Source organism: Runella sp. R0.1_18 (assembly GCF_057652155.1).
On sequence record NZ_JBYFCK010000022.1, the window covers coordinates 1 to 57671 of the forward strand.

Consider the following 57671-nt stretch of genomic DNA (forward strand, 5'->3'; position numbering starts at 1 on the left):
AGTGTCACGGTTTCACCTGGACAACCCGTCGTTTTACTCACAGTTACTTGTTGGGGAGGCACAGGAGGCACACCAATTGTCAAGGTAATCACGCCCGAGTAAGTTGATTCACAACTAGCATCACAAGCCGCTTGGTAGCGGTGGGGTTGGTTATTGGATGGTTGCGAAATGGGGGCAGTGGCCGACCAAGTACTCCATGCGCCGCTACCCACTTGCATCTGCCAAACGGGATTTCCCACCACACACAAACCCGAAACATTAAACTGTAAACTGTTAACTGGATTGGCATCTGTATCACACAAAACAGGATTATTGCCTTCATTGAGCGTTTGCTGGAGCGTTGATAACGTAATTGTGGGCTTGCCTTGCACCGTCACCGTGAACGAGCATGTACTACTTTGACCATTCGTCGCCGTCACTTTATACGTATTCGTCGTTATTCCTACGGGATAAACACTGCCCGTGGGTAAACCCGCTATCTGCGTTGTGACTGCACCCAAACAATTATCCGTACCTACTGGAGGAGTGAATGTAATCGCCTGTCCCTCACAAGCTGTGATATTGGCAGGACATACAATCGTGGGCGCTATGTTGTCAAGAATTGTATAGACAAAACTCCAACTCCCCGTGTTCCCTTCACAATCCGTATAGGTATAGGTATAAGTTCGCGTACCTTCGCACACTAACGGATTAGGACTGTTGGTAATGACGGGAGCACTTGGGGTCAACGTTTCTCCGCACTGACTCAACACCGTGGGTGATGTTGGAGCCACCGCCAAACTAGGGTCATACACTGTCGCCGAACCATTCGGTGTATTCACCGTAAAACCCTCCCGCTCAATTGTATATACAAAACTCCAACTCGCCGTTCGTATGCCACACACATACGTGTAGGTATAGGTTCGTGTTCCTTCGCAAGTCAACGGGTCTGGGCTATTGGTAATGGTGGGGCTAGAAGCAAGAATTGGAGTGCCGCTGCAATCATTCACCACGGGTGGGACGGGTGCAGTAGCTAAGGCAGGACATGAAACCACTGCTGAGCCATTGGATGGTACCACCAACGCAGGTACTGTCCCTGGTACGGTCGTCACTGAAGACTCAGGGCTAGTTTGGTTGGCGTTGCTGTTGCACACACAACGCGTTTTAATCGTTTGGGCGGGACCTGTTTGCACATACGTTGGCAAGGTCGTACTCCAATCCCCACCATTTAACTGATATTGAAGGATTGAACCCACAGGACAGCTCGTGCTGGGAGCTGCAATGCTACCGCCTCCAATCACACATCCTGTTTGGCAAACGCTGTTGGTCACTTGTACCGATGGCGCTGCTACCGTCAAATCGGGACAAGCTGGGCATGTACCTGGAACGGTCGTCACGGTGCTCGTCGGACTTGATTTACTCGCGTCGGCGGTACAGTTACAGCGCGTCAAAATCGTCTGTCCAGTGCCCGTTTGGGCGTAAGTCGGTAAGGTTTCGCTCCAATTACCACCGTTGTCAGTTGAATATTGTAAAGTCGAACCTGCGGGGCAACTGCTGCTTGGCGCACTGATAACGCCACCCGAAGCAGTGCCCCCAAAAGTTGTACAAACGCTGTTCGTCACTTGTACCGCTGGCGCTGCCGACGTCAAATCGGGACAAGCTGGGCATGTGCCTGGGACGGTCGTCACGGTGCTCGTCGGACTTGATTTGCTCGCGTCGGCGGTACAGTTACAGCGCGTCAAAATCGTCTGTCCAGTGCCCGTTTGGGCGTAAGTCGGTAAGGTTTCGCTCCAGTTACCACCGTTGTTAGTCGAATATTGTAAAGTCGAACCTGCGGGACAACTGCTGCTTGGCGCACTGATAACGCCACCCGATGGCGTGCCACCAAAAGTAGTACAAACGCTGTTGGTCACTTGTACCGATGGCGCTGCTACCGTCAAATCGGGACAAACTGGACACGTGCCTGGAACGGTCGTCATGGTGCTCGTCGGTCCAAAAGTAGCGGGATTCGCGTCGCATGTACAGCGCGTTAAAATCGTTTGCGCGGGACCTGCTTGGGCGTAAGTCGGTAAGGTTTCGCTCCAATTACCACCGTTGTCAGTTGAATATTGTAAGGTCGAACCTGCGGGACAACTGCTGCTTGGGGCGCTGATGACCCCGCCCGATGGCGTGCCGCCAAAAGTTGTACAAACACTGTTCGTCACTTGTACCGCTGGGGCTACTACCGTCAAATCGGGACAAGCTGGGCATGTACCTGGAACGGTCGTCACGGTGCTCGTCAGGCCAAAAGTAGCAGGGTTCGCATCACACGTACAGCGCGTTACTATCGTTTGTGCGGGACCTGTTTGGGCGTAAGTCGGTAAGGTTGTGCTCCAGTTACCGCCGTTATCAGTTGAATAATAAAGCGTTGAACCTGCGGGACAGCTGCTGCTTGGGGCGCTGATAACACCACCCGAAGCAGTACCCCCAAAAGTAGTACAAACGCTGTTCGTCACTTGCACCGCTGGAGCAGCCGACATCAAATCGGGACAAGCTGGGCATGTGCCTGGAACGGTCGTCACGGTGCTCGTCGGACTTGATTTGCTCGCGTCGGCTGTACAGTTACAGCGCGTCAAAATCGTCTGCCCAGAGCCTGTTTGGGCGTAAGTCGGTAAGGTTTCGCTCCAGTTACCTCCGTTGTCAGTTGAATATTGTAAGGTCGAACCTGCGGGACAACTGCTGCTTGGGGCGCTGATAACCCCGCCCGATGGCGTTCCCCCAAAAGTCGTACAAACACTGTTGGTCACTTGTACCGCTGGCGCTGCTACCGTCAAATCGGGACAAGCTGGGCATGTGCCTGGGACAGTCGTCACGGTGCTCGTCGGGCCAAAAGTAGCGGGATTCGCATCACACGTACAACGCGTTACTATCGTTTGCGCAGGACCTGTTTGGGCGTAAGTCGGTAAGGTTGTGCTCCAATTACCGCCGTTATCAGTTGAATAATAAAGCGTTGAACCTGCGGGACAGCTGCTGCTCGGGGCGCTGATGACCCCACCCGAAGCCGTTCCACCAAAAGTCGTACAAACACTGTTCGTCACTTGTACCGCTGGGGCTACTGCATCAAACGTGCCCTGATATTCGTATGCGCCGATATCTATCCTACCACTATTATAAAACCGTGGATTTCCTCCCAAATCTACATTCCCCACCGTAGCTGACGTAGTAGCAGGGTCTCCCGCATTGATGGCTGGCGAGCAGAGGCGCAGGCGCAGGTCTCCGGCGGTGCCTAAGCCCAACGAGGGTTGGCTGGCAAATAGGGGGTTGTTGTTGGGATTTGTACCATCCAAATTGCCCGTACCGCCGGGGTTCAGCCCCTGTATCAGGCAGTAGGTATAGACAGGATTGCTATTGTTATTGTTAAACACTTCGCTGCTGTTGCCCCAGAGGATACTGTTTTTCAGGACGGGATTAGAGTTGTTGTCGTTATACATCCCGCCGCCGCCGAAGTTAGTCTGATTGCCAGAAAAAGTGACATTGCTGAGACTGGGCGAGGATCCTCCGTTATACATCCCGCCGCCGAAGTTAGCCTGATTGCCAGAAAAAATGACATTGCTGAGGCTGGGCGAGGATCCTCCGTTATACATCCCGCCGCCGACTTCATTAGCGATATTGCCAGAAAAAGTGACATTGCTGAGGCTGGGCGAGGATCCTCCGTTATACATCCCGCCGCCGAAGTTAGCCTGATTGCCCAAAAAAGTGACATTGCTGAGGCTGGGCGAGGATCCTTCGTTATACATCCCGCCGCCGACTTCATTAGCGATATTGCCCAAAAAAGTGACATTGCTGAGGCTGGGCGAGGATCCTCCGTTATACATCCCGCCGCCGCTGAAGTTAGCCTGATTACCCGAAAAAGTGACATTGCTGAGGCTGGGCGAGGCTCCTTCGTTATACATCCCGCCGCCGACGGTGTTCGGGAAGCTCCCATTGGCATTTCCGCCCGTAACAGTAAATCCGTCTAAGAGGGAGTTGGTGGTAGTCAGTCCGTTGTTATTAAAAATGACGTGGTAGCTGTTTCCGCCATTTCCCGTAATGCTGCCGGTGCCGCTTACGGCCAAGGGGTCGGTAGTGCGGTCAATGTCGCCGCTGAGCGTCGTCACGTTTGTAACCCAGTTCCTGTCGGCAAAAATTGGATTACCTGTGTTGGGGAAGCCGCCGTAGATGGCGAGGCCGTTCTTCATCACAAAAGAAATATTGCGGTCTGTGCCGGTGGTGGGGTAGTAAGTGCCTTTGGCTACCCAAATCTGAGATACACACGAGGGAAAATTACGAGCCACGCTGAGTGCTGCTTGTAAATCCGTAAACGCATTTGCCCACGAACTGCCGTTATTACTCCCGGAAGCCGATGCATTGACGTACACGATGCCTCCCGAGATACCAGCACAAGCTGTACAGACATCATACGTTGATTGATATTCATACGCGCCCATGTCGGCATTGCTCACTCCAGTCGCATTAAAAGGCCGGGTATTTCCCACAAAATCAGTCGTCGGAGCATTGGAATTCGTTCCATTATCTATCGCCGGTGAGCACTGCTGTAAGCGAAAATCTCCCCCTCCGGCATTCACAAAACGGGGGTCGGTGTTTAGGTTACCCGTACCGCTAAAACCACCCTGCACGTTGGAATACGTCACCGTACCATTCGAGATTCCGCCTCCATTTCCCCAAACAATGCTGTTAGTGATGGTGACATTTGATTGATTATTGATGGTGTTGAGACCTGTGTTTCCATAAAACGTACAATTCATTATTTTAGTAGAGGCAGTACCCCCGCCATTGGCAATCCCCGCCCCCTCGGAGGTCGTTGTATTGTTGAGAAACAGACAATTGCTAATGGTAGGCTGCGCATCGGCATTAAACATTCCGCCACCAGCTACGGCAAAGTTGTTGCGAAACACGCAGTTCCGAACCAGAGGTGCAGCATTCGCATTCCACATCCCACCGCCAAGTGACAGCGGAAATCCACCGTTGGCATAGCCTTTTTCCACAATAAACCCGTCCAATATCGCCGTATTATTCAATGGAGAGCCCGAGGTAAAATTATTGTTAATCACTCGGTAGGTATTGTCCGTATCCACGCCCGTGTTCCCAATATTCCCACTCAGAATGGTGGGGTTAGTAGCCCAGTTGCGGTCGGTTAGGGTTGGGTTACCCGTGTTAGGGAAACCACCATAAACAGCTACACCGTTGACCATCACAAAAGAAATACTGCGGTCAGTGCCGGCAGTAGGTTTGTAGGTACCTGCCGCTACCCGGATTTGTGCTCCTGAACAGGCAGCGGAGAGGGCATCTTGTAATGAAGTAAAGGCGTCCGTCCACGAACTGCCGTTATTGGCTCCCGTGGCGTTGGCTTTCACGTAAATCGTCCCCGTTAGTTTAGGCGTAAGTGTATAAGTTCGGTCAGTAAAAACGTCGGGATTATATTTAAGTCGAATCCTTACCGTGTATGTACCAACCTCAGTGCCTGTACCAGTATTCACGTTAAAAGGTTCAGCCGTAATACTCGTAAATGTAGGATTTCCTGAAAAACTCCCCCCCGAGATAATAGCATATTCAATATCACCATTGGTATAGCCATTGAGGTCGCCCGTCAAATCAATACTCACACTTCCCTGATTGGAAGCACAGGTAGGTTGCGTCGGGGTCAGCGTAGCCGAAATGGCCGCCGTGCCAAGGCATTCGATGATGACTTGGCCGCCGCCACTATTATTACCCGCAGAATTATTTTGATTCAGTCCAATGTTATAGGAACCACCGCCGCCACCACCGTTCCAACCGTAACCTCCAACGCCACCACTGTACCCACCGCCGCCGCCGCCAGAGAAATCACCAGTGTATACTGAACAGTCTAAGTTACATATATGTCCGCCACCACCACCAGCTCCAAAACCGCCACCACCAAAACCGGCACTACTGTTACCATAACCACCTATTCCGTTAAATCCGCCACCGCCACCACCACCAGAATAGCCCCCACTACTGTTTTGACCATTACCAAGATAACCGCCGCCACCGCCGCCACCATTGTCTGCGCTACCGCCGCTGGTTCCTGAATTAGTAATCAAGCCATTGCCGCCGTTACCTCCAGACGTTCCTGGAGTCGCACCACCACCACCACCAGCGCCAGCTAAAACGAGCAATGTAGCGGATGCTTGGATTTGGACTCCCGATCCGCCACCACCGCCGCCTGTTTGTGAACTTGACTGACCCAGAGCCCCAGCCATCGCCTGAAGTATTTGACCAGAAGTTACAAAAAACTCACCACTCATCAAAGCGCCCTTCCCACCAGAGCTAATTGGGTCCATGGTTTTTCCTCCCCCAGCAGCTCCTTTTGCTGTAATCTTTATCTTATAGGCGCCCCCAGCAGGTACTTGCCACCAACCAGAAGAACCACTGGTATTGGGTGTAGTAGCCGAGATATTAAGTACTTCGCCCGTACAAGTCTGGGCGTGGGTATGCTCGATGAGCACAGCTGAAAAAAGTAAGAGTAGGGTAAATAATCTGAGTTTCATACAACGTTTTTAAATAGGTGAAATAGCGAACTGGGTTTGCCTTAACTGCTCAATTTTTCCCTCGAAGTACCACCATATCAACACACAGGCACTGAAGGCTATGAGCAACAACCATAACCACCATAATCTGCGAATGGCGTCTTTGAGTCCAGTAGAAAAAATCATACTGTAAGGTTAGGCAACACCGCCCATACCACCAAATTTGGGGCATCACAAAAAAATCACAAATTACAAGACACTGTGTAACAGATATTTACACAAAAAAAACCTCTACAAAAAACTACAAAAACGGTGTTTTCTATGTTTTTTGTAGAAAATACAAAACGAAGAATAAACTAAATTTGCTTGACCAAATCGTGCCAAGTAGCATCGTCAGGAAGGTCCACTTTTTTTCTCAATCGAAACCAAACGTTACGAACGGCATTGACCGAAACCCCCAATGAGGTTGCCATTTCACGGGTACTTAGTTGTAGTTTGGCCAAGGCCATAAAACGAATTTCAGCGGGCGAAATGCCTGGTATTTTCTCTTTCAAGCGTTGCAAATACCCCACGTGAACTTTATCAAACAATGCCTTAAAAGTCGCCCATTGTTCGTCCGTCACTAAGGTATTATTCAACAACTGCTGTACACTCTCCGAATGCTCTTGCTGACTCTCGGCCAACTGAAACAATTCAATTTGTTTGTTTTTGGCGATGATGATATTGGTAAACTCTTCCAATTTCAGCTGGGCAATGATTTGCTCCTGCTTCGCTTTTTCTTGTTCGAGCAACAGCTTCTTTTCCGCCTCTTGCTGTTGAATTGTCAGCTCTTTGTCCTTCAATTTCATCAATAATTGATACCGCAACACCAAGACAAAGGCAATCGCTGTCAATAGTCCAACGATTACAATAGCGATAAATCTATTTGCTTTTTGTTGTTTGATGTTTTCTTGCAGCGTTGTTTCTAAATGAAGGCGCCGCTCAGTCTCAAGCCGTAAATCAGCCTGTATTTGCACGTTTTTACCCCTTCGTTTTTCGATCACGGCTGCCCAATATTGCGCAGAATCTTTGTGTAATACCACCCGATGGATTTGGCCTAACGCCGTGTAATACTTCGTCAGCAACCTATGCAACTGCAACTTATCCTCTTCATTACCACTACTTTGCGTAGCTTGTCTAGCCAAGGGAATTAATTTCTCAGCCTTGGCTAGTTCATGTCTATCCACAAATAAATCCGCCAAATTGATGGCGAAGCCGCAGGTATTGTCTAGCAATTTATTTTTATACGTATCCTCAATCCCAATTTCATAACAGCGAATAGCACTGTCCAGTTGGTTCGTTGCCTTATACACATGTCCTTTTTTCCCTACTAATATTCCATACCAACCTTTTCTGGTTTTGTCATATTTAAATTCTGAACTGAGCATTCTTAGTCCCTTATCAAAATAAATCAACGCACTGTCGTACTTTTTCAATTTAAGGTAAGACGCCCCAATAACATCCAACGTCAGAAATTTCTCTGTTTTCTCTACCTTACTTTTTTCCACCTCTTTCCCAAACTCAATCGCATGAGGGAAGTCGTCAAATTGGTAATAAATTCTAGCTATTCCGCTAAAAAACAGCGCTCGTTGTCGGTCAGTCACCTCTTTAGCAAGGTAAGTATATTCGACCGCTTTATTTAAGTAATACAGCGCAAGGACATCTTTTTGATAATTCGACTTCAAATTAGCCGCATATAAAAAGGCTATATTGACCTTTATTTCCGCAAAATTGATTCTATCGGCTTCTTCTAAACTTCGTTGGTACCATTGATCAAATTCTTGGATTGGAACCTGGCTACTACGTTGTAGATAATCCATTTTGGCTAACTGAGCGATCAGCATCGCCTTCTCATCTTTGTGTTGCTCGGCGGCCAATTCTGCAATCTTACTCCTAAAGAGAAAAACTTCTTTGGTATTAATGTCATAATGAGCAAACAAAGTCGTTCGAATCGAATCAATCATCTCCCAACGTTTGGGATACGGATGCTGATACGCGGGGTCATATAACCGAACGTACCTTTCGGGATGGATAAATTTTTGAGCACTCACTCCACCCATTTGAATAAAACACCATAAAAAAAAACAATAACGAGTAAAAGTGCGTCTGCTTTTATGTAAATCCATACAAATCCAGGTATTTTGTTTTATTCAATGCGTATTTTACAAATAAGTTCTAAGATTTCAATTTGCTTAATTGGATAGAATTGGGGGTTAAAGTTCGGGAGAAAGAATATAAATTGCTATATTATTTATCCAAATAATTACTTTATGGTAAAAAAATAGGTAGCCCTACTTCACCCATTGGGCAATAGAGCTACCTATAAAACAATAGAAAATGAGGGTTTTTAATCTACTTTTACCACTTTTAATATACTTTTTTGACTATCCGTAGTTACTTTCAAGAAATACATACCATTTGGTAGCTCACCAACCCCAAACTCTTCTTGGTGCGTGTTAGTTTCAGGTATAAATTGACGGCGCAAAACACTTCGACCCGAAGCATCCGTCAACTCCGTTTGCACTACTTGACCTTTGCTGTTGGTGACTACTGTTCTTAACTATACCCACTCCCACCCCGTCTTTCGACTGAATTCTGAACCAGTATAGCAATCATTATCCGCACACTATCTACCCAATTTACTAATCTTGAAATCTTGCCTATGTTCAGAGGATATAACCCGTAATACATAACTACCCGCTACATAGCCTTCCATTGAAATACTCTCCACATGACCAGATTCCAAATCAAACAATGAACGCCGATACAACTCCTCACCTCCCAATCCAACCAACACCAACAAAACCTCCCCCTTAATCGACTGGTTGAAACGTAACGACAAAATACTACCCACTGGATTACCCAAGATACTCACCCAAGAGTCAATAGATGAATCAACAGATATCCCAAACAAATCATCTACCCCAACTCGGAGACCACACGGAAAATTCGTCACCAATACCCCATTCTGCATCGTCAAAACACAGCCCGAGGACGATATACCTTCTACCGTGTACGTCCCCGTTTCAAGCGTCGAACCAAAGCTCAACTTCTGACCTGTACCTGATAATACATTGCTACCATATAACCCTCCATTGCGCTTCAACTGGTAATTAACACCTACTTGGGAACTGGATAACCCCAAAGTAACACTTCCGCTTCCACACAAACTGCCCCCACCCGTCACTTGAAACTTGCTCGGCTTGCTAACATTGTAGTAAACCACCTCCCCACTCGACTCTGTAATACATCCACTCGTCTTATCCTTGGCGATCACACGATAAACACCCCCAAAACTCGGAATACCAAAACTTAAAACGCCTCCATTCCCATTCACTTGCTGGCTAGTCCCCAACGAATTGTAGTACAACTGGTACAAGGTGTTCAATTCTGAACCAGAGGTTAAAATAGCAGAAACGTTATTACAGCCCAGATAGCCTCCCCCTGTGATACCAAATGGCGCTGCGGAGGGCTTGGCAACAATCGATGGTGCTGCTACTTTAACACTCTCACAACCAAGTGAACTTACACAACTCACCCAGTAACTAGGCATCTCGCGCCTAATCGTTATGGTAGAGCTTGGAAGGGCAGAATTAGGTGAATCTGATGAGTACCACCGTACCGCATGAGCTCCACAATGAGCGGAGAGTGTCACGGTTTCACCTGGACAACCCGTCGTCTTACTCACAGTTACTTGTTGGGGAGGCACAGGAGGCACACCAATTGTCAAGGTAATCACTTCCGAGTAAGTTGATTCACAACTAGCACCACAAGCTGCTTGGTAGCGGTGGGGTTGATTATTGGATGGTTGCGAAACGGGGGCAGTGGCCGACCAAGGACTCCATGCGCCGCTACCCACTTGCACCCGCCACACGGGAGAACCTGAAACACACAAACCCGAAACCGTAAACTGCAAACTATTAACAGGATTGGCATCCGTGTCGCAGAAGGTTTGGGAATTGCCTTCGTTTAACGTTTGTTGAAGGGTATTGAGCGAAATAGTTGGAGGACCAACTACAGTCACGCTACTCGTTGTATCACTGCAACCCGTTGAGGTTTCAGTAAACGTAAACGTCACATTACCAGCAGCTACGCCTGTCACTACTCCTGCGTTAGTGACCGTTGCTTTTGTATCATCGCTGCTCGCCCATGTACCGCCGCTCGTTGGACTTAACGTGATTGTGCTACCTACGCAAACACTGGCAGCAGAAGCGCTTACGACGGGCAATGCTTTTATGGTCACTTGGATCGATACCGTTTTGGGGCAAGGGTTGCTGGCATCATTGACTGAGAAATACATCGTTTGAATACCTAACAATGCCAAATTTGTCAATGTAAAAGTATTAGTACCTTGGTTATACGTACCTGCTGGAGTCGTCAGCGAAGCATCGCTGTACCACATACTGCCAGCGGTAAAGTTATTGGTTCCACCGATTTGCAAAGCGGGACTGATAGAGGTACCACAGATAGCAATTGGGGCTACCACTATATCATTATTGGTAACGTTCGCTATCGGATTCCCCAATGGATACTCAATGACACCATCATTGGTCAATGCCGTATTGGTATGTGTTTGCGCCGTATTGACGGTAAACAATCCTGTATTGGTAAAATTACCTGCATTGTTGAGGTTATCAAACATGGTCAATTTTGCGCAAGCATTATTGTTGAAGGTAGAATTTGTCTCATTCCGAATCCCATCTACCGCCGTTTGTTTAATACTGATGTCTCCCCCCGCATTGTTGTTAAATACCGCATTAACTCCTTGTACATTGGCTATACCACTACCTGTCAAAGGGGCATTTTCTCCCATCTGAATCAAACCTGCATTGGTAAACGCGCGGGTAGAAACAATTCCACTTTGCACTTGGTCAATGTAGATTTTTGCACCTGTCGTATTGGTAAAAGGCGCTGTACTAAGAATACCTGTACTGAACTCCCCTTCAGAAACATTAAAGACATTACTAATCGTAATTTGTCCCGCATTTTGGAAAGTACCAGAAACATTCCAGATGCCATTACCCCAAGGTTTAGAAATAGAAATGATTCCCGTGCCACTGTTGGTAAAACTGCCTGCATTGTAAATACCGTCTTGTACGAAAACAAGTCCAATATTTCCAATGGTAATTTTCGCATCGTTATTGAAAGTTCCACCGTTGATAATACAAAAAATCATGTTACCACTAATACCTATTCGATTAATATAGATATCCCCGCCAACCTTGTTATTAAAAGTAGAACCATTTCTAATTCCATCTCCTTTTACATCTGACTGACTGCCGATTTCGATGAGGGCTTCATTATTGAATATGGTGCCACTATTGACTAATCGAATGCCATGACTGCCCGTTTGGTCAATTTGGATGCTACCACCCGTTTTGTTATTAAAGGTATTGCCCTCCAACCTAATTCCTTCCCCCGTAACGGCCGCATTGCTGCCAATTTTTATGAGGGCTTCGTTGTTTACTAACCCATTAGAATAAAAAGCTTGAGCCCCTCCCGTTTGGTCAATGTAGATAGCAGCATTGGGTTTATTATTAAACGTACCACCGTTGCGATGCACAATTCCGATGGCCCCAACAGCGCTGGTATTGCCTACGCGTATCGTACCGCTATTGTCCACTGTTCCATAGTTGTCTAGTCCATGACGAGGTGATATAGCGCCATTGATTGCCAAGCTTCCCGTGGCGTTAATCGTCAATACCGCTCCTCCTTGCACCAACACCGACTTGGCCACGGCGGCTGTCCCTGCTCCAACGACGGGGTCATTTGCTACATCAGGAATATTTACATCGTCAGTGGCCGTGGGAACGCTGCCATCTTGCCAGTTTCCTGCCGTTGCCCAGTCGGTAGAGACGCAGCCCGTCCAAGTATCAATGGTGGTTGCGGTGAAAGGCGAAGAAAGCACTATGGGGTTGCTTCCATAAGTCGTCTCACAAGTAGGGCTACTGCCCTGAATACGTACTTTGATGTTATAATTTCCCGCAGCTAAATTATTGAAAGTCGCATTGGTTTGCCAATCGGTACCGTTGTTGATGCTGTATTCTAACATACCGCTTCCTGTGGCGTTGACTACAATAGTCCCCGTGGGTACGGCGCAAGTAGGTTGGGTGACGGTGGGAGCACTGATGTTGGGGGGAGTACAACTCATGGTAAAGTTCAAACACCAGCCTCCAATGCTTCCTGTATTAGTAGCGGCCTCATCTACTGCGTACAAAAACCAAGTGCCATTTGGATTGCTATTAAAAAAAAGTGTTCCCAAAGTTGCGTTGCTCGCGGAGGTATAAGGTCCCGCCGGAGCAGGGGCAGGGAAAACATCGGCACTTACCTCAAAATCAGTCGGTCTGAAAGTTCCGCTGACCAATGTCGTGTTGTTCGGTAATTCACTTCCTGCACTTGAGTCGAGAATCAAATTAAGGTTTGTGACGGCATTCGTACCGCCAGCATCAGACATAAAAACATATTTTTGACCCGTCGGAGAGTACAGCAGTAAATCAATGTCATCAGGTGCGGTGTGCGTTAAGTTTTTCAGCGTAATCGTTACTCTCTCAATCGTACCCGTTAGGCCCGATACAGAAATGCAGGAGGGATAAGGCGTAGCCAACCCATTATCATTGATTGTAATGCCGCCTTCGTTACAAAAGGTAGTACCGGTGGTGACAGTACTACTGCTTGAGCAAGCCGCATCATCATTCGTGATTGTTCCAACACCTTGGGCATCCGTAACGTTTGCCCCCGTTACATTGGTAACATTGACAAAAAAAGATTCGTCTGACTCAAATTTTGAATCACCATTGACAGATACCGTAAAGGTGGATGTCGAAATACCTTCTTGAATCGTCTGACTTGTCAATGATTTTGCCGTATAATCATTATCAGCTGTAGTGGCTGTATTATCAGCCGTGGCAATATCAAAGATCACACCACCTGCATGTGCAGGTTGATCAAGGCTAATCGTAAAAGTATAAATAGTATTTCCGGCGTTGCCCTCCGATTGACTGACATCATTGATACTAAGATTTGGTGTTGCCAGCCCCAAACATTCAATCACCACTTCCCCACCGGCAGCATTTGCCCCGGCGGCGTTGCTTTGGTTGGTGCCCGCGTTGTAGGAGCCGCCACCCGCACCACCACTAATACCATTACTACCATTACTACCTCCACTATATCCACCACCACCACCACCACCACTACTAGGACCACCACCATCACCGGCACCACCACCACCACCGGCACCACCACCACCATTACCACCACCACTATCACCGGCACCACCACTACCATTAAAATCAGAAACACCCAAATTAATACCACCACCACCACCAATAGCAGAGGTACCGGTAGGCCCACTTGCACCACCGCCACCAACGCCAGAAATACCACCACCACCACCACCACCACCGGCTACAACCAGCAATGCGCCGTTTTGAAAGCGAACCGCTGAACCACCACCACCACCACCACCAGCAACAGGACCAATAGAATTACGACCGGGCGCACCGGCTATCAGCTCCAGCACCTGCCCCGCCGTCACGCTAAACTCCCCCGTAATCGTAGCACCGGCACCACCGCTATCCCTATAAGAACCATCCCCGCCTTTTGCGCCTTTGGCCGTAATACGGATGAGGTAGGGACCCGGGGCTGTCCAGGTGGCAGTGGTGCCGTTGCGGCTACTGGTGGTAGCCGAGATACTAAAGGTTGGGCATTGGCCGTAGCTAGTTTGGCTAATCAGGCTGTTACCTATCAGCACCATCAGAAAGTAACTGCTAAAAACCGATGGGAAGCCCGACATACGAGCCAAACCTAAAATAGATGCGTAAAAATGAGTCATGGTTGGGTAAACGTGAGAGGGTATGTAGGGTGATAAATATAGAGACGGCTGATTTTTTGGTTTTCAATGGTAAAAATGGTACAACTCGAACGACTGAGTAGAATGCTATCGGAGGCCATACCTTCGGCTATGGTCTCCACAATCACGTGGTGCGTACCAGCGGCGTAGAGTTGGGTAATGTGTTGGGAGAGTTGAGGAAAGGTTTGTTGCATTTTGCGGTAATTGTTAATGCATTGTTGTTTGGATTGTCGGATGATTTGGCTTCTGGTGGTCGCCCCTTTCAGGCTGACACTATCAGCAAACAGCTTTTCCAACTCTTTCCATTCGTGTCGGTTGATAAGCAGGTGAACTTCTTTGACCAACTCTATATTATCGGCTTGGGCAGTACTTTCGTCACTTGTACAACCCAGGCAAACCAATCCCGCCAACAGTGCACTGAAGAGCCTTCTTAACGTCATGGTTGAGGGGATAATTAGCGTAGTTGATTTGAGGACAGAATACGCAGAAAAAAATGCGTTTACCGATGGAGCAAAAGTAGGGCTGGGGGAAGAAAAACCGTTGGTGTATTGTTCCGAAAACTTAGTGTATTGTTCCAAAAACTTAGTCTATTGTTCCAAAAACTATATTGGAAGCAAGACTGAAGCTAGTAATGGGAAAATCTGAGATTATTGAACAGTCGCAGAGGCGGGCAGTCCGAATTGTCTGAGCACGGACTGGAAGCGAGGGTCTTTGCGAATGGCTCTGTACATGGGGGTCACTAAAATCTCGGAAGAGATACGCCCCATCGAAGCTGCCTTTTCCAGGCAGATCAAACTGCTGTCTTTTTGACCTAAGCCCGCATAAAGCATGGATTTGCTGACGAAATCCTGCGCTTGGTTGCCCATTTTATTCAACAACGTACGAGTAGGGATTGGATTTCCCAACCTGGCCGCGCAGAAAGCACTGCTCACACTCCCGTACTTAATGTTCGGATTGAGTTGTTCCATTTTCGTAAACTCCTTCAGGGCTTTATCGTACCGATTGTGGTGCAGCTCATACTCGCCTCTCGCCATGTAATACACAAAGGAGTCATCAAAAATCAATTTTCCGTCAGTAAGGGCTTTTTGAGCTAAATCGTCCCGATTGGCATAGGCACAATTCCAGATATGACCAGAGAGAATCACGGGATACAATGGATCCAACAAAACAGCCTTGGTGCTATACCGCAAGGCTTCGCTCAGTCGGCCCATGGAGCGCAGCAGCAGACTGTACCAGTAGATGGTTTGGGCATCGTTAGGACGATATTTGAGAGAGATTTCGTAGGCCGTTTTCGACTGTTGCCATTTGAAATTCCCTCGATATACATTACCTAATGTCGCATAAGCGGTGCTGTTGTGGGTATCCAGTTGAATCGCCTTGAGGGCGTGCTGTTCAGCAAGTTCTAAACACGTTTTCAAGTCCTGATAGCCCATGTTACCCATAAGCAGGTAAGCAATGGATTTGTAGGCTTGCGCTTCGGCAAAGGTGGTGTCTAAAGTCAGGGCTTTGTTGAAACGAATCAGGCTTTCGTTCAATTTTTCTTTGGTACGGGTAATGAGTAACGTTCGCCCAAGCAGAAATTCATTGTAGGCTTCTAAATTACGAGTGGGTACTCTTTCTAATTGCTGCGATTGTGAAGGCGTAATTTTTTGACTGAGTTGTGTCGCAATATCCTTTACCATACCGTTCATCAAGTTGAAAAGCTGTTGCAGGTTGCCTTCATACCGTTGACTCCACACCTCAATATCATCCTGCGTTCGTATCAACGACAACACCGTTTCCACTTGGTTGGACTGTTCCTTTACTGTTCCTTTCAACACGTACGCCACCTGCAGCTCGTCCCCGATTTGCCAGTTGGTTTTGTCAGTGTCACGGTATTGACTGGACGAACTTTGCGAAATCACTTTTAAGTTTTCAATCAGCGAAAGCGACGAATGGATTCCTTCCAGTACCCCATCGGCCAAGGCAGTTTCTTGGTTAAGGCTTTTGAAAGGCAAAATAGCAATGGAGTTATCAAAATGTGGTAGATAGTTTTCAGAGCTATTCCCCGACGATGCCTTTCCTTTGATCCAATAAGCACCACCTATTACTACCATTACCACAAATAGGCCAAACAAGGCCCACTTCCAACGCCCCGTTGTTTTGTCCGAATCAGGCACTGCTACAGGCTGCAATTCTTCTTCCACAACGGCTTTGATTTCTTCAAGAGATTCTACATTGTCTTTTCTTTTTCGGTACTCTGTAGGACTAAGGCCGTAAGCTTGAATGAAATATTTGCTAAAATTTTGGGGGCTGTCTATCCCTACTAAGCTCGCTATTTCGGTAATCCGAAGGTTGGAATCATCAAGCAATGCCTTCGATTTTTCGAGGCGAACATGCCTTATATATAATGTAGTAGAAAGCTGTGTATTGTCTTTCACAATACGGTGAAGGCGCGTTTTGCTTACCCCCAACTCTTTGTAAACCGTCTCTAACGAAAAATCGGAATTACTTATATTGTTCTCAATATACCGAGTTAGTTTTTCTAAAATCTCACTATCCAAACGGTTCATAAAAGGCATATAACAATCTTAGAGTCAGCAAAAACGCTAGTAAATATATATTTTTAACGTAAGCATTCACAAAAAGCAAAAACGTATATACTACGTTTAACCGCTTAACGAAGCCTTATTTTTACCATCTACCTTCCCCTTTTTTCTTCATTCTTTGGGGAAGGGCAAATCTTCTTGAATAATAATCGTGTAAAATTGACACTTTCTAAGAAGACTGAACATTTGTACCGCTTATTTGGTGAATTGTGCTATTCTATTTTTGAGTCACCCCCTTACTTTGCAGCAGTAATATCATATTATTTATCAAATAAATTATGTTTTCATTGGTTTATGAGAAACATTAACTTCTACATTTCCACCACTCAGAAAAAGCTGTGCCTGATCGTCTGCTGTGTATCGCTTTTGATTGGGTTTTCGAGCTTTTCGTTAAGCGCACAAACGGCAAAAGCCCAAACAGTGAAAGGAACGGTGAAGTCCACCACGGGTGAAACCATTCCAGGCGCAACGATCGTCCTCAAGGGAACTACCCGAGGGGTTAACACAAATGCGGAGGGAGAGTTTAGCATCACTTGCCCCCCCAATCAAACATTGGTTGTTAGTTATGTTGGTTACAAAACCAAAGAGGTCGTGGTTGGAGCTAAAACAACCATCAACATCGTCTTGGAAGAGTCGCTATCAGAACTGAACGAGGTCGTGGTGGTTGGATACGGCAAACAGCGCAAAGAAGGCGTTGTGGCATCCGTAACCCAAACCACCAACAAAGAGCTTGAACGCGCTGGGGGCGTATCGAGTATTGGTGCTGCATTGACAGGAAACGTGCCAGGACTTATTACCAATGCCAGCACGGGACTTCCAGGAGCTGAAGACCCTCAAATTCTTATTCGTGGTCGTAGTTCATGGAATAACTCTGAACCGCTTATTCTTGTCGATGGCGTCGAACGCCCCATGACGAGCGTGGACATCAGTTCTGTAGAAACCGTCACGGTTTTGAAAGATGCCTCTGCAACGGCGGTATTTGGGTCGAGAGGAGCAAACGGTGTAATCCTGATTACAACCAAACGGGGACAAACGGGCAAGGCTTCTATTAGGGCCACCGTCAACACCATCGTGAAAGCAGCCTCTAAATTGCCCAAAAAGTATGATTCGTACGATGCGCTTAGAATTAGAAACGAAGCCATCGAATATGAGCTTGCTACTCGTCCCGAGGGATGGAGAAACTATCTACCAGAAGCTATTCTGGACAAATACCGCAATCCAGCCAACGTCACAGAAGCAGAGCGGTATCCTAACGTGGATTGGGAAGAAGCCTTGTTTAAATCTCACGCCATTTCCAACAACGCCAACCTGAATATCAGCGGGGGAACGAATTTGGTCAAATACTTCACCAGTGCTGATTTTTTGCAAGAGGCCGATTTGTTTAAAGTATATGATAACCGTCGCGGCTACCAACAAGGATTTGGTTTCAACCGTCTAAACGTACGTAGTAATTTAGATTTTCAGTTGACCAAAAGTACGGTATTAAAAACCAACCTTGCGGGTTCGTATGGCGTAAGAAAAAGCCCTTGGGGCTTCACAGGTAGCGAATATGGCCCTTGGATTGATGCTTACAACGCTGCTCCTGACTTGTTTTTGCCAAAATATTCCGACGGTTCATGGGGCTTTTATTCTCCCAACCAAGCAAGAGCCGAAAACTCCGCATTGAGTCTTGCCATTGGTGGTGTTCAGTACCAAACTACCGCGCGTATCACCACCGATTTTACCCTCGAACAAGACCTAGATATGCTTGTAAAAGGCTTGAGAGCGGCTGGTACTGTGTCGTTGGACAATACCTTTGTTGAGTCGAACCGTGGTATCAACGATCTTTACAATAACACCCAGCGCAAATGGATAAACCCCGAAACGGGCGTTGAAACTTTCCAGCAGGCAGTGGACGGCATCACTGGTTTCGATTTTCAGGAAGGCATCAAATGGTCGCCAGCAGCAGGTAGCATTGGCGCCAGCCAGCGCCGCTTGTTTTATCAGTTCCAACTGAATTATAACAAAACCATTGCTGGCAGACATAACATTAACCTGATGGCGTTGACCAACCGAAACGTTTTTGCCAGTGGTAACGCCATTCCGTCTTACCGCGAAGACTGGGTATTTAGAACAACCTATAACTACCACAACCGCTATACCATCGAATACAACGGGGCTTACAACGGCTCCGAGCAATTTGCCAAAGACTACCGTTTTGCATTTTTCTCTTCTGGAGGTGCCAACTGGGTTATCTCAAACGAGCAATTTATGAAGCCCATTCGGTTTGTCAATTCTCTCAAACTTCGGTTGTCGTATGGCCAAACAGGGTTTGATAATTTGGGGGTACGCTGGCCTTACTTAGAACAATGGGCGTATGGCGGTCGCTCAAGACTGGGAGTCAATGGAGAAGGTGCCGAACAAAGCCCCTATACATGGTATTCGCAGTCCACCGTCGGTAACCCTACCGTACAGTGGGAAGAATCTGAGAAATACAACCTAGGGTTGGATTTTGAGCTTTTCAAAGGTTTTGTCAAAGGGAAAGCTGACTATTTCCAGGACAACAGAAGTAAAATCTTGTTGACAGGCAGAGCCGACGTACCAAGCTACTTTGGGGCGGCCCCTCCAGTTGCCAACCTTGGCGCGGTCAAAGCCAATGGCTACGAAGTAGAACTTCACTTCAACAAAAACCTAGGCAAAACACGTTTGTGGGCCGATCTCAACATGACCCACACCGAAAATAAAATCCTTGAACGTGCGACGCCAGAGCTACTCCCCGATTACCAAAAACCCGAGGGAATGCAAATCGACCAAGCCTACTCGTATGTCAGCAAGGGATTGTACAACACTTGGGACCAGCTGTACGGTAGTACAATGCACAATGTGAATGATAACCAAAAATTATTGGGCAACTACTACTTAGTCGATTACAATGGCGACGGAGTGATAGATTCACAAGACCGAATTCCGTACGGACACACAGGTTGGCCACAAAACACCTACAACGCGACGTTTGGTTTGGACTGGAAAGGTTTTTCGGCTTTTGTTCAGTTCTATGCAGTCAATAATACAACCCGCCAGGTGGTATTTACAAGTTTGGGCTCACAAAGCACCACTGTGTATCACGAAGGAGAATACTGGTCTCCACAAAACCCGACAGGAACCCCTATCCCACGCTGGCTCACTACTCCTTTTGGCGACTATCGCGGCAACCAGTATATGTTTGACGGCTCGTATTTGCGCCTAAAAAATGCGGAAATCGCCTACAACTTCACACCCGAACGTAGTCGCAAACTTGGCTTGAACAGCCTGAGAATCTATCTAAACGGCAACAACCTCATTGCGTGGAGTAAAATGCCCGACGATAGAGAGTCCAATTTTGCAGGAACAGGCTGGGCATCTCAAGGCGCTTATCCTACCGTGAAGAGATTCAATTTAGGTTTAAACATTACTTTCTAGTAAATCAATCATGAAAAAGAGAATAAAACTTTTCTGCGTAGCGGCAGTTTGTTCCCTGACTTTTGGGGTTACTTCATGCTCACATTTTTTGGATCGTGATCCACAATCGCTCGTATCTGAAAAAGATGCGTTTAAAAACTTTGTCAACTTCCAAGGCTTTACCGAGGAGCTTTATCATACCATTCCCGACTTTTCAAATGGCTACTGGACCAATTCTTGGAACTGGGGAGAAGACGAAATCCAATCGACCGCCCAAAACTTCCACTTTGGTGTCAAAATCGAAAACGGTGATTTCTGGGGCTGGCAACGCAATTTTGACGGCTGGCAAGCTGGTTGGATGGACAGAAACAACAACTCAACCAACGACGACCGCTTCACCAAGTCGCTTTGGGGATTGGGCTGGTATGGCATCCGAAAAGCCAACTTGGGACTCGCCAATTTGGATAAACTAACCGATGCTACCCAAGAAGAAAAAGACTTGATCAAAGGGCAGTTGCTGTTTTTCAGAGGCTGGTATCACTTCATGTTTATGCAGTACTTTGGTGGGCTTCCCTACATTGACCAAGTGCTCCCTGGTGATGAAAAACTCACCCTTCCTCGCCTCAAATACAGCGAATGTGCCGATAAAGCCGCCGCTGATTTTAGAGAAGCTGCCAACTTATTGCCTACTGACTGGGACAATACAACCGCTGGAAAAAGAACCCTAGGCAAAAACCAACTGCGTATCAACAAAATCATGGCGCTTGGGTATTTAGGGAAAAATTACCTCTGGGCTGGTAGTCCGTTGATGAATTCTGTATCGGGTGGGGGTACTTCGTACAATGCCGATTATTGCAAAAAAGCAGCGGAAGCATTTGGTGAACTACTTAAACTGTGTGAAAGTGGCGAAGCACCGCACAAATTGGTGCCTTTTAATCAGTTTTATACCAATTTCTATACCACAGGACAAAACTGGCAAATCCCAGGTGCTACTGAGGCCATCTTCCGTGGGCCTTATTATGGCGCTAATAGCTCCAACTGGGGCACAAGCAAGCAATATAGCCCACTGATTATCAGCGAAGGAGACGTCAAATTCTTGCCAACCTCCAACTACGTCAACTACTACGGAATGGCCAATGGCTTGCCTATCAAAGACATTACAAAAGCCGACCCTGAGTCAGGTTATAACCCAGAATATCCTTGGAGAGGCCGCGACCCACGTTTTTACAACGACATTGTTTTTGACGGCGTCCGCATGGTTGCAGGGAGCATCCCTAACGCCAATGAGGCCAACAACCGTTATGCCAACTTACACACTGGAGGCTCCTACCGCGACATCGCCACGGGAAGCCGTACGGGCTACTTGTTGTTCAAATTTGTGCCACGTACTGCCAACAAGTACGACCAAGGCTACGGCTACGACAAAAGCCTTCACGTTCACTTACCCTACATGCGTTTGGCCGATATCTACTTGATGTATGCCGAAGCTGCCGCCCAAGGCTATGGCTCATCGGCGGGCAAGTCAACAAACTACAGCAAAACCTCCGTCGATGCCGTCAATGTCATCAGAGAACGTGCTGGTGTTGGCCGCGTAGATGCACAATTCTTGGGTTCATTGGACAAATACATGGAAGAACTACGCCGCGAGCGGGCAGTTGAGCTTTCGTTTGAAGGCCACCGTTTCAACGACCTCCGCCGCTGGCTTTTGATTGCCAAAAGCCCTTATACGCTCAAAAAATCAATTGAATTTGACCGTGCTACTCCCCTTGACCCTGCCAAAGACCCGAAAGATAACCGCGTCCTAAACCTTCGCGAAAGTGTCATCCTCGAACGCAGGTTCACCGAAAAACACAACTGGTTGCCCCTCAAGGTAAACGATGTGAATTTGTACTTGGAATTCCCTCAAAACCCTGGCTGGTAACAGGTTTGCGACTTTCTAAAACGAGATAATCAATTGATAAACGAATAAGCAATGAAGTTTATAAAAATCGTGTTGGGCTTGTGTCTCCTACTGGCTTTACCCAAAGCCCATGTGATAGGACAAAACACTGCGCCTATTAAAATCAAAGCCACCATCGTTGGCACCAACAAACAGCCCATCAGTGGTGCTGTGGTAAAAAGCTCCGATGAAGTCGGAAAAGCAACTGTGACCGATGCCACGGGTACATTCACCATCGAAGTACCGAAAAACGAAATGCTCTCCATCACGGCCCCTGGCTTTAAAACTAAATTCATTACCTCAACGAGCCCTGTCAATGAAATCGTAATGACCCCCGAAGAAATCAACGAGCAAGTACGCATTGCTTTTCGTGATGTTGATAAAAAGGACTTGCTGGGAGGCGTGGCTTCGGTAAACGTACAAGAACTGCTTTCTAAAAACTATTTCACCTATACCCTTGCCGACATGGAAGCCCTGATTCCAGGTTTTAATGGCAATAGTAACTGGGGGATGGGCAGTTACTTGTTTATGATTGATGGCGTACCTCGCGAAACTGGCAACGTAGCACCCACTGAAATTGACCAAATTGTCTTTTTGAAAGGAGCTAATGCCGTTGCTTTGTATGGTAGCCGTGCCGCAAAAGGCGTCATCAACGTCATCACCAAACGAGGAGGAGTTGGGCAAAACAAATTTGACCTGAGAATCAACAGCGGTGCCAATGTACCAAAAGCATTTCCGCGTTATTTGGGCTCGGCCGAATACATGACCCTCTACAACGAAGCACGCAGAAATGATGGATTGACGAATTTGTACACCGAACAAGACATTTACAATCATGCTTCGGGTATCAACAAATACCGCTATCCAAACATCGACTTTTACTCGCCAGAGTACCTCAAAAATGCCTACGGAAGCTACGACGCAACGGCGGAAATTTCGGGTGGGAACGAACGCGTAAGGTACTATACCAACTTAGGATATGCGACCTCAGGCTCACTCCTCAACTTCGGCGAAGCTAAAAACAACAACAACTCCGACCGCATTAATTTCCGTGGCAATATCGACATCAAGTTGAACGAATTTATCAGCGTAAATGCCGATGCTACGGCCATTTTCTTTACAGGACGTGGGGTAAACGCAAACTTTTGGAACAGCGCCACAACGGTTCGCCCCAATCGCTTTTCTCCCTTGATTCCCATTGACCTGATTGAGAAAGAAGACGCGGCTTCTCAGGTATTTGTTCAAAATAGTAACAACATTATTGATGGAAAATATTTACTTGGTGGTACACAATTAGACCAAACAAACCCCATCGCTACGATTTATTCGGGGGGAAACAATCAATACGCAAACCGACAATTCCAGTTCAATACTGGCATCAAAGCCGACCTTAGAAACGTCCTCAAAGGGCTTAGTTTCAAGTCTGCTTTTGCCGTCGATTATGCCACCGAATACAGCTTGGCGTACAATTATTCGTATGCCACCTATGCCCCAACTTGGAACAAATACAGCGGTACTGACCTCATTAGCAACCTTACCGTTTATAACCAAGACGCACGCTCAGGTACCCAAAACGTATCGGGAAACCGCTATCGCCAAACCATCGCCTTTTCGGGTCAGTTCAATTATGACCGAACCTTCAACAGTAACCATCATTTGTCGGCGATTCTCTTGGCCAACGGGTTTCAGCAGTCGGAGTCGGCCATTTATCACCGTACCAGCAACGCCAACTTGGGTTTTTTAGCCAGCTACAACTTTAAACACAAGTATTATCTCGACCTCAGTGCGGCCTACATCCATTCGGCCAAACTCCCCCCGAGCAATCGTCAGGCGCTTTCGCCCTCAGTTTCATTGGGCTGGAGAGTAAGCCAAGAAGATTTTCTCCGTAACTCAAGTGTCATTGATGACCTGAAACTCACCGCCTCGGCCAGTATTTTGCACACCGACCTTGACATCCAAAACTACTTTTTATACCAAGGCGTTTACACAGGCGCAGGGTCGTGGTATGGTTGGAAAGACGGAACAGGGATTCAGGCTACCGAGTCGAGAAGAGGAGATAACCCAAACATGAAATTTCCGAAAAGAGAAGAAATTACCCTTGGATTTGAAGGGACATTTTTCAAAAAACTCCTGACCCTCAATGGTTCGTTCTTCATCAACAAACTCTCTGGAAACATTATTCAAGCCTCAGTTTTGTTCCCGAGCTACTTTACCACTGGCTGGCCAGTGTCATCGTTTATTCCGTTTGTCAACTACAACGACGACAAGCGAGTTGGCTTTGATTTTGGCGCAAGTTTGAACAAAAAATACGGTGAAGTTCAGTGGACGATGGGCCTCAATGGTACGTATTACGAAGCCATTGCCAGCAAAAGAGCTGAATTGTACGAAAACTCGTACCAAAACCGCCAAGGCAAACCACTTGATACAATGTGGGGATTGCAAAGCTTAGGATTGTTCCAAAACCAAGATGAAATCGTGAACGCTCCTACCCAAACGTTTGGCCAAGTAAAACCTGGTGACATTAAGTACAAAGACCAAAATGGAGATGGCATCATCGACACCCGCGACGAAGTTTACCTTGGAAAAGGTGGCTGGTTTGGTTCTCCGCTTACGTTGGGCATAAACCTCACCGCTCAGTGGAAAAAACTTACGTTTTTCGCGCTTTGTACGGGTCGTTTTGGAGGAAATGCCATGCGTAATAGCTCTTATTTCTGGGTGGATGGTGAAGATAAGTATTCTGAAGTAGTGAGAGGACGATGGACAGAAGAAACAAAATCGACCGCCAACTATCCAAGATTGACCACCTTAAACAGCGACAACAACTTCCGTTCTTCTGATTTCTGGATGTACAAAACCAATCGTTTTGACCTGACAAAAGTCCAAATCTCTTACGACTTGTCAGATGTCCTCAAAACGAAATCGTTTGTGCGTGAGCTAGGGGTGTATGCCAATGGCTTTAACCTGCTGACCGTTTCTGAAAATCGACAAATCATGGAACTCAACGTAGGCAATGCACCACAAACTCGCTTGTTCAATCTTGGGATAAAAGCCCAGTTCTAATTTTTTAAAAATCATTTTTGACTGTTACACTATGTTCTGTATCAATAAAGGAATAGTAAAGATGCTGGTTTGTGCGACTGTTTTACTGACAGGCTGCCAAGACCTCCTAGAACCTGCCATTGAGAATAATAGGCAGCTAGACGCCAGTGCGTACTTACCAAGTGATTCAAGATTTCCATTTGGTATTTTGCTCAATGGCTACAACAGGATTCCTACCAACTCATGGTCGTTCAATGACGTCGCTACCGACGATGCCGTCAGCAATGACCAAAACAACGGATACCTCAAAATGGCAACGGGCCAGTGGACGGCCAACAACAACCCCGCCAACCAATGGACCAACTGCTTTGCGGGGATTCAATACCTCAACATCACACTCGGGGAAGTTGATAAGGTACAATGGGTAGCCGATCCCGTGGCAAATAAGCTATTTTCGACCCGAATCAAGGGAGAAGCCTATGGGCTCCGTGCGTTGTTGATGTATCATCTTTTGCAAACACATGCAGGCAAAGGGGTGAGTGGGCAAATGCTCGGTGTACCTATTTTGACCAAAATACAAACCACAAGCGATAACTACAATTTGCCACGGGCTTCTTTCGACGATTGCCTCAAACAAATTTATCAGGATTTGGACAGCGCTGATATTAAGCTCCCACTCGACTACCGCGACATTGCGCTGGGACAAGAGTCGCAGATTCCTGCCAAATACGGAAAAGTGACGCTTGAGCAGTACAATCGGGCCTTTGGGGTGACCTTCAGCGGTTTGTTTACGGGGCGTATCGCCAAAGCAGTAAGAGCACAAGTTGCCCTATTAGCGGCAAGTCCTGCTTTCAACACTGGAAATGCCACCAAATGGACAGACGCAGCCAATGCCGCCGCAGCCGTCCTCAACCTAAACGGCGGGCTAAATGCCATTCCAAGCACTGCCGCTAGTGGCCTTACTTGGTACTCGAATACCGCCGAAATCGGTAGCTTAAAAGACGGTGCCAACCCACCCGAAATTATCTGGCGTAACAACTGGGGCGAAAATAGAGACTTAGAACAAGCCAATTTCCCGCCTACTCTATTCGGCAACGGGCGCATTAATCCTACCCAAAACCTAGTCGATGCGTTTCCAATGCTCAATGGCTACCCCATTAGCAACCCACTCAGTGGCTATAACCCCGCAGACCCTTACACCAACCGCGACCCGCGCTTGAGAATGTTTGTGTTGGTAAATGGGGCAACGGCAGGCGTCAACAACACCGCTATTAACACCACCGCCAACGGCACCACCAACGATGCCCTCAATCGGGTAGAAACCTCAACCAGAACAGGTTACTATTTGCGAAAACTGCTCCGCCAAGACGTCAACTTAAACCCGACATCGGCCACCAACCAGCGCCACTACAAACCGCACATCCGCTACACCGAAATCGCCTTGGCTTACGCCGAAGCGGCCAACGAAGCCTTTGGCCCTACGGGTACAGGCGCCAATACCTACTCAGCCTACGATGTCATCCGAGCCATTCGTAGAAGAGCAGGCATCGGCCTTACCAACAACGACCCTTATTTGGAAAGTGCCAAAGCAAGTAAAGAAAGCATGCGTCAGCTCATTCGGGATGAGCGCCGTCTGGAGCTTTGCTTTGAAGGGTTTCGGTTTTGGGATTTGCGCCGTTGGAACGCCACCCTGACTGAGCCCGCCAAAGGTGTGAGTATTCAAAACGGTGTTTATACCATACTGCCCGCAGTTCAAGACCGGGTATTTAAAACCCACATGAAATATGGCCCTGTTCCGTATTCAGAAATCTTGAAATACTCCGCACTTGAACAAAACGAAGGCTGGAACTAATCATCAACGATTCTTTTATCATTGACAAAATTTTTAAATTTATGAAGAGATTTGTTTTAATAATGGTACTGTTCACGGTTGGGCTTGCCTCTTGTAATCAGGAAAAGATATTTCCTGATTACAAATTCCAAAATGTCTATTTTGCCTACCAATACCCCGTACGAACAATCACTTTCGGCGAAGACACCTACGTCAATACTGACTTAGACAACCAGCGTAAATGCCAAATATACGCAGCAACGGGCGGGGTTTACGAAAGCCGAAGAGACATCACTGTCAAGGTGGCGGTTGATAACTCTTTGCTAAAAAGTGGAATGTTGTTTGGAGCTGGCAAAGACGAAATACTCGCCATGCCAACCAACTATTACTCCTTGGCATCTGACCAAATTATTATTCCAAAGGGAACATTATCAGGCGGAGTGGACGTGCAGCTAACCGATGCGTTTTTTGCTGACCCAAAATCCATCAAAAATACCTACGTCATTCCCTTAAGAATAACCCAAACCGATGCCGACTCTATTCTTCGTACCAAAAATTTTGTGCTGTACGCCATCAAGTACGTCAACGCTTGGCATGGAAACTACCTCAGACGCGGCACAGACGTTGTGACGGGAAGCGTAAACCAGACCATCGTTCGCCACGCGCAGTTTGTTGAGAAAGACGAAGTAAATAAGCTTTCCACTAAGTCGATGAGTGAGCTTGAATTTCCTGTGGTCATCAAAGACAAGGACGGCAAAAACGTCAACGTTACGCTCTTGATGCGATTTGAGGGAGAGAACAAATGCACCATCACGTCGGCCTCCCCCAACTATACCGCCATTGGAAGCGGCACTTTTGTCAAAAAGGGCGAGAAAAACAGCTGGGGTAATAAAGACCGCGATGCGTTGTACCTCAAGTACGAAATAACCATGGCAGGTATGAAAGTAGCCACGACCGACACCCTCGTGATGCGTGACCGCACCGTGGCATTGGAAACTTTTACACCCGTGTCGAAATAACTTTTGACCCCATTAGAACAGTAATCTTATGAAAAAAATACATAAACTTGCCCTGGGGCTAACCACCTGTGTGGCAGCCTCATGTACCACTTTTGAGCCCGTTGACTTCAAAGTCGATAAGCCTGAAAGTGCCGCTATTCAGGAGAATATTGATGCCTATCCCGCATTAAAATCTTACATCAACCGTAATGCTCATCCAAATTTCAAGTTGGGCGTTGCCCTTTCGTTGGCCGATTACAACAACAAAAACGTGATGTATCGGTTGGCCAATAAGAATTTCGATGAAATTGCCCTCGGCTACGAAATGAAACACGGGGCTGTCGTACAGTCAAACGGCAATTTAGCCCTCGACAACGTGGCCAAACTTTTGGAAACGGCCAAAGCAGCAGGAACATCCGTCTATGGGCATACGCTGTGCTGGCACGCCAACCAAAATGCGACCTATTTGAAAAGTGTCATTGCTCCCGATATTTTGTCGTCAACGGGGCCTGGGTGGGATTTGATTACTGCGGCCGATTTTGAAACCGATGCAGCCACTAATTTTCAAAGCAATGCCAATGCGGTACTCTCTTATACGACAGCTGGCAGCGGGGCCAACGGCACTGGAAGAGCACTAAAAATAACCAACGCGAGTGTTCGGGCCAATGATTGGGAAGCACAGTTTTTTGTACGTTTTTCTCCTGCAGCTGTTCAGGGTGAAAAATACATACTCAAAATGGATGTGAAAGCCGATGTTGCCGCTTCGTACCCAACTCAGGCCCACGTAACGCCTGGTGCATACAAGCACTGGGACTTTTTCGGAACGATTGCCGCTACACCTACTTGGACTACCTATACCAAAGAAATCACGGTTACGGCCGATATGGCTACCTGTGGTGCCATTGCTTTTAACCTTGGCAAAACGGCTACTAATTATTATTTTGATAACATCTCTTTGACAAAGTACAATGCCACAGGAAGTGTTCAAACAAAAGAAAAAGCACCCGAATTAAAGAAAACACTTATTACCAATGCTTTAGACAAGTGGATGTCGGGGATGTTGGCCGTTTCTAAACCCTATGTGAAAGCGTGGGATGTAGTCAATGAACCCATGGACGACGCCAAACCGTTTGAGCTAAAAACGGGCGTAGGCAAAACCCTCAAAGGTGACGAATTTTATTGGCAAGATTACATGGGTAAAGATTATGCCGTCACTGCCTTTCAATTGGCAAGGAAATATGGCAATCCCAACGATATTCTTTTCATCAACGATTATAACCTTGAGTATAATTTGGATAAATGTAAGGGAATCATCGAATACGTAAAGTACATCGAAAGCAAAGGCGCAAAAGTGGACGGTATCGGTACCCAAATGCACATCGACATCAATTCGGACAAAACCAAGATTTCCGAGATGTTTAAACTTTTGGCTGGTACAGGCAAGTTGATTAAAATTTCGGAATTAGACATTGGCTTAGCGGGCGTAAAAACGGCAGCGGCCACTCAAGAGCATTACAAAGCCCAAGCCGAAATGTACAAGTACGTCATTGACAAATACTTTGAGATTATCCCAGCTGCGCAACGCTACGGCATCACCATTTGGAGCCCCTTGGACAGCCCCGCAAACTCAAGCTGGAGAGCCGATGACCCCGTAGGACTTTGGACACAACAATACGTACGAAAATTAGCTTATTCGCAGGTAGCTGAAGCGGTAAAAGCAAATATGAAGTAATCAATCGTCAAGGCACAAGGTCTTTTTCAATCCCCCACATGTAAAAAATGATGGGGGATTGCTTTCATTAGGTATGAACATGAAAAAATTTTCCTTTTTATTCGCCTTTTTCGGTCTTGTACACCTGCTTTATGGACAGCAGAAAGAGTATAAATTTATTAATTTCAGCAGTAAAAATGGCCTAACGTCCAATTCCGTCAATGCTATTTTAAAAGATAAACATGGCTTTATGTGGTTTGGCACAGAAGATGGGCTCAACCGGTTTGATGGCCAAAACTTTGTTGCCTATCACCACAATGACCGTGATAGTACGAGTATTGGCCGTGGGCCTGTAGTGGCAATGACCCAAGATAAATCTGGAAAAATATGGTTAGCTACCAACCTTACCCTCTCGGCTTATAACCTTAATTTAGATTCGTTCATCAATTATGATTTTTCAAAGTTAGGTTGGATTATAAGCCTATGTGCCGACCAAAGTGGTAAAATATGGGTAGGCACCTACGCTGGGCTGTTTATTTTCGACCCTAATACCCAAAAAATCAAGGCTTTACAAGCCAACCCTAACAACCGCACCAAGCTAAATTCAAACACCATTAGGTGTATTTTTGAGGACAGCCGCCACGCTATGTGGATTGGCACCGACAATGGGCTGCACCTTTATAACAACCAAAATGACCAATTTACTCGATTTCTCAGTGACCCCAATCGCCAAGGCTCCATCTCTGACAACCATATAACGTGCATTGCCGAAGACAAAAATGGGCAACTTTGGATAGGAACTAATAAAGGTGGGTTAAATGTGATGAATGGTACAAAAAATAGTTTTACCAGTTATAAATCAGACGCTAATGACGCCAATACCCTTTCCAATAACCACATCCATAAAGTAGCATTCGACAAAGATGGACACCTATGGGTGGGGACAGAAAGCAACCTTGACATCCTAAACCCCAAAACGGGCGTCGTCACCCGCGTTAAAAGCGTCCTGGTTGAACAATCAAGCTTTACACCAAGCATCGTGGGGCGGTCGGTGCGAGATGTGTATATCGACGATGCTGGCATCTATTGGGTGGCAATTAATCAAGGGGGAATCAATAAATATGACACCAATCTCGCTTTCTTTAACCATAAACAATTTAAGCAATTTGACCCCAATGGCCTAACTGGCAGCTCGGTTATGTGTTTCGCTGAAAGCCCCACTGGCGACATTTTTATTGGGACAGAAGGCACAGGAATCAATATTTTCAACCGAAAAACAGGTCAAATTAAGCCTTACAGATTACCTCAGCAACGGGCCAATGTGTCGTCTGTTATTGCCCTCGAAACAAATCAAAATACCCTTTGGGTAGGCACCTACCAAGGTGGCTTGTATAATGTTAATCTCGCCACAGGCGCTTCTACTTATTTTCACATCTCAAAAAACGAAAAAGATACCAAAGATGTACCTGTCAATTGTTTCAAAACAGATAAAAATGGAAAAGTCTGGATGGGGACAAACGGCATTGCGGTAGTTCGCTACGACCCTGCGACCCGTAAAATTGAGGATGGCGAAACCATTTTTGGAGCTACAGGCACCAAATTCCCCCTCAATAATTTTATCACATCCATCGAACAAGACAAATCTGGCAACGTATGGTTTGGCTCAAACGGGACAGGTATTGCCGTTTACTTTCCCAACGAAAACCGTTTTCAGGTGCTTAATTATGGCAACAGCGGCCTTCCGATGGACCGAGTTCAGACCATCCACTGCGACAAATCGGGCAGAATATGGGTGGGCTGTTTGGGCGGTGGGCTATGTTTATACAAACCAGAGACCAAAACCTTTGAACGTTTTGATGAACGTTATTCTTTGTCCAATGATGTCATTTATAAAATAGTGGAGGACGAAAAAGGGAAACTCTGGGTCAGCACCAACAAAGGAATAAGCTCATTTGACATAGCTAAAAAAACCTTCAAAAATTTTACTCCTTACAACGGTATCCAACAAAGTACATTCAACATTAGCGCTGGTTTTATAACGTCCGATAAAACAATCTTTTTTGGCGGACTCAACGGCTTTAACTACTTTAAATCTGCGGATATTTTCCAAAAAAAGAACATTCCCCCTTTGGTAACTACTGTACTAAAAATCAACAATAAACAGGTAAATGCAACAGAAAATGCCGAAATAACAGAACCTATTTTAACGGCCAAAGAGATGGTATTGAGCTATAAACAAAACTTCTCTATTGATTTTATTGCCTTAAACTATACCGCCCCGCACGAAAACAGGTACGCGTACAAACTGGATGGATTTGATAAAGAATGGAACGATGTTGGCACCAAAAACACGGCTGTTTATACCAATTTAGACCCAGGAGAATATATTTTTAGGCTTAAAGCCCACAGCGAAGATGGCTCTTGGGAGACCCCCGAAAAAGTGATTAATATTACCGTAAAACCTCCTTTTTGGAGTACCTATTACGCTTATTTTTGCTATTTTCTCCTCACGTTACTGGCCATTTGGGCCATTCGGCGCAGTTCTATTCAAAAGCTTAAAAATGACTTCATGCGAAAACAAGAACGCCTAGAAATGAAGCATTTGATAGAAAAAGAACGGCACGATGCCGAGCAAAAAATGGAACTTGAAAAAATCAAAATCAAGTTTTTGACTAACCTAAGCCACGAGTTAAAAACACCGCTTACGCTCGTTTTAAATCCCATTGAAAATTTAATGTTTCAGGAAAATAGTACTGAAAAACTCGAAATGTTAAATTTGATAAGTAGAAACGCCAAAAGGCTACTGAATTTAGTCAATCAGTTATTGGATTTTAGAAGAATAGAAACCAACGAACTTACGCTTTACAAAACCGAAGGAGATTTGGTGACATTCGTTCAAGAAATCGTAGATGCTTTTAAATACATTGCTACAAGAAAAAACATTGCGTTGCATTTTGTGTGCGCTTTTAAAAATTATAATACTACTTTCGACAAAGATAAACTCGAACGCATTCTGATTAACCTCCTCTCCAACGCTATCAAATTCACTAACGATGGCGGCAATGTAAGTCTTCAACTTACTGGCGACGGCGATGCTGGCGTAAAAATGATTTTACGCGATACGGGCATTGGATTACCCGCCGACATTCGAGATAAAATTTTCGAGCGTTTTTTTCAAGCCAATAATCACGCTGATATTCTAAATCAAGGCAGCGGCATTGGGCTATCTATCGCCCAAGAATTTGTGAAGCTTCACGGTGGCGCCATCAAAGTAGAAAGTGAGGAAGGTGTTGGAAGTGCTTTTATCATCACTCTCCCGTTGGTGCCTCTTTATTTTGAACAATCAACCCCTTTGCACCTGCCCAACGAAAAACTAGATTCGGTCGGAAGCTTTGCCACAAAAGAACCACCTAAGCTAGAAAAACCCATTGTGTTGATTGTTGACGACGATGATGATTTGAGGGCCTATTTGGTACAAAGCCTAAAAACCAAATATAAAATCATTGAAGCGTCTGACGGTCGTCAAGGCTGGCAAAAAGCATTGGCCAACCACCCCCAAGTCATCATAAGCGATGTCAATATGCCAGGCGTCGATGGGGTTGAAATGGTGCGAAAAATCAAAAATGACACCCGAACCAAACACATTCCTGTGATTATGCTGACGGTTTTATCAGAAGAAACGGAGCAGCTAAAAGGGCTCGAAGCAGGCGCAAGCGACTACCTAACCAAGCCCTTTAGCTTCCATTTATTGAGCATAAAAATCGAAAACTTGCTCAGTTTGAACAGTTTGCTAAAAAATACGTACAGCAAACACATACAGGTAGAAACCCCCGAAATAGAAGTCGCCTCTGAAGACGAGAAGTTTTTGTTGAAATTTACGCGCTATGTGGAAGAAAACATCGAAAACCCCAACCTCTCGATTGAAGAATTGAGCAAGGCCATGTTTGTCAGCCGAAGCACGCTGTATGCCAAAGTACTAAACATGACGGGTGAAACCCCCGTTGAGTACGTCAGGTCGCTGAAGTTGAAAAAGGCACTGTCTCTTTTGCAAAAAAACGACATGAAAATAGCCCAAATCGCCTACGCAGTCGGCTTTTCTAATCCTAATTATTTTGCCAGGGCGTTCAAAGCCAAATACAACGTGTCGCCATCTGAATACCTCACGCTTAACAAAAACGCCGTTGCGTAGCCATACTCTGCCTAATTTGGTGGCCATTGGCCTTGAGGATGCGGTTTCGGCTGTGATTTTTTGTCCGTTGCTTTTTTCTTTTTCTTGAAGTATCTAAACGGCTTGAGTGAAAACTCCATGTCTAAGCCAGCAATGTAGTTGGCCAGTTGGTATTTTTTGTGCGAATAGTCTGGTTGCCACATAAAATAGGGATTCAGACGCTGGTTTTTGAGGTATTCGTACTTGAGGCCAATGGAACTTTGGATATTATCAATTTTAGTACCCTTGTTGGTAATGGCAAAAAACGGCTCTGAGTACGTATAAATATCCCATTTTTTATTCAGTTTATACTTAACCGTAAAACGCGGACGGAAGTAGGTGTCGGTATCTGTCCGAATTTCATCGTCGCCCGTAAATCGTTGGCTTTGGTACTGAATGGCAGGGCGTAACATCAACGTAAAATCTCCCACTTTTGCCTTGGCCGCCACCCCTAGAAAGTACCGATGATACACGCCTTCATCGACCAATGCCAAACGGTAATTTGTGATTGCCTTAAAATGTTTATTAAACTCATACTCCACCGCTCCAAACAGATAAGAGCCTTTGTAATAGGTCGCATTGTCGATAAATCGGCTTCGGTATTGCACCGTTACTAGCCACTTTTTGGGCAAATCCAGTTCTAAAGACACGCCAGGCCATACCTGAAAATCGGTTCTGTTTTGAGCAAAAGCAACTAGGCTACTTAACAGCCAACCAATGAGCATATAGCCTGAACGTGTCTTGAGTTTCATTATTCTAAATCTTTGATGGTATGTACGTGATGACGATAGAAAAACCGATAAATAATCGGGAATATCAGTAAAGTCAGCACAGTAGCGGTGATGAGCCCACCAATGACGACAATGGCCAGTGGTTTTTGGGTTTCGGAACCAATTCCCTTTGAAACCGCCGCAGGTAACAACCCAATAGCCGCCATCATCGCCGTCATCACAACGGGTCGAATCCGTGATTTTACCCCTTCTCGGATTGCTTTGTCCAGCGGCATTCGTTCGGAGGTATTTTTATTAAAAACCGAAATCAGAATCACCCCGTTTTGGACACAAATCCCAAACAAAGCAATAAACCCAACCCCTGCCGAAATACCGAAGTTCATGTGTGTAAGGTGCAAGGCCAAAATCCCTCCAATCAACGCAAATGGCACATTGACCAATACGAGCCCCGCGTCTTTGGCGTTGCCAAACGTGATAAAAAGAAGCACAAAAATAGCCACAATGCTAATCGGCACGACTTGCCCAAGACGGTGAGTAGCACGCACTTGGTTTTCAAATTCCCCCGTCCAGTCAATCGAGTAACCTTTGGGCAATGTTTTCAAGATGGGGGCAACTTTGCTTTGGGCTTCAGCAATGGTGCTTCCCAAATCGCGCTCACGTACTGAGAATTTGACCCCAATAAACCGCTTATTATTTTCGCGATAGACAAAGGCAGGCCCTGTCACTTTACGCAGCGAAGCGATTTCTTTCAACGGAATTTTGTTGCCTTTCAGCGTCGGCACCATCAGACGAAGAATGTCATCTTCGGTGCGGCGATAGGGCTCTTGGTAACGCAAACGAATATCAAACTTACGTTCACCCTCGTACAAAATAGAGCCCGTTTTGCCGCCAATCGCCATTTCTATCACCGCTTGGGCATCGGCGGTGCTGACGCCATACATGGCCATTTTGTGGTCGTGCAATATCACGCTCATTTCGGGTTGACCCGTATTGCGCAAGATACCCACGTCTTTTACGCCCGGAACGTCCTTTATTTTCCCTAAAACCTCATCGGCCAACTCGTCCAATTTATCCAAATCATCACCATAAATCTTGATGGCATTTGAGGCTTTTATCCCCGCAGCGGCTTCGGCGACGTTGTCAATGATTGGCTGCGAATAATTAAAAGTAATCCCTTGTATTTCCGACAAATCATCGTTCAATTCTTCGATAATTTGGTCGATTGTTTTACCTCCCAATTCTTCTTTTGGTTTCAAATCGACTTGGAATTGTAGAAAGTTGAAGCCATTGGGGTCGGTTCCGTCGTTGGAGCGCCCTTCTTGCGAGAGTACTTGCCTGACCTCTTTGTGCTTCGCTACTTTTTCCCGCAAAACTTTCGCAATTTTCACACTTTCATTTTGCGAATAACTCATGGGCAGTTCGGCCGTTACCCACAATGCACCTTCATTAAGTTGGGGTAAAAACTCTGTACCGAGCCATTTTGCTGAAAACAAGGTCGTTCCCAAAAAAATCATGGCGGCCAAAACGCTCATTTTTTTGCTTCGGTAGCACCACTCGAACCCTTTAGAAACAACACGGTCGAAGAAGTTGACAATTGGGTTGTTCTTTTCCCGAACGTTTTTCCGTAGTAAAAATGAACACAACACAGGCACCAACGTAAGGGTGTAAAGCAACGCCCCCAACAACGCAAAGCCAAGGGTATAAGCCAAGGGGCTAAACATTTTTCCTTCGACTTTTTGGAAGCTAAAAATCGGAATCAAGGCTGTAATGATGATGAGTTTGGAGAAAAAGACGGCTTTCCCAAGCTCTCCTCCCGTTTTTTTGATAAGCCCCAATTTGGCCAATTTATTAAACCGCTCAATGCCTTTTTTGTGGGCAATGTGATCGAGCGAGACAAACATTCCCTCCACCATCACCACCGCGCCGTCGATGATGATACCAAAGTCCACTGCGCCCATGGAGAGTAAGTTGGCCGACATACCCTTGAGCCGCAAACACATAAAGGCAAACAACAGCGCCAACGGGATGATAATAGACACAATGACGGTGGTACGCCAGTCGGCCATAAACAAAAACACGATGACCGTAACGAATATAATTCCCTCAAATAAGTTATGCAGTACGGTGTTGGTACAGTACGTAATGAGGTTGTCGCGGTCGTAAAAAGTGACCATTTTTACGTCAGGGGGAAGAATTTTGGTGTTCAATTCTTCAATTTTTTCCTTCACCCGCGTTAGCACTTCACTGGGATTTTCGCCTTTGCGTTGTACCACAATTCCTTCCACCACGTCGTCGTTGCTGTTGAGACCCACTTGCCCGACGCGAGGCAGGTTCGACTCTCTGACATCGGCCACGTTTTTAACCAACACAGGATTATCGTTCACGTACTCGACGATGATATTTTCAATGTCGGGAATTGAATTCAGCAACCCAATACCGCGCACCACATAGGCTTGGCCGTTTTTCTCAATCACATCTCCCCCCACGTTGACGTTGCTTTTGGTCACGGCTTCATAGACTTCCAGCGGCGTGATGTCGTATTTGGCGAGTTGCGTTGGATTTACTTGGATTTCGTACATTTTTTCGCGTCCCCCAAACGCCACCACGTCGGCTACGCCTGGCACACTTCGGAGCTGGCGATCTACTACCCAGTTTTGGAGGGTCAACAACTCTCGGCTGTCTCGGTCTTTACTTTCTAACGTATAGCGAAAAATTTCTCCAGTAGGCCCGTAAGGCGGTTGTACTTCGGGATCAACGCCGTCGGGCAACGACACCGTACGTAGCTGATTATTAACCTGTTGTCGGGCAAAAAAATCTTCTACGTCGTCTTCAAAAATGATTTTGATGATACTCAGCCCAAACATCGTGACACTGCGCACGTTGGTTTTACGCTGCACAGAATTCATGGCAACTTCAATGGGCACCGTCACAAAACGCTCGATTTCTTCGGCGCTTCGTCCGTTCCATTCCGTCACGACAATAATTTGTGTATTGGTTACGTCGGGAAATGCTTCAAGCGGAGTATTGAGATAACTTACCACACCCGAAATGACCAAAATACCCGTCATAAAAAAGACGAAAAAGCGGTTTTTGAGTGAAAAACCTACAATTCCTCGAATGAATTTATTCATAATTTAGTCGTTCAGTGCGTCGTACACTAATAATTGATTTTTTGAAATAACCTTCTCCCCTTCTTTCAGCCCTGCCTGTATATAAGCCACGTTGTTTAGCATTTTGTAAACAGCCACTTCACGGGTTTCGATTTGGGTGCGACTCTTAAACACCATCACCCAATTTTTACTACGGTCAAAAATCACAGCACTGGCAGGAATCGCCATCATACTTCCTCCTTCTTCAAACTTGAGCGACACCGTTGCGTGCATTTCGGGCTTGAGTTTGTAGCCTTTGTTGTCGAGTCGGATGCGCACTTTCATGCTTTTTGACTCGGGGTCTAGTACGTTATAGATTTTATCAACTTTTCCATGAAAGAGTTCATCTTTATAACTAATCGTCTGAATATCAGCCACCATCCCTAACTTTACTTTGGGTATATCACTTTCATTGACGTTGGCCATTACCCACACTTCGCTGATTTGACCCACGGTAAAAATCTGCTCGGCATTATCAGAACGCAGCTGCATTCCTGGGTTGATGTTTTTGCTAATCACAAAACCGTCAATCGGTGCTTTTACGGTGTAATGCGTAGTTTTTCCAAGGCCATAAATGCGAAAAACTTCCTTGATACGGTTCAATTCGGCTTGGGCATTTTCTACTTCTTTTTTGGCTACATTGACCTCTCTTTGGGAATTAAGTTTGCTCTCAAAAAGCTCTTCAGCCGCTTTTAGGTTTTTTTCGGCCACCAACACTTCCGACTGTGCCTGAATCATTTGTCGCTCAAAATCAGCCACTTCTCCCGACCGAATTGTGGCTAACACTTGGCCTTTGCGAACATAATCGCCGAGTTCGACGTTGGCCGACTCCACATTTCCACCCACCAGCGGATACACTTTAATGACGCGGTTTTCGTCGGCACTGATTTTTCCTACCAGTGTCAGTTCGCTACGCACAGGCGCAATGCCCGCGTCGGCTAGCTCAATGCGTTTCATCATCGTGTCCGACAATGAAAACGCCTTTTTTTCTTCCGTAGCTTCTTTTTTCTCTCCGCACGAAACGAGCACAACAGCACTCACCAGCACCAGTACTCCTATGATAGCTTTATTCATTTTTCTTAGTTGAAAAGTTCTTGTCCTACAGTAAAATTAAGTTCTTCGTATGCCCCTATTCGGTCGGCTTTGAGGCGGTTCAATTCCTTAACGCTCTCACTATACGTTTCGATGAGGTCGATAAATTCGAGCAGTGTAAGGTTTCGTTTTTGGAAGTTTTCGACGACACCTTTGTTGAGTTGCTCAAATTGATCGGTGAATTTGCTATCTACACTTTGTACCATATTTTCAACGTACCGCACCTTTTGAAATGCCTCCGCTACTTCGTTAGAAACCGCATTTGTTTTCTGATTTTGTACTCCTTTTTGGTACTCAATCAAGCTTTTTGCCGTTTTGATATTCCCTTGGTTTTTATTGAAAAAAGGCAAATCGGCCCCAAGCGTGATACCCGTATAATGGTTCACATAACTTCCTGATTGGTCATACACCGCCCCCAAACGGAGATTAGGCACCGCCAATGATTTCTGGAGTGTATAGTTTAACTCGGCCTGCCGCTTGAGCGATTCCACCACTTTGACATCACCTCGGTTTTGAAGTGCCAACTCACTTAGCGCAGCCACCGTATAGCTATTGAGAAAATAGCGATTCAGGTCTGCTTCGTTCACCAATGGTACAATCTGAAGGTTGGTATTCAGCAGTGTTTTTAACCCCTTTTGCTTCTCAGCAATTTGAAAAAGAATTTCAGTTTTGTCGTTATTAAGCTGAAATAGAAGGGCTTTGAGACGAAGTAATTCCCGCAAGGAGACGTTATTTTTTTCGTACTGTTCTTCAAAAGCCGTGACCGTTGTCTGTAGCGTATTGATTTGAAGCTGGTAACGATTGAGGGTATTTTGAAGGAAAAACACTTCAAAAAAACTGCTTCTCAGTTCAAATTTGAGCGTACGGAGCAAGTCCAAAAATTCGTATTCGGTCATTTGGGCATTTTCGATGGCCAAGGCCACCTGTTTGCTACGTTTACCAGCCGTTAGCAAAACTTGCTCAATCGACACAATTTTTTGTCCACCTTTGGCCACATCAAATACCCGTTTTTTATCAGGATTAAACGCATTCCATTCCGTAGAAAGGGTCGGATTATCCCACAAACGAGCCTGAATAACAGCCGCTTTGCTGGCTTCTATCCTAAATCGCTCCGAAAGTAGAATGAGATTGTTCTGTAAAAATAGACTATCGACTTGCTTGAGCGAAAGCCGAAGTGCGTCTTGGGCAAAACAATAAAAAGGCAGCAAAAAAGCTGCTAAAAACAGTTTACTCCTCATTTTGGTCTAAAAAGATTCGAGGCAAAACTGCGGCTGAAAGATTAATATGTCGTTAATTCTGGATTAAAAACCCCTTAATGGACTTCATAGTAGTTTTTTAGCAATGATTCCTTAGATTAGGGGCTGGGTCGAAAGTAACGAAGCCAACCTAAACACCAAACCAATAAACGAATGTCGCAACAACTCCAAAAACAAATCACACTTTTTAGTCTTACCATGATTGCCGTCGGGTCGAGTATAGGCTCGGGGGTTTTTCGTACACCGTCCGAAATTGCGGGTTATTTGCCCACCACGGGCTGGATGTTGGGCGTTTGGGTGGTGGGTGGCTTCGTGGCACTTTGCGGCGCGCTTACCTTCGCCGAAATCTCGTCTTCGTTCCAAAAAGCAGGCGGGTTTTACGTTTTTCTCAAGGAAGCCTTCGGCGACCTTCCCGCTTTCTTGTACGGTTGGTCGATGCTACTGGTCATCAATACGGGTTCGTTGGCGGCGCTTTCGTTGGTATTTACGTCTTATCTTAATGAGCTGATTCCGATTTCAGAAAGTTCGCAACTTATTGTGGCCGTTCTGACCATCACCATCCTGACCATTATGAATGTTCTGGGGGTCAAATGGGGAAGTTTTTTTGCGTCGGTTTTTACCTCTGCCAAACTTATCGGTATTGCCATCGTGGTCTTGATTGGTTTTTTGATGGCTACCCAGGCGTTCTCGCTTTTTGATTTTAATTGGACGACCAACTCCCACCAACTGCCCCTAGTTTCGTCGTTTGGATTGGCACTAATCGGGGTTTCGTTTTCGTACGGTGGGTATCAGCACGCAACCTTCATTGCGGCCGAAGTAAAAGACGCCGACCGCGTAGTACCAAGAGCGATGTTGCTCGGCATCGGCATCGTGTGTTTGGCTTATGTCACCATCAACGTAGCCTACCTTAAACTACTCCCCATCGAAAAAATAGCGGCTTCAACGGGTGTGGCTTCAGAAGCTATTTCGACCGTGTGGGGGTTAGGAGCAAAGTTTATTTCATTTCTGATTGTGTTGTCAGTACTGGGCACGATTGGTATTTATATTCTTACCGCTCCCCGTATTTACTTTGCCATGGCCGAAGATGGGTTGTTTTTTAAACAGTTTGCCCAGATTCACCCCCGCTTTCAAACGCCTTTTTGGGCTATTATTTTTCAGTCGTTCTGGACGATTTTATTGCTTGTCTTTTGGAAAACATTCTCTAACCTCATTACCTACGTCGTTTTTGTGGATACGGCCTTCTTCTTCTTGACGGCGGCTACCATTTTTACTTTTCGCAAGCGTAAACTTCCTCGCAATTACAGTACGTTGGCCTACCCCATTACGCCGTTGGTATTTATGGCCATGTCGGCGTTTGTAGTGGTCAATACTTTGATCGAAAAGCCCGAACAAGCCATCGCAGGTTTGCTCTTTTTGGCCTTAGGCGGAGGTGCTTATGTGTATTTTAAGCGGAGTGGGAAGTAGTGAGAGATGAGAGGTAAGTGATGAGAGATGAGTGATACCTCCTTCGTTGGTATCAAAAACAGGAAACACAAAACCCAAAACAGGAAACCAATATGCTTTCAACAACATTAACGGCGCTTTTTGAACGGGATTTACGAAGACTGAAAGCGGAGCTTTTGGCCTACAAAAACGAGGAAAACATCTGGAAAGTCGCGGAGCAGATTTCCAATTCGGCGGGAAATTTGGCGCTGCACCTCATTGGCAATCTCAATACGTACATTGGGGCTGAAATTGGAAAAACAGGCTACGTTCGCAACCGTCCGCTGGAATTTAGCGCCAAAAACGTAGCCAGAGAAACAATTATCAGCGACATCGACGCCACCATTGAGGTCATCAGAACGTCGTTGGCTACCCTTACCGACGATGACTACCAAGCCGAATACCCGCAACTTGTGTTGGAAACCAAAACCACTACTGAGTACTTTTTCATCCACTTAGCGACTCACCTTGGTTATCATTTGGGGCAAGTCAATTACCATCGGAGGCTGTTGGAATGACGAGGGACGAATCATGAAGTTCGGTATGCTCGCCCCTCGTTTATCATTGAAACTTCTGCCCTTCGGTTTTGCTTTTCCAGTCGTCGGTACGGAAAGGCCCTGCGGGGAGACCTTCTAGGTTGAACAAATTGGCATCTTCGGGGGCATCAGCCCAAGCATAACGCACCGCGATAGGTTTCACGCCTTTCGGATGGTACACTTCTACCTTATCGCCAATGATTTCGGCTTTGGCATAATAAAAAACTTTGTCATCGCCTGCAATCTCAAAGCCTTTGACGTACCCAAACTTATCTTTTACCATCAAGCCTTCTCCCACGTTTTTGAAAGATACAACAGCCTTGTCTTCGTCAAATTTTACCGAATCGTAAACAGGCCCTGTATGCAAAATATCTTGCCCAAAATCCATTTTTAAGGCATTGAGCGCAAGGCGGTGACCGACGTCCTGCTTGTTGGTCGGGTGAATGTCTTTCGGGTTTCCAACGTCAATCGTCACGGCCATGCCTGTTTTGGGCAGTGACAGCGCCATGGTCTGCGCTTCGCGAAGTTCGGCCCAATTGCTTCCGTTGTTACTGTTTTGGTAGCCACCGTAGCTTGATAATTGCACAAAATAAAACGAGAAATCGTCGTCCCACTGCTGCCGCCAATCATCAATCATCAACGGAAACGACTGTCGGTATTGGTATGCTCGCCCCGCATTCGACTCACCTTGGTACCAAAGCGTCCCCCGAATGCCGAACGGAATGAGCGGCGCAATCATGGCGTTATAAATCGTCGTCCCGACGTTGTTGCAGCTATGGTTGTAGGTGTGCGGTTCGGCAAAAGAAGGCAAAAGAAACCAGTCAGAAGCGATGCTTACTTTGGCAGTTTTGGAGCTAACAAATAAATCATCGGGCGTGCCATTTACCCCCAAACCATACCACGGATGCTCAATCATATTCCCAAATTTTATGACAAGTCGATTGGTACCAGCTTTCCACGCATCGGCAGGAAGGGCTATTTTGCGAACTCCCTGCATCATACCCGCATAGACCAGCTTGCCATTGATGTACATTTCGTTGAAACTATCTTGAATACCCAGTCCTAAGGTCGTCGTTTGCCCAACCATATCTTCTGGGATATCAATCGTTTTCGCCATAAAACCTTTGCCTCTAAACATCCAAATCCCTTTCCAATCCCACTGCCCCAAAGGACTACCCGCCGAGCGCCATTTCGAGAAATCGTAGCCCGCTTCGGTATATTTTTTTTCATCCGCCATCGTAACCTCCGCCTCACTGCCAAGCAACTGTTTGCGCGTTTGGCGGTCGAGTTGCGCATCAGCTTCTTCCCATGTTTTGGGGAGGGCATTGGCGTAGGGTTTCAGTTCATCGTTGGTTTGCATAGCTTCTTTGCTAATCCACCCTTCGATTTGCGAACCTCCCCACGACGAATGAAGCAAGCCAACGGGCACGTTCAATTTTTGGGCTAATTCTCTGGCAAAAAAGAACCCAACAGCCGTAAAATTACCCACATTTTCTTCGTCACTCACCTTCCATTCGCCCGAGGCAAGGTCAGTTTGAATGTCCATCGTTACGTTATGTTCTACGTAAAAATGGCGTATTTGAGGGAAATTGGCATTTTTCTTCTCTTGGCGAAAGTTATCGGCTTGTTTGACGGGCCATTCCATGTTTGACTGCCCCGAGCACAACCATACTTCCCCCAGCAACACATCCTCTACTTCGACTTTGCCCGTCAGCGTAGTAGCCACCAACCGATGAGGGCCGCCCGATTCCATAGGTTTGAATTTTACGCTCCATTTTCCTGCGTCATCGGCCGTAGCCAAGAGTCTTTGGTTGGCCAGCGTCACTGTAACCTTTTCCTTAGGCTTAGCCCAACCCCACACAGGAATTGGCTTTTGGCGTTGAAGCACCACGTGATTTGAAAATAAGCGGGCAAACTTTAGCTGGGCAATAGCCTGAAATTGAAGCAGTACAAGGTAAAAAAGTAGCAGTCGTTTCATAACAAAAAAGGAGAAGTATAGGGGTTTAGATGAACACTTAAAAATAAGGCAAATAAGCCGCTCCACGGGCATTATTGACATAAAAATTTAATACCACTGCAAGAACGTTGTGTATTACCCAAAATCTGTGTTATTCTGCGGCATTACATCCGTGAACATCTGCGAGAACAACATCAAACCATTTTTTTCAAAAACTTCCAATTCCCTGAATTATATACTTTTACCCAATGAACCCCAATGTCGTCGGGCAATAGTCGCTCGGCATAATGTCGTTCCCAGGTGTCAGGATTGACCCAAAAAATGTGCGGAGGTGTTGCCCCCATTCGTTCAAAACCCAACCGTTCGTAACTTCTCCCATCTGACCAATCGCGGTCGGCGTAAGTCATAATATCATCGGGCTGTAGTTCGGTCATAAAAGCTTTCAGTAATTTATCCAATCCCCCAACCACCGTGCAGTCAAGATGATTGGCAAAACGAATCAACTCAAACGAGCGGAACGTTTCCCCTTCTCTTAGGATATTTTTTCCCCCACTAAACGAAGCCACAGCCACCAAGACTTCTCCTTGAATCGTCATTTGTTGGGTCAAAAACGGTGTCGCAGGGCTATCATCTTTTAAAATACGCTGGTAGTTTTGGGGCAAAAAAAGGCCATATTTAAACTTTGCATTGGTCGAAACTTGCAAATGATTAGCATCCATAAACCGCTCCAAGGTAGGTTTGTCAATTCGGCGAACCTTTGTAAGTCGGGCTGGAATGCGTTGAGAAATACCAAACGCCGCCCGCAACCTCGACTGAACCACCGCTTTTTTGGAATGCCACACATCTTCCCACAAATGAATCACTTTGATGCCTTCAGCTGCCAAAGTATCACTCAATTGTACAAAAGTATCGGATGAAAGTAGGTTGGTTTTTTCCAACGAAATGAGGTGAATCGCCAGCAAACGTTCAGGAAAATAAAGCACTGGACGGTAAAATCTTTGCCCCAAAATGGGTAGCTCATGGTCTTGTTGAAAAGACAAAAAAGCCCTTACTTCTTCCTCAAATCGTGTTTGTGTTATCAAGTTCTTTTAAGTTTTCGACGAATGTTTGATTAGAAAACTACCCACTCAACTCTTTATAATAAGTTGACAGTACAATAACGCAAAATTAGGCATGGTTACGGAAAAATGGCTCGCTCAAAAAACAATTGTCGTCATTGGCGGTACCACGGGCATTGGGCTTTCGGCCGCGAGTACATTTATTCGGCACGGTGCCCAAGTGGTCGTCGTTGGTCGTAACCCCGAAAGCTGCGACGAGGCCCAGCGTCAATTGGGACCTTCGGCGTTGGTCATCTCGGCCGATGCCACGCACGAAGATACCGCCCCTCATGCCATTGCCCAAGCGATTCATACCTTCGGAAGTTTTGATGGGCTGTACCATGTGGCTGGAGGAAGTGGACGAAAGTTTGGCGATGGCCCTTTGCACGAGCTTACGTTGGAGGGCTGGAACAAAACGTTTGAGTTGAACCTTACCTCTCTCATGCTTTCCAACCAAGCAGCAGTACGTCAGTTTTTAGCCCAAAAAACGGGTGGTGCTATCCTGAATGTGGGTTCGGTGCTCGGTTTTTCACCCTCCCCTACCTACTTTACCACCCACGCTTATGCAGCGACTAAATCGGCCATTATTGGCTTTACCAAGTCCATTGCGGCCTATTATGCCAAAGACAACATACGCGTCAATGTACTCGCTCCCGCATTGGTAGAAACCCCCATGAGCCAACGTGCCTCTCAAAATACGCTCATCATGGATTTTATAAAAACCAAGCAACCCCTCGACGGTGGCCGCAACGGACAACCCTCTGATTTGGACGGTGCGGCGCTTTATTTCCTGTCTGATTACGCTCGTTTCACCACAGGCCAAGTCCTCGCCGTTGACGGCGGCTGGTCAGTGACGGAGGGGCATTTGTGAAATGTCGAGTGTCGAATGGAGAGTGTCGAATTTTTAGTGTCGAGTGCAGAATGTCGAATAAAATGCCCAATTCGACATTTTGCACTCTGCACTCGACACTAAAAAATGTGACAATTTATAATCTCTTGTGGTCAAAGAATTTAAAAGCGCTAAACACTTATGACCATGAAGCCTAAACAAGATTTAAAACAAAGAACAAAACAGTTTTCATTAAGAATCATCAAACTAACTCAATCACTTCCAAACACTCAAGTTAGCCAAGTTATTGGGAAACAGTTACTACGATCTGGCACTTCAGTAGGAGCAAATTATCGCTCAGCTTGTCGAGCTAAATCTCCCGCTGACTTTATAAACAAGGTTCATATTTGTGAAGAAGAAACAGATGAATCTTTATTTTGGATGGAATTGCTTACGGAGGCAGAAGTTATTGATATTAAAAGAATTGAAGATTTGATGAAGGAAACGAACGAATTACTCGCTATTTTTTCTGCCTCCATCTTAACCGCAAAAATGAATCATAATAAACACAAGTAGGAATGTCGAGTGTAGAGTGCAGAATGTCGAATAAAATACCCTATTCGACATTCTGCACTCTACACTCGACACTAAAAATTTGACAGTAAAAGAATGAAAACATCCATCGGCATCGACCTTGGCGGAACCAATGTAAAAGGAGTGTTGGTCAATGAAGCGGGGGAAATCTTGAAGCAACATTACGTGGCAACGCAAGACGATTCCGAAGGACACTGGCGCGAAAATGTGCTAGAAATGGTTACGTACCTACGAGATTATTGGCAGGCTCCCATCAATACCATTGGCCTATCGGCACCTGGCCTACCCGACGCCCGTAATGCCTGTATTTCCTTCCTTCCTAATCGCTTATTGGGCCTGGAACACTTCGACTGGAGTGCTTATTTCGGGCAACGAGCCTACGTCCTCAACGATGCCCACGCAGCACTGATGGCCGAAGCCCGGTTTGGAGTGGCTAAGGGTTTTCAAAATGTAATTTTACTCACCCTCGGCACGGGCGTTGGGGGCGGAATTCTTATCCAAGGAAAACTATACCAAGGACTTAACCAAATGGCGGGGCACCTTGGGCACCTCTCCCTTCATGCCACCGATGACGAAGTAAGCATCGTCGGTGCTCCAGGGAGTTTGGAGTACGCCATTGGCAATTATTCCATTCAAAAAAGAAGCAAAGGGAAGTTTGACTCCACCTGGGCGCTGGTCGAAGCCTATCGCCAAGGCGATGCGTGGGCCAGTTTGGTTTGGCTTACTTCTGTTCAGAAATTAGCCGTGGCGTTGTCGTCGCTTGTGAATGCCCTCTCACCCGAACTCATTGTCCTTGCAGGAGGAATTACCTTGGCCGACGATGCCTTATTTGAGCCTTTACGTCAATTTATGGACTTATACGAATGGCGGCCTGGTGGCAAACAAACCCCCATTGTTCAAGCTCATTTTGGCGATATGGCAGGAGCCATTGGTGCCGCAGGCTTTGCATTATCATCCATTTAACCCGTTCAATCCGCGTTCTAAACCCTTTTTACACATGACTGTTACCGAGGTTTATCTAAGTAAATGTCAGCACATTTTACAAACCATTCAACAACAACAAACCCAAATCCAACAAGCTGCCCAATGGTTTGCCGAAAGCATACTTGCGGGGCGAATGGTACACGTTTTCGGTAGTGGCCACAGCCGAATTATGGTCGAAGAAATGTGGCCTCGCTACGGTTCTTTTGCGGGTTTTAATCCCATTGTGGAGCTATCGCTTACCTTCCATAATTTGGTGGTAGGCGCCAACGGGCAACGTCAAGCCATGTTTTTAGAAAATGTATCGGGTTTCGCCGACCGCATTTTACGGAATTTTGACTTGTCTTCTCAAGATACCGCCTTGGTGATTTCGTCTTCGGGCACCAACATTGTCCCCGTTGAAATGGCCGAAATTTTCCAAAAAAATGGCATTAAAGTTGTCGCTTTAATCACCAAAGAACACTCCAAAGCCAGTTCGTCTAAACGAACGGATGGGAAAAAACTAACCGATTTTGCCGATTTAGTACTTGATACAGGTGCTCCCGTGGGCGATGCTATGGTTACGCTTGATGGCCTTGATACGCCCGTTTCTCCTGGTTCGACGGTAGGCGGGGCGGCGATTGTCAACTGCCTTAAAGCCGAAACCGCCCAGCTTCTTACCCAAGCAGGCCGCCCTCCCAAAGTGCTAAGCGCCGCTGCGGTGGTCGGAAGCAAACGCGCCGCTGAACTGTTTGAAGCTGCCTACGACGAGCACGCTCACCGTCTTTCCAAAATGTACCAGAAAGTAGGTATCCCAAGCTACGTCAGTGATTCTTTTTAATGCCATGACCTTAAAAATTCGCCCTGTCCTTCCCACTGATAAAGAAGCCCTTTGGGCCATCATCGAACCCGTGATTCGGGCGGGAGATACTTACATGTACGCCCCTAACTCATCGCGCGACAAAATGCTAGGAATTTGGTTTGACCCCGAAAAACATGCGTACGCCGCCGAAGAAAACGGCGAAATCGTCGGCACGTTTTTTCTAAAAGCAAACCAGCCTGACTTGGGAAATCACGTTGTCAACGCAGGTTACATGGTCCATCCCGAAGCACGAGGCCGAGGCGTCGCCGAACAAATGTGCCGCTTCTCGCTCGTCGAAGCCAAGCGATTGGGTTTTCTTGCCATGCAATTTAATTGCGTCATTTCCACCAACACAACCGCCGTGCGTTTATGGCAAAAATGTGGGTTTGATATTATCGGTACTCTTCCCAAAGCCTATCGACACGCGCAGCTTGGCCTCGTCGATGCCCACGTCATGTACCAATGGCTATGAATAAATAACCCTAAACAGTAAAATTCTAAACTCAGAACCATGCAACCTCACCCCATAAAAACCACCGTCGTTGGCTCGATGCCGTTTCCTGGTTGGCTCGAATTTGCGAGCATGAACCTCGATAAATTTGGCCCCGCCGACATCGCCGAAATGATTGACGATGCGGTCATTACGGCCATTCACGACCAAGTAAGCGCAGGGCTTGACGTCATCACCGACGGCGAGCAAACCCGCCTTGATTTTAACCTATCATTTTATGGGTTTATCAATGGCATTCAGAACGATAGTTCAGAAACCAGAAAATACGGCCCACCCGCCCACGACCAACGCGGCAAAAACAGCATTGTAGAGCCCCTAACAGCGCCCAAGGGGCTCGGAGTGGTGGAAGAGTACAAACGACTAAAACGCCTTGCCCCCGAAGGCCAACGCGTTAAAATGTCGATTCCTGGGCCTTATACCTTGTCGGGGCGTTTGAATCCAGGGCATTTGTACAAAGACCGTTGGGAAGTGACCGAAGCTATTTTGCCCCTTGTACGGAAAGAAATTGAAGAATTGGTGGCCTTGGGCGTTCCCGAAATTTGCGTGGACGAACCCTCCATGAGTTGTTACGCCTACCGAGAAGATACCCAGCGATTTGTCGATATTTTCAACCGAACCGTTGCACCTGCCGTGGGGAAAACGCGCCTTTCGATGCACCTCTGCTTTGGCAATTATAAAGGCCGTTCGGTTGGTAAGAAAACCCTAGCTCCTATGTTGCCCAATTTTTTGGACATGACTGTCGATGAACTGCATTCTGAAATGACCGTCCTCAACTTTGCCGATGTGCATCTTTTGGAACGATTTGCCGAAAAACTAGACGTAGCAGTGGGCGTGATTGACGTGAAAAGTTATTACATCGAAACGCCCGAAGACGTCGCCGAGCGCATTCGGAAGGTATTGCCGTACGTTCCTGCCGAAAAACTGGCCATCGCCCCCGACTGTGGAATGAGTCAGACGGCGCGCTGGGCAACCAAACAAAAATTAAAAGCCATGTGCGAAGGTGCCAAACTCGTCAGAGCTAGTTTGTAAAGGCTATACCTCACTTGCGACTCACAAAACGATTTCCTGCCACATAAAAACGATACGGCAAATCAGCGCCTTTGGTAAGGCCAATACGCGTAGTGGTTACCATTTCAAACTCCTTTAGTACCGACGGATAAATTTTCAGATTGCCTGTCAAAAGCGAAGAACCATTGTGTTCTTCAATGCTGATTCCCATGGCTTTCACCAACTTGGCAGGACCATTGCATAAGTGTCGAGGGGAGAGTGTAGAGTGTCGAACAGGCCCCCCATTCGACATTCTGCACTCTCCCCTCGACATTCCCTCTGCCCTTCTTTCTTCCATGAGCTCGATACCTTCGGTTGGTTCCAAGGCCCGAATCAACACCGCTTCGCCCACCCCTTCGTCGCTACTTGCGATGTTGACACAATAATGCATTCCGTAAATTTGATACACATAGACCGTTCCCGCAGGGCCAAACATTGCGGCATTTCTTTTTGTTTTCCTTCGGTACGCATGACACGCGGGATCGCCAGTCAGATAAGCCTCCGTTTCGACGATGATGCCTGCTGTAGTACCCTCTTGATGTTGATGTACCAACGTACAGCCAAGCAACCTTTGGGCGAGGGTTAACGTATCGTATTTTTGATAGAAGTCGAGTGTAAGTGGCTGCATAAAACTTAATAACTGCTTGGATATTACCTGTTAGTAGATTTTTAGATACATTTGATTTTAATAATAGTCCTTAACCAAAGTAATGCGCAATCTCGTTGGGTTTCTTCTCGTTTTATTGGCCAGTTTTGGCTCCGCATACGCCCAACGTATTTACGGTGGACAAATAGACCGTCGTACCATCAATAACAATATTCCTTATGCTTACGGGGTAGGTTGTACTTTTTTCACGGATAAAGCAGGCTACGATGCCCTTCCCGCCCAGCTTCGGTTTGGACTGTATCGTAAAAAAGACAATCAACTCATGCAAGAATATACGGCCGACAAAAGTAACGATGTCAGTGCTTCAAGTTTCTCGTTGTCTTGTGATAAAAGCAAAAAAGTCGAGTATCTTTTTGTCCGCTACAATTACAATTTGGTATTAAAACCCCAAGATTATAACGACCCTGAAGGCTACTACATTGTAAACAGCCCCGTTGGCCCGCGCAATCCCACTGACAACATTATTTCATCGCAGATTGTTCTGTACCATTGGTTTTCACCCGCTTATTTATGGGAATATTTTGAGCCTGCCGAAGCAGGAAAAACCACCCCACAGTGGGTACCTCAATCGTACAACTTTTTTTGTGCAAATCAAGAAACGAACTTTAGCCTTCAGGTGGTTTCTGAACCACTAAAATCGGGGCTTACTCGGTCAAGCTTTAATTTAGTTGTCTCAAATACAGCCCCATTTACGGGAGCCAGCGGTCAAATTCCTTACCAAAAAGTAAGCTGGAAAGCTGGCTTTTCAGAAAATCAGATGCTCCCAGGTGGCAACTTTGTTCTCCCTCCGCTTGCCCCCAATATTTTTACGAGTCAGGGTCTTACCAACATTCTTGTTTCGGCCAAACCTACTAAAGTGGGGGTTTATTCAATTGGTTTTTTACTCCAACACAGCCGTTCGGGAGTCAAACTCAGCGAAACCTACCGCGAGTACCAAATTGAAGTAGAAGAATGTGTGTCTATCCCCCCCGCAGTCATTCGCGTTTCTGAGGTTGGGCGGCCAAATGTAGCAGCGCCAACCACCCTCTGCGAAGGGAAATCGGTGCAACTCAATGCAGGAGCCAATCTTCCAAATACTTCTTTTGAGTGGTACAAAGATGACCAACTGCTGGCAGGTAGCAAAGACTCGGTGTTGGTTGTCAAAGACCAAGGGAATTACAAAGTAAAAGTCACCCGAAAAAGTGCATGTGGCGCAGGCGAATCGTCGGTCACAGCCATTAAGGTTGTACCCAATCCAAGCGTAGTTGCTACCTCTTCCAATCCATCTGGGCTATTTTGCCCAGGCACGCCACTCACTTTAACCGCAGCCCCTTCCGACAAAAATGTAACATATCAATGGTTGCTTGATAGTTTACCCATCCCCAATTCCACCAATAATTCTTTGGTTATCAATCAAATAGGCAACTATTCAGTCAAAATCACTGACGCAAACAATTGCACGGGTCAATCTAAACCCGTAGAAATTAAGGCATTTACCGCTGCTTCGATTAGGATACAACCCATTCCTGTACGATGTGGCAACGATACAACCGCCCTCCTCTTGATTGCCACACCCGCAGGTGGTACTTTCAGCGGAAAAGGGGTTCTTGCTCCCAACAAGTTTGTCCCACAACAAGCTGGCGCAGGAAAACACGAAATCACGTATTCGCTCAAACAGACTGGTACGTGCGTAGATGGTTTGGCCAAACACACAGTCGAAGTCTTAGCAGGGCCTACTTTAGAACTTGGCACCGACCAAGACTTAGCCGAAAATGGCAGCATTCAATTAAACAAAAATGGCGGCACTTCGGGCTACAGCTATCAATGGAGCCCCCCCACTGACCTAGACAACACGCAAACTGCTTCTCCAACGGCCTCACCCCACAAAACTACCACCTATACCCTCAAAGTAACCGATGCTAATGGGTGTTTTGCTATCGATAAAATCACCATTGGCATCATGAAAGGCGTGCACATCCCTGACGCCTTTAGCCCCAACGGCGATGGCATCAACGACACTTGGCTCATACGTGGTTTGGAAGAATTTCCCGAAGCGACAGTCACGGTTTATAATCGCTGGGGAGAAGCTATTTTTTACTCTGATTCGGGAAAAAAGGCCGTGTTTGACGGTTTTTATAACGAAGTTCCGTTGCCCGTTGGCGGCTACGCTTTTGTTATCCAAACAGCCCCCCAAGGGCACGCTATACGCGGAAAACTCCTGCTAATTCGCTAGGCCAACAACTCCAAAATATCTTCTTTACTCAATGACTTCACAAACCCTTCTTCGTTGGTAATCAACTCATTGAACAACTTTTGTTTACTTCGCTGCAAATCCAATATTTTCTCTTCTACCGAGTTTTTGGTAATAAATTTATACGTAAAAACTGTGCGCTGTTGCCCAATTCGGTGCGCGCGATCCACAGCCTGGGCTTCAATCGCGGGATTCCACCAAGGGTCTAAAATAAAGACGTAATCTGCGGCCGTCAGGTTAAGCCCTACCCCACCCGCTTTCAACGAAATTAAAAACACTTTCACCGATTCGTCTTGCTGAAACAGCTCTACTTGTGCTTGTCGATTGACAGTACTTCCATCGAGATAAGCATACTTAATTTTCTGATGATGCAAGGTTTTTTCCAAAATAGCCAAATGGCGCACAAATTGACTAAAAATCAAGACCTTATGCTCTCCGCTGACCAATTCTTCCAGTTTTGCTTCTATCTCTTCTAGTTTACCCGATGCCCCGTCGTACGTTTCGTCCACCATTCGGGGATGATTGGCCAGTTGTCGGAGTTTGGTTAACCCCTGTAAAACAACCATTTGCGATTTGGCCATTCCTTCCTCTTCGATGTGTTCCAGGATAAAATTTCGGTAGTACGACTTGGTCTCTTCGTAACGTTTTTCTTGTTCTTCCGACATTTCACAATAATGAACACTTTCCACTTTGGGAGGCAAGTCTAGCGCCACCTGCGACTTGTGCCGACGAAGCAAAAACGGTTTAATCAGGGCATACAGCTTTTGGGTGCGTTGCGCATCGTTTTGTTTTTCGATCGGTACCTGAAAATGAGAACGGAAATACGACTGGCTGCCCAAAAGCCCAGGGTTAGCAAAGGTCATTTGAGTCCACAAATCCATCGTTGTGTTTTCCAACGGCGTCCCCGTCAAAATCAGTCGAAAATTCGACTCCAGCTGCATCACGGCCTTTGTCACGTGCGACGAAGGGTTTTTAATCGCCTGCGATTCGTCCAAAATGATGTAATTGAATCGGTAATATTTGAGCAGTTCAACATCAATGCGAACGATGCCGTAAGAAGTCAGTATGAGGTCGTAATCGTCAAAACGGGTAGTATCTTTTTCGCGGTAAGTACCTTTATAGACCAAAACCCGCAGCTGCGGTGTAAACTTCCGTGCCTCCAATTCCCAATTGTACAACAACGACGTTGGCATCACCAGCAACGACGGTCGGTCGGCGCCCATTTCTTTTTGTCGCTGCAACATGGCTAGGGTCGTCACGGTTTTCCCGAGCCCCATGTCATCGGCCAAGCAGCCCCCAAAACGATACTGACTCAAAAAAATAATCCAATCGTAACCTGCTTTTTGGTATGGTCGCAACGTTCCAACAAACGCCTCAGGAAGTGGCTGCTCATCTATTTCATCAAAATCACGCAATTTTTCCAATTTCCGATTCATCACCACCTTAGCGAGGCTATCTTCGGCGTATTCTTGCACCAGCGCTAGGTGGTGTTTTCGGAGCGTAAGCTGATGACTTTCGGCATCGTATTCGGTAAAAGCAAACAGTTCAGAATACTTCGTCAGCCATGCCTCTGGAATGACTGCTACTTCTCCGTTGGGCAAAGTAAACTCCCGTTTTCGGGCTAAAATCAGGTTTTTGAGCTTCACAAACGGAATTTCAAATTCCCCAAAACGTACTTTGGCATACACATCAAACCAATCCCGCGATTCTTCAAACGTAATATCAATCGACGAATAACCCAGAAAATAGCGTTTGGCACTTGATTCCGTTGCTGTTTGCTGCAAAAGAATTCCTGCATCTTTCAACGTAATGTTATGCGTCTGAATCCATTCAAATGCTTGATTTTTAGACACAACACTGCGGCCTTGCCCCATCACCAATCCCCATTCTTTGAGGCGAAGAAGGATGTTTTTCTCAAACCCAACGTTGCGTCTTACTTTATGGAAAATGTAATCATCTCCTTGTTTTTCAAGGCTTACGTTGGCATGATTAGCAAAGCTGTCAAACTTAAAATTAAACTGTCCGTATTGAAACGACAACTCAAAAACCACTTGGCTCTGGTCGTAATCTTCGGTGACTAAGGCAGACTCCGAGTTGTCCTGCGCATTGAACATCGTCAACGACCCCGATTTAACCAACGTCGTTTGTTCGGTAATCGTCAACACAGGCACCACCGCCTCCTTTTCGTACCTGATTTCGAAGCCTTGCCCTTGGGCATAAACCTCATAACTGGCAATCAGGGGAGCAACGAATTTTCGATAATATTGCTCCTCCACATTTCGCGGAATAACAATATGGTTCTTTGAAAGAAACGGACGGATTTTTTTTCCATCCACGCTTTTATCAAAATGATACAACTTATTGTCAATCAATAGCCAAGCTGGTTCATCACAAATCAACATGGCGTTTCGATGCCTAATTTGAAGCCGCTCTGTGTCGTATTTTATAATGGGAAAATAATGCGTATTTTCTTCGTTTCGTACAAAATGAAAAAACACTTTGGCTTTGTCGGGCATTCGTTCAATGGGCATCCATGCAGGGTTATTATCGCTTCCCATCACAAACATCCGTTTTTCTGTCAGCTTGTCAAGAATCTCTACTTTGCGCCGCTCAATGTAATCACTAATGGTCTCTTGCAGCAATTTGTCCCCTTTTTGGGGGTCATACACCTTTTGGAAGAAGTCGAACGCCGACAGTTTTTTGGGATTGAATTTCTTGAGAATGTGATCTTGCTGGGTATCCTCAATCAATTTGACTAACTCAAAATCAACAGCATCCAAACCAGCCGCGAATTCATTCACATTTTTGGTAGAGACAATCTGATTCAGCAGCGTCAGTTCGTTTTTGGAATTGATTTGGACCATATACGAACCAAACAAATACCCAAGATACTGATGCTGAAACAGCGAGTAAACAATCGCAAATGGCTGACTTGTAGAGACTTTCATACACTCCTAAATGCAGTACAAACACCTTAACCAAGCGTTCATCATCCCCAAAATGGTAAGGGCACTTTTTGAACACTTACAAAGATACAAGTCAAAACCAACATAGCAAATTGAAGATAAAGGCCATAAAAAAAGCGGCCTAAGCCGCTCTCTATATCATCGTAGGTTTTTGTGAGAAAAGTCAATATCTGTAATCTGAGTGCAAATATCTGTAAATCTTAAACGAAATTATTATTCGGTTTTTGCTTTAATTTGTGCTTAATTATCATTTTGATACAAAGTGAGCGATAACCCGCGATAATCAAGCATGAAAACCGAGTACGAAAACATCACTCCCGACCGAGGCAGTTCGTTCAAAGTACTGCATTGGCGCTCGCACGAAGACCGTTTTTTTTGGCACCAACACCCCGAATACGAAATTGTGTATATCCATAAAGGCTCTGGAAAACGGCACATTGGGCAGCACCTTTCGCATTTTGAAGAAGGCGAATTGATGTTTATTGGCCCCAACGTTCCTCACCTTAATTTTGGGTACGGCGCAGATTACGAACATGAAGAGATTGTGGTGCAGCTACGCGACACCTTTCTTGGCGAATCTTTTCTTCAAAGTCCTGAGTTACAGGACGTCAATCGCCTTTTTGAGTTATCTAAAAAAGGGCTTAACTTTTTTGGTGAAACCCGACAAGAAGTCGCTAATCTTATGCTTACCCTTCCCCAGCTCGGTCACTTTGAGCGCCTGATTCAACTGTTGATTATTTTGCAAAAATTGGCTACCTCTAAAGAGTATAATCTACTAAAAATCAACGGCATTAGCTACGAGCACAGCCACCGCGAAGAAGCACGCATTCGGCAGATTTATGGGTACGTTGAGCAACATTATCAATACGAAATTGATGTTCAAACAGTGGCTGATTTGGCCAACCTAACGGTGCCGTCGTTTTGTCGGTATTTCAAAAAAATTACCCAAATGACCTTTACCGATTTTGTCAACGAATACCGCATCAAACAAGCAAGCAAACTGCTCGTTCAAAACCACTCTGTGACAGATGTCTGTTACAGCAGCGGATTCAATAATCTTTCGCATTTTACCAAAACATTCAAGGCTGTGACGGGTAAAACACCCCGTGAATACAAGAAAGCCAACGATTTGCTCTAAATCGTTGGCTTTCTTGTATTCCTGCATTTTGGTCGGGTTGCTCACAACCCTCTCCACAGTTTTGTCGGGTTGTGAGCAACCCTTTTCACGGTTTTACGGATTATTGTTTTGCGGGAATTTTGGCTTTTGCCTCCTCAAATACCTTTTTCTTCGTTTCTAGGTCTGTCTGCGACGTTGCTACATCTTTCTGATTTATTTCTAAATCTTTCTTGAGGTTAGCGAGCTCTTTTTCGGTTTTTTCAATGTCCTTTTTGAGAGATTCGCCTTTACGAGTTAGTTTAGAAAACGACTTTTCCGACTCTTTCATGGCTTCTTCAGCCACGCGAGCATCATCATACAAAATGGCATCTTCGGCAAATTTCTTCAAAAATGACTCCGCTTCTGCGTAGCCTTTCGTGCCTTGTGTCACGTACGAACCGTTGCCCAAATCCAAGTAAATAAAC

General features: G+C 46.1%; 31 protein-coding genes and 1 pseudogene (1 of these 32 running past the window's edge). 17 read left to right on the forward strand and 15 right to left on the reverse strand.

All coding sequences use genetic code 11. From position 1 onward, the window contains the following. The 6 genes and pseudogenes from AC23P2_RS26085 to AC23P2_RS26110 all read right to left on the reverse strand — a co-directional run. Positions 1-6527, reverse strand: a 6527-nt coding sequence (locus AC23P2_RS26085; RefSeq protein ID WP_487775911.1) for an HYR-like domain-containing protein, incomplete at its 3' end; no start/stop codon positions are given. Positions 6528-6862: 335 nt separating this feature from the next. Then, the gene (locus tag AC23P2_RS26090; RefSeq protein WP_487775912.1) at positions 6863-8671 is read right to left on the reverse strand and encodes a hypothetical protein; all 1809 of its coding nucleotides are present in this window, start codon (positions 8669-8671) and stop codon (positions 6863-6865) included. Between the two features lie 221 nt (positions 8672-8892). After that, positions 8893-9084: pseudogene (locus AC23P2_RS26095) on the reverse strand (T9SS type A sorting domain-containing protein); the annotation flags it as partial. An 87-nt stretch (positions 9085-9171) separates the two neighbouring features. Next, positions 9172-14376, reverse strand: a complete 5205-nt coding sequence (locus AC23P2_RS26100; protein WP_487775913.1) for a beta strand repeat-containing protein — start codon at positions 14374-14376, stop codon at positions 9172-9174. Beyond that, positions 14373-14972, reverse strand: coding sequence for a nuclear transport factor 2 family protein (locus AC23P2_RS26105; RefSeq protein ID WP_487775914.1), 600 nt, complete (start codon positions 14970-14972; stop codon positions 14373-14375). The genes AC23P2_RS26100 and AC23P2_RS26105 overlap by 4 nt, the downstream gene beginning before the upstream one ends. A gap of 69 nt (positions 14973-15041) precedes the next feature. Continuing rightward, a complete protein-coding gene (locus AC23P2_RS26110; RefSeq protein ID WP_487775915.1) occupies positions 15042-16955 on the reverse strand; it encodes a helix-turn-helix domain-containing protein in 1914 nt (637 codons plus the stop codon). A gap of 321 nt (positions 16956-17276) precedes the next feature. Between AC23P2_RS26110 and AC23P2_RS26115 the strand changes: the two genes are divergently transcribed. The 7 genes from AC23P2_RS26115 to AC23P2_RS26145 all read left to right on the forward strand — a co-directional run bounded on the left by AC23P2_RS26115 (position 17277) and on the right by AC23P2_RS26145 (position 34106). After that, a complete protein-coding gene (locus AC23P2_RS26115) occupies positions 17277-20420 on the forward strand; it encodes a SusC/RagA family TonB-linked outer membrane protein (RefSeq protein WP_487775916.1) in 3144 nt (1047 codons plus the stop codon). A 10-nt stretch (positions 20421-20430) separates the two neighbouring features. Next, entirely contained in the window at positions 20431-22320 is a 1890-nt protein-coding gene (locus AC23P2_RS26120; RefSeq protein WP_487775917.1) for a RagB/SusD family nutrient uptake outer membrane protein, read from the forward strand. A gap of 51 nt (positions 22321-22371) precedes the next feature. Continuing rightward, the gene (locus tag AC23P2_RS26125; protein ID WP_487775918.1) at positions 22372-25398 is read left to right on the forward strand and encodes a SusC/RagA family TonB-linked outer membrane protein; all 3027 of its coding nucleotides are present in this window, start codon (positions 22372-22374) and stop codon (positions 25396-25398) included. Between the two features lie 31 nt (positions 25399-25429). Then, positions 25430-27229, forward strand: a complete 1800-nt coding sequence (locus tag AC23P2_RS26130) for a RagB/SusD family nutrient uptake outer membrane protein (RefSeq protein WP_487775919.1) — start codon at positions 25430-25432, stop codon at positions 27227-27229. A 41-nt stretch (positions 27230-27270) separates the two neighbouring features. Beyond that, positions 27271-28227: a DUF5627 domain-containing protein gene (locus AC23P2_RS26135; protein ID WP_487775920.1), complete on the forward strand. Its 957-nt coding sequence runs from the start codon at positions 27271-27273 to the stop codon at positions 28225-28227. Positions 28228-28255: 28 nt separating this feature from the next. Further along, complete coding sequence (locus AC23P2_RS26140; protein ID WP_487775921.1) at positions 28256-29938, forward strand: endo-1,4-beta-xylanase; 1683 nt, start codon at positions 28256-28258, stop codon at positions 29936-29938. A gap of 79 nt (positions 29939-30017) precedes the next feature. After that, positions 30018-34106, forward strand: coding sequence for a hybrid sensor histidine kinase/response regulator transcription factor (locus AC23P2_RS26145; RefSeq protein WP_487775922.1), 4089 nt, complete (start codon positions 30018-30020; stop codon positions 34104-34106). 11 nt (positions 34107-34117) lie between these two features. Here AC23P2_RS26145 and AC23P2_RS26150 read toward each other — a convergent pair whose 3' ends face one another. From AC23P2_RS26150 to AC23P2_RS26165, 4 genes are read right to left on the reverse strand one after another with little or no spacing between them, the layout of a single operon-like run. Beyond that, on the reverse strand, positions 34118-34876 hold the full coding sequence (locus tag AC23P2_RS26150) for a DUF2490 domain-containing protein (RefSeq protein ID WP_487775923.1): 759 nt from the start codon (positions 34874-34876) through the stop codon (positions 34118-34120). Then, on the reverse strand, positions 34876-37986 hold the full coding sequence (locus AC23P2_RS26155) for an efflux RND transporter permease subunit (protein ID WP_487775924.1): 3111 nt from the start codon (positions 37984-37986) through the stop codon (positions 34876-34878). Before AC23P2_RS26155 ends, AC23P2_RS26150 begins: the two co-directional genes overlap by 1 nt. Positions 37987-37989: 3 nt before the next feature. Further along, positions 37990-39078 carry an efflux RND transporter periplasmic adaptor subunit gene (locus tag AC23P2_RS26160; protein ID WP_487775925.1) on the reverse strand — a complete coding sequence of 363 codons (1089 nt, stop codon included), beginning with the start codon at positions 39076-39078 and terminating at the stop codon, positions 37990-37992. 5 nt (positions 39079-39083) lie between these two features. Beyond that, positions 39084-40334, reverse strand: a complete 1251-nt coding sequence (locus AC23P2_RS26165) for a TolC family protein (protein ID WP_487775926.1) — start codon at positions 40332-40334, stop codon at positions 39084-39086. A 171-nt stretch (positions 40335-40505) separates the two neighbouring features. On the opposite strand from AC23P2_RS26165, the gene AC23P2_RS26170 reads away from it, so the two are divergent. Together AC23P2_RS26170 and AC23P2_RS26175 are read left to right on the forward strand one after the other, a co-directional pair. Continuing rightward, positions 40506-41816: an APC family permease gene (locus AC23P2_RS26170; protein ID WP_487775927.1), complete on the forward strand. Its 1311-nt coding sequence runs from the start codon at positions 40506-40508 to the stop codon at positions 41814-41816. A gap of 92 nt (positions 41817-41908) precedes the next feature. Continuing rightward, a complete protein-coding gene (locus AC23P2_RS26175; RefSeq protein WP_487775928.1) occupies positions 41909-42352 on the forward strand; it encodes a DUF1572 family protein in 444 nt (147 codons plus the stop codon). A gap of 43 nt (positions 42353-42395) precedes the next feature. Here the strand turns inward: AC23P2_RS26175 and AC23P2_RS26180 are convergent, their stop codons facing one another. Together AC23P2_RS26180 and AC23P2_RS26185 are read right to left on the reverse strand one after the other, a co-directional pair. After that, positions 42396-44348 carry a sialate O-acetylesterase gene (locus AC23P2_RS26180; RefSeq protein WP_487775929.1) on the reverse strand — a complete coding sequence of 651 codons (1953 nt, stop codon included), beginning with the start codon at positions 44346-44348 and terminating at the stop codon, positions 42396-42398. Between the two features lie 173 nt (positions 44349-44521). Beyond that, positions 44522-45409, reverse strand: a complete 888-nt coding sequence (locus AC23P2_RS26185; protein ID WP_487775930.1) for a PDDEXK family nuclease — start codon at positions 45407-45409, stop codon at positions 44522-44524. Between the two features lie 91 nt (positions 45410-45500). Between AC23P2_RS26185 and AC23P2_RS26190 the strand changes: the two genes are divergently transcribed. The 6 genes from AC23P2_RS26190 to AC23P2_RS26215 all read left to right on the forward strand — a co-directional run bounded on the left by AC23P2_RS26190 (position 45501) and on the right by AC23P2_RS26215 (position 50209). Then, positions 45501-46295 carry an SDR family NAD(P)-dependent oxidoreductase gene (locus AC23P2_RS26190; RefSeq protein ID WP_487775931.1) on the forward strand — a complete coding sequence of 265 codons (795 nt, stop codon included), beginning with the start codon at positions 45501-45503 and terminating at the stop codon, positions 46293-46295. Between the two features lie 165 nt (positions 46296-46460). After that, entirely contained in the window at positions 46461-46829 is a 369-nt protein-coding gene (locus AC23P2_RS26195; RefSeq protein WP_487775932.1) for a four helix bundle protein, read from the forward strand. 93 nt (positions 46830-46922) lie between these two features. Further along, the gene (locus AC23P2_RS26200) at positions 46923-47810 is read left to right on the forward strand and encodes an ROK family protein (RefSeq protein ID WP_487775933.1); all 888 of its coding nucleotides are present in this window, start codon (positions 46923-46925) and stop codon (positions 47808-47810) included. Positions 47811-47844: 34 nt separating this feature from the next. Continuing rightward, complete coding sequence (locus AC23P2_RS26205; RefSeq protein ID WP_487775971.1) at positions 47845-48648, forward strand: sugar isomerase domain-containing protein; 804 nt, start codon at positions 47845-47847, stop codon at positions 48646-48648. A 4-nt stretch (positions 48649-48652) separates the two neighbouring features. After that, a complete protein-coding gene (locus AC23P2_RS26210) occupies positions 48653-49141 on the forward strand; it encodes an N-acetyltransferase family protein (RefSeq protein ID WP_487775934.1) in 489 nt (162 codons plus the stop codon). Positions 49142-49180: 39 nt separating this feature from the next. Beyond that, entirely contained in the window at positions 49181-50209 is a 1029-nt protein-coding gene (locus AC23P2_RS26215) for a methionine synthase (RefSeq protein ID WP_487775935.1), read from the forward strand. Between the two features lie 10 nt (positions 50210-50219). Here the strand turns inward: AC23P2_RS26215 and AC23P2_RS26220 are convergent, their stop codons facing one another. Further along, positions 50220-50855: a DNA-3-methyladenine glycosylase gene (locus AC23P2_RS26220; RefSeq protein WP_487775936.1), complete on the reverse strand. Its 636-nt coding sequence runs from the start codon at positions 50853-50855 to the stop codon at positions 50220-50222. Between the two features lie 82 nt (positions 50856-50937). Between AC23P2_RS26220 and AC23P2_RS26225 the strand changes: the two genes are divergently transcribed. Further along, complete coding sequence (locus AC23P2_RS26225; protein ID WP_487775937.1) at positions 50938-53106, forward strand: T9SS type B sorting domain-containing protein; 2169 nt, start codon at positions 50938-50940, stop codon at positions 53104-53106. Here the strand turns inward: AC23P2_RS26225 and AC23P2_RS26230 are convergent. Continuing rightward, complete coding sequence (locus AC23P2_RS26230) at positions 53103-56072, reverse strand: DEAD/DEAH box helicase (RefSeq protein WP_487775938.1); 2970 nt, start codon at positions 56070-56072, stop codon at positions 53103-53105. The two genes, AC23P2_RS26225 and AC23P2_RS26230, sit on opposite strands and share 4 nt — an antisense overlap. 307 nt (positions 56073-56379) lie before the next feature. Here AC23P2_RS26230 and AC23P2_RS26235 point away from each other — a divergent pair, with 307 nt between their 5' ends. Continuing rightward, positions 56380-57228 carry an AraC family transcriptional regulator gene (locus tag AC23P2_RS26235; protein WP_487775939.1) on the forward strand — a complete coding sequence of 283 codons (849 nt, stop codon included), beginning with the start codon at positions 56380-56382 and terminating at the stop codon, positions 57226-57228. A gap of 100 nt (positions 57229-57328) precedes the next feature. Here the strand turns inward: AC23P2_RS26235 and AC23P2_RS26240 are convergent, their stop codons facing one another. Next, positions 57329-57671 carry the 3' portion of a hypothetical protein gene (locus tag AC23P2_RS26240; protein ID WP_487775940.1) on the reverse strand. It continues 302 nt past the right edge of the window, so the window shows 343 of its 645 coding nt (coding positions 303-645); its start codon lies beyond the right edge, outside the window — the gene reads right to left on this strand; the stop codon is at positions 57329-57331.

Bases quoted from the DNA above. Each gene is read 5' to 3' on its own strand.
- AC23P2_RS26090 (WP_487775912.1), bottom strand. From the start codon at position 8,671: ATGGATTTACATAAAAGCAGACGCACTTTTACTCGTTATTGTTTTTTT.
- AC23P2_RS26100 (WP_487775913.1), bottom strand. From the start codon at position 14,376: ATGACTCATTTTTACGCATCTATTTTAGGTTTGGCTCGTATGTCGGGC.
- AC23P2_RS26110 (WP_487775915.1), bottom strand. From the start codon at position 16,955: ATGCCTTTTATGAACCGTTTGGATAGTGAGATTTTAGAAAAACTAACT.
- AC23P2_RS26115 (WP_487775916.1), top strand. From the start codon at position 17,277: ATGAGAAACATTAACTTCTACATTTCCACCACTCAGAAAAAGCTGTGC.
- AC23P2_RS26120 (WP_487775917.1), top strand. From the start codon at position 20,431: ATGAAAAAGAGAATAAAACTTTTCTGCGTAGCGGCAGTTTGTTCCCTG.
- AC23P2_RS26125 (WP_487775918.1), top strand. From the start codon at position 22,372: ATGAAGTTTATAAAAATCGTGTTGGGCTTGTGTCTCCTACTGGCTTTA.
- AC23P2_RS26130 (WP_487775919.1), top strand. From the start codon at position 25,430: ATGTTCTGTATCAATAAAGGAATAGTAAAGATGCTGGTTTGTGCGACT.
- AC23P2_RS26135 (WP_487775920.1), top strand. From the start codon at position 27,271: ATGAAGAGATTTGTTTTAATAATGGTACTGTTCACGGTTGGGCTTGCC.
- AC23P2_RS26140 (WP_487775921.1), top strand. From the start codon at position 28,256: ATGAAAAAAATACATAAACTTGCCCTGGGGCTAACCACCTGTGTGGCA.
- AC23P2_RS26145 (WP_487775922.1), top strand. From the start codon at position 30,018: ATGAAAAAATTTTCCTTTTTATTCGCCTTTTTCGGTCTTGTACACCTG.
- AC23P2_RS26150 (WP_487775923.1), bottom strand. From the start codon at position 34,876: ATGAAACTCAAGACACGTTCAGGCTATATGCTCATTGGTTGGCTGTTA.
- AC23P2_RS26155 (WP_487775924.1), bottom strand. From the start codon at position 37,986: ATGAATAAATTCATTCGAGGAATTGTAGGTTTTTCACTCAAAAACCGC.
- AC23P2_RS26160 (WP_487775925.1), bottom strand. From the start codon at position 39,078: ATGAATAAAGCTATCATAGGAGTACTGGTGCTGGTGAGTGCTGTTGTG.
- AC23P2_RS26165 (WP_487775926.1), bottom strand. From the start codon at position 40,334: ATGAGGAGTAAACTGTTTTTAGCAGCTTTTTTGCTGCCTTTTTATTGT.
- AC23P2_RS26170 (WP_487775927.1), top strand. From the start codon at position 40,506: ATGTCGCAACAACTCCAAAAACAAATCACACTTTTTAGTCTTACCATG.
- AC23P2_RS26175 (WP_487775928.1), top strand. From the start codon at position 41,909: ATGCTTTCAACAACATTAACGGCGCTTTTTGAACGGGATTTACGAAGA.
- AC23P2_RS26180 (WP_487775929.1), bottom strand. From the start codon at position 44,348: ATGAAACGACTGCTACTTTTTTACCTTGTACTGCTTCAATTTCAGGCT.
- AC23P2_RS26190 (WP_487775931.1), top strand. From the start codon at position 45,501: ATGGTTACGGAAAAATGGCTCGCTCAAAAAACAATTGTCGTCATTGGC.
- AC23P2_RS26195 (WP_487775932.1), top strand. From the start codon at position 46,461: ATGAAGCCTAAACAAGATTTAAAACAAAGAACAAAACAGTTTTCATTA.
- AC23P2_RS26200 (WP_487775933.1), top strand. From the start codon at position 46,923: ATGAAAACATCCATCGGCATCGACCTTGGCGGAACCAATGTAAAAGGA.
- AC23P2_RS26205 (WP_487775971.1), top strand. From the start codon at position 47,845: ATGACTGTTACCGAGGTTTATCTAAGTAAATGTCAGCACATTTTACAA.
- AC23P2_RS26210 (WP_487775934.1), top strand. From the start codon at position 48,653: ATGACCTTAAAAATTCGCCCTGTCCTTCCCACTGATAAAGAAGCCCTT.
- AC23P2_RS26215 (WP_487775935.1), top strand. From the start codon at position 49,181: ATGCAACCTCACCCCATAAAAACCACCGTCGTTGGCTCGATGCCGTTT.
- AC23P2_RS26220 (WP_487775936.1), bottom strand. From the start codon at position 50,855: ATGCAGCCACTTACACTCGACTTCTATCAAAAATACGATACGTTAACC.
- AC23P2_RS26225 (WP_487775937.1), top strand. From the start codon at position 50,938: ATGCGCAATCTCGTTGGGTTTCTTCTCGTTTTATTGGCCAGTTTTGGC.
- AC23P2_RS26230 (WP_487775938.1), bottom strand. From the start codon at position 56,072: ATGAAAGTCTCTACAAGTCAGCCATTTGCGATTGTTTACTCGCTGTTT.
- AC23P2_RS26235 (WP_487775939.1), top strand. From the start codon at position 56,380: ATGAAAACCGAGTACGAAAACATCACTCCCGACCGAGGCAGTTCGTTC.